This is a genomic window from Streptomyces sp. NPDC005151, from assembly GCF_053599875.1.
Window position 1 is genome coordinate 1 of the sequence record NZ_JBSFYR010000072.1, and the last position, 40,754, is coordinate 40,754.

41 protein-coding genes, 8 pseudogenes and 1 riboswitch are annotated in these 40,754 nt (G+C 70.3%); of the genes and pseudogenes, 23 read left to right on the forward strand and 26 right to left on the reverse strand.

Annotated features, from left to right (window positions below; translation table 11 throughout):
- Positions 1-142, forward strand: a pseudogene (locus ACWD6R_RS29545) (IS982 family transposase); the annotation flags it as partial.
- A 47-nt stretch (positions 143-189) separates the two neighbouring features.
- The gene (locus ACWD6R_RS29550; RefSeq protein WP_451821484.1) at positions 190-1,152 is read left to right on the forward strand and encodes a carbohydrate kinase family protein; all 963 of its coding nucleotides are present in this window, start codon (positions 190-192) and stop codon (positions 1,150-1,152) included.
- 68 nt (positions 1,153-1,220) lie between these two features.
- On the opposite strand, the gene ACWD6R_RS29555 is transcribed toward ACWD6R_RS29550, so the two are convergent.
- Entirely contained in the window at positions 1,221-2,522 is a 1,302-nt protein-coding gene (locus ACWD6R_RS29555; protein WP_451821485.1) for a hypothetical protein, read from the reverse strand.
- A 367-nt stretch (positions 2,523-2,889) separates the two neighbouring features.
- Here ACWD6R_RS29555 and ACWD6R_RS29560 point away from each other — a divergent pair, with 367 nt between their 5' ends.
- From ACWD6R_RS29560 to ACWD6R_RS29590, 7 genes and pseudogenes are all read left to right on the forward strand, one after another.
- On the forward strand, positions 2,890-4,119 hold the full coding sequence (locus tag ACWD6R_RS29560) for a beta-ketoacyl-[acyl-carrier-protein] synthase family protein (RefSeq protein ID WP_451821486.1): 1,230 nt from the start codon (positions 2,890-2,892) through the stop codon (positions 4,117-4,119).
- Positions 4,120-4,194: 75 nt separating this feature from the next.
- Positions 4,195-6,230: pseudogene (locus ACWD6R_RS29565) on the forward strand (acyl-CoA dehydrogenase family protein).
- Positions 6,231-6,354: 124 nt separating this feature from the next.
- Entirely contained in the window at positions 6,355-6,615 is a 261-nt protein-coding gene (locus ACWD6R_RS29570; RefSeq protein WP_266989202.1) for an acyl carrier protein, read from the forward strand.
- A complete protein-coding gene (locus ACWD6R_RS29575; RefSeq protein ID WP_451821487.1) occupies positions 6,612-7,835 on the forward strand; it encodes a beta-ketoacyl-[acyl-carrier-protein] synthase family protein in 1,224 nt (407 codons plus the stop codon). Before ACWD6R_RS29570 ends, ACWD6R_RS29575 begins: the two co-directional genes overlap by 4 nt.
- 246 nt (positions 7,836-8,081) lie before the next feature.
- Positions 8,082-8,269: riboswitch (cobalamin riboswitch) on the forward strand.
- A 63-nt stretch (positions 8,270-8,332) separates the two neighbouring features.
- Complete coding sequence (locus ACWD6R_RS29580) at positions 8,333-9,373, forward strand: ABC transporter substrate-binding protein (protein WP_451821488.1); 1,041 nt, start codon at positions 8,333-8,335, stop codon at positions 9,371-9,373.
- Complete coding sequence (locus ACWD6R_RS29585; protein WP_451821489.1) at positions 9,370-10,464, forward strand: FecCD family ABC transporter permease; 1,095 nt, start codon at positions 9,370-9,372, stop codon at positions 10,462-10,464. The genes ACWD6R_RS29580 and ACWD6R_RS29585 overlap by 4 nt, the downstream gene beginning before the upstream one ends.
- Positions 10,461-11,255: an ABC transporter ATP-binding protein gene (locus ACWD6R_RS29590; protein WP_451821490.1), complete on the forward strand. Its 795-nt coding sequence runs from the start codon at positions 10,461-10,463 to the stop codon at positions 11,253-11,255. The genes ACWD6R_RS29585 and ACWD6R_RS29590 overlap by 4 nt, the downstream gene beginning before the upstream one ends.
- 111 nt (positions 11,256-11,366) lie before the next feature.
- Here the strand turns inward: ACWD6R_RS29590 and ACWD6R_RS29595 are convergent.
- Positions 11,367-11,687, reverse strand: a pseudogene (locus tag ACWD6R_RS29595) (PRC-barrel domain-containing protein); the annotation flags it as partial.
- A gap of 222 nt (positions 11,688-11,909) precedes the next feature.
- On the opposite strand from ACWD6R_RS29595, the gene ACWD6R_RS29600 reads away from it, so the two are divergent.
- The 3 genes from ACWD6R_RS29600 to ACWD6R_RS29610 are packed head-to-tail and all read left to right on the forward strand — an operon-like array spanning position 11,910 to position 13,773.
- Positions 11,910-12,101, forward strand: coding sequence for a hypothetical protein (locus tag ACWD6R_RS29600; protein ID WP_451821521.1), 192 nt, complete (start codon positions 11,910-11,912; stop codon positions 12,099-12,101).
- A complete protein-coding gene (locus ACWD6R_RS29605; protein WP_451821491.1) occupies positions 12,098-12,823 on the forward strand; it encodes an adenosylcobinamide amidohydrolase in 726 nt (241 codons plus the stop codon). The genes ACWD6R_RS29600 and ACWD6R_RS29605 overlap by 4 nt, the downstream gene beginning before the upstream one ends.
- A gap of 41 nt (positions 12,824-12,864) precedes the next feature.
- Positions 12,865-13,773: an NAD(P)-dependent oxidoreductase gene (locus ACWD6R_RS29610; protein WP_451821492.1), complete on the forward strand. Its 909-nt coding sequence runs from the start codon at positions 12,865-12,867 to the stop codon at positions 13,771-13,773.
- A gap of 31 nt (positions 13,774-13,804) precedes the next feature.
- Here ACWD6R_RS29610 and ACWD6R_RS29615 read toward each other — a convergent pair whose 3' ends face one another.
- Positions 13,805-14,686 carry an RNA polymerase sigma factor SigF gene (locus ACWD6R_RS29615; RefSeq protein ID WP_451821493.1) on the reverse strand — a complete coding sequence of 294 codons (882 nt, stop codon included), beginning with the start codon at positions 14,684-14,686 and terminating at the stop codon, positions 13,805-13,807.
- Between the two features lie 454 nt (positions 14,687-15,140).
- Complete coding sequence (locus ACWD6R_RS29620) at positions 15,141-15,332, reverse strand: hypothetical protein (RefSeq protein ID WP_451821494.1); 192 nt, start codon at positions 15,330-15,332, stop codon at positions 15,141-15,143.
- 120 nt (positions 15,333-15,452) lie between these two features.
- On the opposite strand from ACWD6R_RS29620, the pseudogene ACWD6R_RS29625 reads away from it, so the two are divergent.
- The 5 genes and pseudogenes from ACWD6R_RS29625 to ACWD6R_RS29645 all read left to right on the forward strand — a co-directional run.
- A pseudogene (locus ACWD6R_RS29625) lies at positions 15,453-15,818 on the forward strand (quinone oxidoreductase family protein); the annotation flags it as partial.
- 6 nt (positions 15,819-15,824) lie between these two features.
- Positions 15,825-15,887: a hypothetical protein gene (locus ACWD6R_RS29630; protein ID WP_451821516.1), complete on the forward strand. Its 63-nt coding sequence runs from the start codon at positions 15,825-15,827 to the stop codon at positions 15,885-15,887.
- The gene (locus ACWD6R_RS29635) at positions 15,884-16,648 is read left to right on the forward strand and encodes a GNAT family N-acetyltransferase (protein WP_451821495.1); all 765 of its coding nucleotides are present in this window, start codon (positions 15,884-15,886) and stop codon (positions 16,646-16,648) included. The genes ACWD6R_RS29630 and ACWD6R_RS29635 overlap by 4 nt, the downstream gene beginning before the upstream one ends.
- 223 nt (positions 16,649-16,871) lie before the next feature.
- Entirely contained in the window at positions 16,872-18,125 is a 1,254-nt protein-coding gene (locus ACWD6R_RS29640) for a PP2C family protein-serine/threonine phosphatase (RefSeq protein WP_451821496.1), read from the forward strand.
- A pseudogene (locus ACWD6R_RS29645) lies at positions 18,085-18,237 on the forward strand (DUF6191 domain-containing protein); the annotation flags it as partial. The gene ACWD6R_RS29640 and the pseudogene ACWD6R_RS29645, both read left to right, overlap by 41 nt.
- Positions 18,238-18,526: 289 nt before the next feature.
- On the opposite strand, the gene ACWD6R_RS29650 reads toward ACWD6R_RS29645, so the two are convergent.
- The 3 genes from ACWD6R_RS29650 to ACWD6R_RS29660 are packed head-to-tail and all read right to left on the reverse strand — an operon-like array spanning position 18,527 to position 20,489.
- Positions 18,527-19,222 carry a phosphatase PAP2 family protein gene (locus ACWD6R_RS29650; RefSeq protein WP_451821497.1) on the reverse strand — a complete coding sequence of 232 codons (696 nt, stop codon included), beginning with the start codon at positions 19,220-19,222 and terminating at the stop codon, positions 18,527-18,529.
- Entirely contained in the window at positions 19,219-19,821 is a 603-nt protein-coding gene (locus tag ACWD6R_RS29655; protein WP_406416216.1) for a phosphatase PAP2 family protein, read from the reverse strand. The genes ACWD6R_RS29650 and ACWD6R_RS29655 overlap by 4 nt, the downstream gene beginning before the upstream one ends.
- A complete protein-coding gene (locus tag ACWD6R_RS29660) occupies positions 19,821-20,489 on the reverse strand; it encodes a DedA family protein (RefSeq protein ID WP_451821498.1) in 669 nt (222 codons plus the stop codon). Before ACWD6R_RS29660 ends, ACWD6R_RS29655 begins: the two co-directional genes overlap by 1 nt.
- 215 nt (positions 20,490-20,704) lie before the next feature.
- On the opposite strand from ACWD6R_RS29660, the gene ACWD6R_RS29665 reads away from it, so the two are divergent.
- Positions 20,705-21,094 carry a BlaI/MecI/CopY family transcriptional regulator gene (locus ACWD6R_RS29665; protein WP_451821517.1) on the forward strand — a complete coding sequence of 130 codons (390 nt, stop codon included), beginning with the start codon at positions 20,705-20,707 and terminating at the stop codon, positions 21,092-21,094.
- A complete protein-coding gene (locus tag ACWD6R_RS29670) occupies positions 21,091-22,032 on the forward strand; it encodes a M48 family metalloprotease (protein WP_451821499.1) in 942 nt (313 codons plus the stop codon). Before ACWD6R_RS29665 ends, ACWD6R_RS29670 begins: the two co-directional genes overlap by 4 nt.
- Positions 22,033-22,515: 483 nt before the next feature.
- Here the strand turns inward: ACWD6R_RS29670 and ACWD6R_RS29675 are convergent, their stop codons facing one another.
- The 8 genes and pseudogenes from ACWD6R_RS29675 to ACWD6R_RS29710 form a co-directional block, all read right to left on the reverse strand.
- Complete coding sequence (locus tag ACWD6R_RS29675) at positions 22,516-23,301, reverse strand: SAM-dependent methyltransferase (RefSeq protein ID WP_451821518.1); 786 nt, start codon at positions 23,299-23,301, stop codon at positions 22,516-22,518.
- A 326-nt stretch (positions 23,302-23,627) separates the two neighbouring features.
- Entirely contained in the window at positions 23,628-24,152 is a 525-nt protein-coding gene (locus ACWD6R_RS29680) for an NUDIX domain-containing protein (RefSeq protein ID WP_451821500.1), read from the reverse strand.
- A gap of 4 nt (positions 24,153-24,156) precedes the next feature.
- Positions 24,157-24,477 carry a DUF397 domain-containing protein gene (locus ACWD6R_RS29685; protein ID WP_451821501.1) on the reverse strand — a complete coding sequence of 107 codons (321 nt, stop codon included), beginning with the start codon at positions 24,475-24,477 and terminating at the stop codon, positions 24,157-24,159.
- A 64-nt stretch (positions 24,478-24,541) separates the two neighbouring features.
- A pseudogene (locus tag ACWD6R_RS29690) lies at positions 24,542-24,638 on the reverse strand (IS5/IS1182 family transposase); the annotation flags it as partial.
- A 130-nt stretch (positions 24,639-24,768) separates the two neighbouring features.
- Positions 24,769-26,970, reverse strand: a complete 2,202-nt coding sequence (locus tag ACWD6R_RS29695) for a M4 family metallopeptidase (RefSeq protein ID WP_451821519.1) — start codon at positions 26,968-26,970, stop codon at positions 24,769-24,771.
- Between the two features lie 334 nt (positions 26,971-27,304).
- A pseudogene (locus tag ACWD6R_RS29700) lies at positions 27,305-27,487 on the reverse strand (IS5/IS1182 family transposase); the annotation flags it as partial.
- A gap of 109 nt (positions 27,488-27,596) precedes the next feature.
- The gene (locus tag ACWD6R_RS29705) at positions 27,597-27,770 is read right to left on the reverse strand and encodes a hypothetical protein (protein ID WP_451821522.1); all 174 of its coding nucleotides are present in this window, start codon (positions 27,768-27,770) and stop codon (positions 27,597-27,599) included.
- 60 nt (positions 27,771-27,830) lie between these two features.
- A pseudogene (locus ACWD6R_RS29710) lies at positions 27,831-28,212 on the reverse strand (hypothetical protein); the annotation flags it as partial.
- Between the two features lie 332 nt (positions 28,213-28,544).
- On the opposite strand from ACWD6R_RS29710, the gene ACWD6R_RS29715 reads away from it, so the two are divergent.
- Positions 28,545-31,973: a phosphodiester glycosidase family protein gene (locus tag ACWD6R_RS29715; RefSeq protein ID WP_451821502.1), complete on the forward strand. Its 3,429-nt coding sequence runs from the start codon at positions 28,545-28,547 to the stop codon at positions 31,971-31,973.
- 126 nt (positions 31,974-32,099) lie between these two features.
- Here the strand turns inward: ACWD6R_RS29715 and ACWD6R_RS29720 are convergent, their stop codons facing one another.
- Genes ACWD6R_RS29720 through dhaK form a run of 3 tightly spaced genes read right to left on the reverse strand, consistent with a single transcriptional unit; the run spans position 32,100 to position 34,162 of the window.
- Positions 32,100-32,510: a PTS-dependent dihydroxyacetone kinase phosphotransferase subunit DhaM gene (locus ACWD6R_RS29720; RefSeq protein WP_451821503.1), complete on the reverse strand. Its 411-nt coding sequence runs from the start codon at positions 32,508-32,510 to the stop codon at positions 32,100-32,102.
- Complete coding sequence (dhaL, locus tag ACWD6R_RS29725) at positions 32,507-33,121, reverse strand: dihydroxyacetone kinase subunit DhaL (protein ID WP_451821504.1); 615 nt, start codon at positions 33,119-33,121, stop codon at positions 32,507-32,509. The genes ACWD6R_RS29720 and dhaL overlap by 4 nt, the downstream gene beginning before the upstream one ends.
- A 48-nt stretch (positions 33,122-33,169) precedes the next feature.
- The gene (dhaK, locus tag ACWD6R_RS29730; RefSeq protein WP_451821505.1) at positions 33,170-34,162 is read right to left on the reverse strand and encodes a dihydroxyacetone kinase subunit DhaK; all 993 of its coding nucleotides are present in this window, start codon (positions 34,160-34,162) and stop codon (positions 33,170-33,172) included.
- 453 nt (positions 34,163-34,615) lie between these two features.
- Here dhaK and ACWD6R_RS29735 point away from each other — a divergent pair, with 453 nt between their 5' ends.
- Positions 34,616-34,957 carry a hypothetical protein gene (locus ACWD6R_RS29735; protein WP_451821506.1) on the forward strand — a complete coding sequence of 114 codons (342 nt, stop codon included), beginning with the start codon at positions 34,616-34,618 and terminating at the stop codon, positions 34,955-34,957.
- Here the strand turns inward: ACWD6R_RS29735 and ACWD6R_RS29740 are convergent.
- Genes ACWD6R_RS29740 through ACWD6R_RS29775 form a run of 8 tightly spaced genes read right to left on the reverse strand, consistent with a single transcriptional unit; the run spans position 34,908 to position 38,582 of the window.
- Positions 34,908-35,315 (reverse strand): gas vesicle protein K, encoded by a 408-nt coding sequence (locus ACWD6R_RS29740; protein ID WP_451821507.1) that lies wholly within the window; start codon positions 35,313-35,315, stop codon positions 34,908-34,910. The two genes, ACWD6R_RS29735 and ACWD6R_RS29740, sit on opposite strands and share 50 nt — an antisense overlap.
- On the reverse strand, positions 35,305-35,517 hold the full coding sequence (locus ACWD6R_RS29745) for a gas vesicle protein (RefSeq protein WP_451821508.1): 213 nt from the start codon (positions 35,515-35,517) through the stop codon (positions 35,305-35,307). The genes ACWD6R_RS29740 and ACWD6R_RS29745 overlap by 11 nt, the downstream gene beginning before the upstream one ends.
- A complete protein-coding gene (locus ACWD6R_RS29750) occupies positions 35,514-36,335 on the reverse strand; it encodes a GvpL/GvpF family gas vesicle protein (RefSeq protein WP_451821509.1) in 822 nt (273 codons plus the stop codon). The genes ACWD6R_RS29745 and ACWD6R_RS29750 overlap by 4 nt, the downstream gene beginning before the upstream one ends.
- Complete coding sequence (locus ACWD6R_RS29755; RefSeq protein ID WP_451821520.1) at positions 36,328-36,771, reverse strand: gas vesicle protein; 444 nt, start codon at positions 36,769-36,771, stop codon at positions 36,328-36,330. The genes ACWD6R_RS29750 and ACWD6R_RS29755 overlap by 8 nt, the downstream gene beginning before the upstream one ends.
- Positions 36,772-36,779: 8 nt before the next feature.
- Positions 36,780-37,040, reverse strand: coding sequence for a gas vesicle protein GvpG (locus ACWD6R_RS29760; protein WP_451821510.1), 261 nt, complete (start codon positions 37,038-37,040; stop codon positions 36,780-36,782).
- 10 nt (positions 37,041-37,050) lie between these two features.
- Positions 37,051-37,764: a GvpL/GvpF family gas vesicle protein gene (locus ACWD6R_RS29765; RefSeq protein ID WP_451821511.1), complete on the reverse strand. Its 714-nt coding sequence runs from the start codon at positions 37,762-37,764 to the stop codon at positions 37,051-37,053.
- Positions 37,765-37,767: 3 nt separating this feature from the next.
- Complete coding sequence (locus ACWD6R_RS29770) at positions 37,768-38,256, reverse strand: gas vesicle structural protein GvpA (protein WP_451821512.1); 489 nt, start codon at positions 38,254-38,256, stop codon at positions 37,768-37,770.
- 32 nt (positions 38,257-38,288) lie between these two features.
- Positions 38,289-38,582, reverse strand: coding sequence for a gas vesicle protein GvpO (locus tag ACWD6R_RS29775; protein WP_451821513.1), 294 nt, complete (start codon positions 38,580-38,582; stop codon positions 38,289-38,291).
- 154 nt (positions 38,583-38,736) lie between these two features.
- Here ACWD6R_RS29775 and ACWD6R_RS29780 point away from each other — a divergent pair, with 154 nt between their 5' ends.
- A complete protein-coding gene (locus tag ACWD6R_RS29780) occupies positions 38,737-39,594 on the forward strand; it encodes a histone protein (protein WP_451821514.1) in 858 nt (285 codons plus the stop codon).
- A gap of 4 nt (positions 39,595-39,598) precedes the next feature.
- Complete coding sequence (locus ACWD6R_RS29785) at positions 39,599-40,549, forward strand: SRPBCC family protein (RefSeq protein WP_451821515.1); 951 nt, start codon at positions 39,599-39,601, stop codon at positions 40,547-40,549.
- Positions 40,550-40,754: the final 205 nt, after the last annotated feature.

Genomic DNA, 40,754 nt, shown 5'->3' on the forward strand with positions numbered 1-40,754 from the left:
CCTGGAGCGACATGGCGGCAAGAGCCCGGCCGGGGTCGCGGTCCGCGTCCTGTGCCGGATCCTCGCGCTCACAGCGGCGATCTGGCACAACGACAGGACCGGGCAACCAGTCAAACGGTCACTGACTGCCTACGATCACTGACCGCAACGACACCCCTTGGACTCATTCATCTAGGAGAGATCCCACCCATGCCCGAAACGGTCGACACCCTCGGCTCACCCGGCTCGCCCGGATTTCTGGTCATCGGCGAATGCGTCGCCGACATCGTCCGGTTGCCGGGCGAGGACGACCGCGTCCACCCCGGCGGCAGTCCGGCCAACGTCGCGTACGGACTCGCCAGACTCGGCCGGTCCAGCACCCTGCTCACCCAGCTCGGCCCGGACGCCGAGGGCCGGCTGATCGCGGACCATCTGGCGTCCGCCGGAGTCGTGGTGCGTACCGACGGCTCCACCGGTCCCACCCCGGCCGCCTCGGTGGCGCTGGACGCGACCGGCCAGGCCACGTACACCTTCGCCATCACGTGGACGCTCTCCCCGGTGGAACCGGAGCGGCCGCCGTACCATGTGCACACCGGCTCGATCGCGACGGTCATGGAGCCCGGCGCTGCCACCGTCCTCGCCGCCGTCGAGTCACTGCGTACCGCGGCGACCGTCAGCTACGACCCCAATGTGCGGGCGGCCCTGATGGGCGACCACGACGCAGCCGTCCGCCGGGTGGAGCGCTGTGTCGCACTGAGTGATGTGGTCAAGGCCAGCGACGAGGACCTGGCATGGCTGTACCCGGGGCAGTCCCCGGAGTCCGTCGCCGCGCGCTGGCTCGGCACGGGCGGCCCCGCCCTCGTCCTGGTCACCCGGGGGGCAGACGGCGCACTTGCTTTCACTCCTGGCGCGCGGGCCACGGCCGACGCGCCCCGTACCAAGGTCGTGGATACGGTGGGGGCGGGCGACGCGTTCATGTCGGGCACGCTGCACGCCCTCGCCGCGCACGGGCTGCTCGGCGCCGCAGGACGGGACGGACTGCGTGCCATCGATCCGGAGACCGTCACCGATGTGCTGCACCACGCGGCTGTCTCCGCGGCGCTCACCGTCGCACGCGCCGGTGCCAACCCGCCCGACGAACCGGAGCTGCGCGCCGCGCTGACCCGCGCCTGAGCACGGCTGTGCCACTGCCCGCCCGACGGAGCTCGGTCGAGCGGGCGGTGGCACAGCGGGGCCTGCGGTCACGCGTGCGGTGACGGGAGCATGTGCGGTGTGCTGTCGTCGTCGAGGAACTCCACGACCGCCAGGGCGAACAGCGCCGCCAGGGCGATCCACACCGTGACGAGCCCCGTCGGCCGGTCCCACACGAGCAGGACTGCCGCGGCGACCACGACGACCGTCCAGTTGAGCCACTGCTTCGCCCGGTGCACCCAGGCGCCGACCGGACCGCCGGTGATCCCGGCCGCGTCGCGCACGGCGCCGATGCCGCCGTTCCACATGGCCTTGACCCGGGTGGCGGCGCGGCCCTCGCCGGAGAGCCAGGCGGCGAGCGCCACCACCGTGCCCAGTGTGACCACGAGCCGGACCACGCCGCGCAGCTGGACGACCAGGGCATCGAAGACGGAACCGGCCGCCGGCTGCGACACCGTGTCCGGAAGACTGTCCAGATAGAACGCGCGGAACACCCACAGCGCCAGGCCCAGCACCGCACCGCCCACCGCGATCGCGAGGGCCGCCGTGACCAGCGCACGGCGTCGGCGCACCGCGAGCAGCACCCCGCCCGCGGCGAGCACCAGGGTCACCACCGGCAGCCAGAACCCGGCCAGTTGCAGCAGCCGGAAGCCCTTCTTGGCCTTGCCGATCGCGTCGGACGTCAGCACGGTGAAGTCGGTGTGGATCTCGGGGATCTTCGCGGCGATCGTCAGCCCGTGATCGACCAGGAGCTGCTTCACCCGGTCGATCACCGGGGCGAGATCGATGACAACCGTGTCGTTCGTGAGCTTCACGGCCCCGCCTCCGCTGCCGGTCAGCGCCTTGACGGCCGCCGCGTGGGCGCCGCGGTTGAGGTCGACCCACACCTTCTCGAAAGCGTCCGAGGTCACGAACTTCTCCACGGTCCCGTGCACGAAGTTCGTGAGGCCCGTGGTGAGCGGGGCGCTCAGCCGTCCCAGCGCCTTGTCGAGGACCGGCCGGTCCGCCGGGGCCACCTCGGCGAGCAGCGCATGGACATCCAGATGCGTCATCACGGCACCGGTAACCCGGTTCGTCAGCGCTGCCTGCACGTCGGGGTCCGACGCCAGCGGCTTCATCATCGCCACATAGCGGTCGGTGTCGCCGACATCGTTCCTGGCCCAGACGGCGACGGCGCTCAGCGGCGTGAGGACGGCCGCGACGAGGATCAGCAGCACGGCGAAGACCGAGCGGATCCGGGGCCGGGACCGCACGGGCGTGCGCGCCTCCAGCTGCGTCACCCGCGCGCGCAGCGCGTCCAGTTCATCGTTGGCTGAGGGAGGCTGTGACTCGTCGTGGTCCGCTGATGCCATGACCCAAGGGGATGCCCTGCGCGTCCGGGCAGCACGGCGAATTGCTCCGTACGGGTGAGCCGGGGGCGCGTGCCGGGCGCGAGCCGTTCGTGCTCGCGGGCTCCGCGCGCCCCCGTTCGGCTCAGTGAGCGCATCCTCACCGGGGTGACGGCCGTTCGCCAGCCGGTGGGTCTGATCGGTTGCGGGGATCGGGGCAGCGAGTGCCGAGGGGATACGTACTCGACGGCGCCGCGCAACCGGATACGGGGGCGGGTACGGGTCGGCGGAATCACCGTCTTCGGGCGCGGTCCGGCCTGGGCTTCCGCCGTACTTCGCCGGCGAGGAACCCGCACGGACCACGCACGGTGCGCGACGGAAGGAATGGCACATGACGCAGGCTGACATCGGGGTCGCGGTGACGGGAGTGGGGCTGGTGACCCCCGCGGGCGCCGATGAACACGCCTTCTGGGCGGGGCTGTGCGCGGGAAACTCCGTGGCGCGGCGCTGTGGCGAACTGGCCGGACTGTCGGTCGACTTCGCCTGCCCGGTCGACGGACTCGACCTGGACGCGGCGGTGGGCGGGCGCTCGGTGTGGCGGATGGCACGGTTTGTGAAACTGGCCCTGATCGCCGCCCGGCAGGCCGTCGCGGACGCCGGACTCTCCCCGGCGGACTGGGACGGGAGCAGGGTCGGCGTGGTGCTCGGCGTCGGTGTGGGCGGTGTCTCCGTCCTCGTCGACAACCTTCGCAAGCTCGACGGCGCAGGACCTGAGGCCGTCTCCCCGCTCCTGGTGCCGATGATGATCCCGAACGCCGCGGCCGGGGAGCTCGCCATCGCGCTGCGCGCCCAGGGGCCCAGTCTGGCGCCCGCCACCGCCTGCGCGTCCGGGGCGACCGCGATCGCCGTCGCCCGTGACCTGCTGACGAGGGGCCGATGCGATGTGGTCGTGGCGGGAGGTTCGGAGTCCGCGCTGACCCCGCTCGTGGTGGCGGCCTTCGCGAAGATGGGGGCGCTCTCCACTCGTACCGGCGATCCGGCGGGCGCGTCGAGGCCGTTCGCCACGGACCGGGACGGGTTCGTCATCGGGGAGGGTGCCGCCGTGCTCGTGCTGGAGCGGACCGCTGACGCGTGCGCCCGCGGCGGACATCCGCGTGCGTTGCTGACCGGCGTGGGTTCCAGTACGGATGCTCACCACCCCACTGCTCCGACACCCGACGGGCGCGGTGCGCAGCGGGCGGTGGAGGCGGCGCTGCACGAGGCGGGCTGGGCGCCCCGCGAGGTCGACCACATCAACGCGCACGGCACGTCCACTCCGTTGAACGACGCGATGGAGACCACGCTCATCTCCCGGCTCTTCCCGCACCGGCCCTCGGTCACCGCTCCGAAGGGCGTGGTCGGACACACCCTCGCCGCCTCCGGGGCGATCGAGGCGGTGGCGACCGTACTGACCCTGGAGCAGGGCATCGTGCCGCCGATCGCCAACCTGGATGCGTTGCCGGACGGGTTCGCGCTCGACTGCGTGACCAAGGAGCCGCGCCGGCAGTCCGTCGAGCGCGCCGTCAGCCACTCCTTCGGCTTCGGCGGACACAACGTCGCTCTCGCCTTCCAGCGCGTCTGACCGGTCGGACCGCCCGCAGGTCCCGGTGGGAGCGGCGAGGTGTGTCCTCGCCGTTCCTTCATCGTTCTCTTGTTCATGACCGCAACGATCGACAGCACCACCGTCCACAGCACTGCCGACCTGTTGAGAGGCGTCCTCTTCGGCGTCAACTTCCTTCAGGAGCACGGCTCCTGGCGTCGGCTGATCTCTACGGAACCGTTCCGCCGCCCGGCCGGCCGCAGTCCCGACGAGCGTCTCGCCCTGACGTACGAACGGCTGAGGATCCTCAACAGCGCGCTCGACAGCGCAGCCGGGCCCGCCGCCGACCCACGCGCCCTCGCCGCCCTGCACGAGTGGCTCGGCCCGGTCGATCCGGCGCTCACCACCGTTGCGGGCATCCACTACAACCTCTTCCTCGGCAGCCTCCTCGACCATGCCGGCGACAGCCGCCGTGACCTGTCGGACTTCCTCCGGTTGCGGCGCATCGGCACCTTCCTCTGTACGGAGGTGGCGCACGGCAATGACGCGGTGGCCGTCGAGACCACGGCGACGTACGACCGCGCACGCGACGGGTTCGTGCTGCACACCCCGCACGCCGGGGCGCAGAAGTTCATGCCCAACACCAGTCCGGCCGGCGGCCCCAAGACCGGACTGGTCGCGGCGCGCCTGCTCGCGGACGGCGCCGACCGCGGCGTCTTTCTCTTCCTGGTGCCGCTCACCGACGACACGCACGCTCTCCCGGGGGTACGCGCCCGCAGGCTGCCGGCGCGCCTGGGCAGCCCCGTCGACCACTGTCTGACCTCCTTCGACCGGGTCTTCGTGGGGCGTGACGCACTGCTCGGCGGTGAGCACGGACGGATCGGCGACGACGGGGAGTTCAGCAGCGTTCTGCCCAACCGCAGGCGTCGCTTCCTCACCTCGATCGCACGCGTCACGGTGGGCAAGATTTCCATGAGCGCCTGCGCGGTCGGCTCCGCGCGCGCGACGCTCGCCGTTGCCGTGCGCTACGGGGGCCATCGGCACATCTCCGGGCCGCGCGCCGCGGAACGGGTGCGGGTGATCGCCCACCGCAGCCATCACGGCCCGCTCGCCGAGGCCATGGCCACGGTGTTCGCGATGAGCCTGCTGCACCGCAGGGCCCTCGACCGTTGGGAGGAACAGCTCGGGACCGGTACGGAGACGGGACGGGCCGAGGCGGAGCGGCTGGTCGCCGTCGCGAAGGGGTGGATTACCTGGCAGGCCCGTGCCGTTGTCGTCGAATGCCGCGAACGGTGCGGAGCACAGGCGCTGTTGGAGAACAACGGCATGACCGAGCTGATCACCGGCGCGGAGGCGGTGATCACCGCCGAGGGCGACAACCTGGCCATCCACGCCAAGGCCGCCGCGGAAATGCTCTTCGCCGCCTCGCCGGGCGCGGACGGCGGTACCTCGGACCGAGCGACCGGAGAGCTCGCCGACCCCCGGTTCCTGGGGTGGCTGCATGCGCAGGTGGAGGTCATCTGGTTCGCCCGCGCCAGGGAGCGGATGAGGTGCGCACCGCACGGTGATCCGCTGGCGCGGTGGAACGCGGCGTCCGGGCCCGCCCTGCGGGGCGTCGAGGCGCACGCCCGCCGACAGGCGGCCGAGGCGTACGCAGAGGCGGTCGCAGAACTGCCCGAAGGTCCTGGCCGCGAGAGACTGGCCGAACTGGAGCGGCTGTTCGCCCTCCAGTGGGTGGCCCGCAACAGTGGCGATCTGCTCGCTGCCGGTCATCTGACCACCGATCAGGTCAACGCCCTGCCAGACGCCGTCGAGCAGCTCATCGCCGCCGTTGCCGGGCATCTGCCCACCCTGGTCGAGTCCTTCGCGCTGCCGGAGGAGGTGCTCGCGGACTGGCCCATCGCCGGCGCGGACTACGTCGATGCGTACGACGATCCGGAGGCGTCCTGGCACACCACCACCGGGGCGCAGGGGGAGCGGTGACGGCCTCGGACGAGCGCACCGCCGGGCAGCTGTGCCGGGTACGGGACGTGGTCGGAGCCCTCGGAGTCCGGGCCGTTCTGCGGGCGTACTGGGGCACCGCATCCGTCCTTTCCCGGTGCTGTACGAAGCCGCGGGTGATCGTTGGCGAATCGGTTCGCCGCAAGGCGTAACCGGCAGATCGGGAGTCAGTTACTTCGACGTCGGGACCGTGCGCTCCGCCGTCCCGGGCATCGGCAGAACCTGCATGACGTGCGCGACCTGCACGACCTGCACGACCTAGCGAAGAGGAAGATCATGAGCGCGATTCATCCCAAGATCACCGACGTTCTCACGAACACCTTCAAGGTGCCCGCCGCCGAGATCCTTCCGGGTTCCACGATGGACAGCCTGGAGATGGACTCCCTCGCCGTCGCCGAGTTCGCCGTCATCATCAAGGAGACGCTGGGGGTCGAGGCCGACTCCGACAAGCTCTACAAGGACGCCACCCTCGCCGACATCACGACGTTCATCGATGCCGCGGTGAGCGGCGACCCCGCGATGAGCAACGCCCGATGAACAGGCCTGCCGTCGCCGTCACCGGCCTGGGGATGATCACCCCGGTCGGCAACGACACCGAAACCACCTGGGACGGGGTGTGCGCCGGGGTCTCACCGGCCCGCACCGTCCCCGAGCTCGAAGGCTGCGCGATCGACTTCGCCTGCACGGTCTCCGGCATCGATCTGGACGAGGCGGTCGGCGGCCGTGCGTCCTTCCGGATGGGGAGGTACGTCAAGTTCGCCGTCCTCGCCGCGCGGGAAGCGGTCGCGGATGCCGGACTGGACCCGGCCGACTGGGACGGCAGCCGGGTCGCCGTGGTCGTCGGCACCAGCAGCGGAGGCTCCGCGGGCCTGACCGAACAGGCCGTCGCCCTCGACCGGCGCGGACCGGGGGCCACCTCGCCGGCGGGGATCCTCCTCACCATCCCGAACATGCCCGCCGCGGAGATCGCCATCCGGATGGGGGCGACCGGTCCCAGCCTGGCGCCGTGCACCGCCTGTTCATCCGGGGTCACCGCGCTCTCCGTCGCCCGGGACCTGCTGGTCACCGGGCAGTGCGACCTCGCGATCGCCGGAGCCACCGAGTCGATCGTCTTCCCGGTCGCCATGACCGGATTCGCTCGGTCCGGTGCCGCCGCGACGAGGGACGGCGACCCGGCCCGCCTCTGCCGGCCGTTCGCGGCCGACCGCGCCGGTCTGGTCATGGGCGAGGGCGCCGCCGTCATGGTGCTGGAACGGGCGGACGACGCACGGGCCCGGGCAGCGGTCCCGCGGGCGCTGCTCGCCGGGACGGGCGCCACCACCGATGCCCACCATCCGACCAGTCCGCACCCGTCCGGCGCCGTCGCCCGGGCTGCGGTCGAGGCCGCGCTGCGCGACGCGGACTGGGCGGCCGAGGACGTCGAACACGTCAACGCGCACGGCACGTCGACACCGCTGGGCGACGCCACCGAAGCCGCTCTCATCAGCCGGGCCTACCCGCACCGGCCACCCGTCACCGCCCCCAAGGGGGTACTGGGCCACTGCATGGGGGCTGCCGGAGCCATCGAGGCGGGGCTGACGATCCTCACGCTGCAGCGCGGGGTCGTACCGCCGATCGCCAACCTGGACGTCCCGGCGCCCGAGTTCGACATCGACTGCGTCACCGAACAGCCCCTCCACCGGCCCGTCCGGCGCGCCGTGAGCCACTCCTTCGGGTTCGGCGGCCACAACGCCGTGGTCGCCCTCCAGCGTCCCTAAGGGCTGTCCCGTAATCCCTGGCGGGCGCACGACGTCAGCTACGGCACCTCGCCGCGTTGTCGGAACGTCCGAATACATCCAGTATGCGGACGCCCCTCCGCCTTGCGATGCACCGCATCTGACGCCGCGCGCTGTCCCGCCAGGGATTACGGGACAACCCTTAGTCAGGGGGCGGAGCATGCCGGGGCGGTACGGCCGGGGCGCCTCCGGCCCCACCGCACCGCCGACGAGCCGCGCGGAGCAGCGTGATAGCTTGCCAAAGCCAGTCAAACTCCACGTAGGGGTCAGGGAATCCGGTGCGAATCCGGAGCTGACGCGCAGCGGTGAGGGGGACGGGCGGGGCCACAGCCACTGGGACATCCACGGGTGTCCTGGGAAGGCGTCCCGTTCGAAGGAACCCGAGTCCGAAGACCTGCTGGCACCTGCCGCCCGGTACCGGGCGGCAGCACTCCGTACAGCGGGCTCCGCGCATGGGCCCTGAGACGCAGAGGGACTCCGTGCCGTCCATAGCCAGCCCTGCCCGCGCCGCCGCCCTGCTCTCGGCGGCACTCCTCCTGCTGACCGCGTGCGGCGGAGGGACTGACAACTCCACGGCCAAGTCAGCTGGTGGCGAAGGCTATCCGGTGACGCTCAGGAACTGCGGCCGCACCGTCACCGTCGAAGCCGCACCGCACCACGCCGTCTCCGTCGACCAGGGATCGACGGAGATCCTGCTCTCCCTCGGCCTCGCCGACCGGCTGGCGGCCACAGCCACCTGGACCGACCCGGTGATGAAGGGGCTGGAGAAGGCCAACGCGAAGGTGCCACGCCTCTCGGAGAACCGGCCGTCGTCGGAGAAGGTCCTCGACCAGGAACCCGACTTCGTCAGCGCCTCGTTCGAATCGACCCTCGCCAAGGGCGGCGTCGCCCCCCGCGAACAGTTCGAGGAGCTCGGTGTCCCCACCTACGTGTCGCCCGCTGACTGCACCGGCAAGGACAACAGCGGCGGCGGCGACGGAGCGCGTACCGAAGCAGTGACCATGGACAGCGTCTACGGCGAAGTGCGCGACCTGGCCGCGGTGTTCGGCGTCCAGCAGCGCGGCGACGAGCTCGTCGCCCGGCTGCGGGAGCGGGTGAAAAAGGCCGCCGACGGCATCGGCGCCTCCGACGCCACTCTCCTCTACTGGTTCTCCGACTCCAAGGCCCCGTACCTGGCGGGCTGCTGCGGGGCACCCGGCGTCATCACCAGGGAGCTCGGAGCGAAGAACGTCTTCGACGACACCCATGAGGAATGGCCGCAGATCAGCTGGGAGACCGTCGCCGACCGCAACCCCGACGTCCTGGTCATCGGCGATCTGACACGCAAGGCACAGACCGCCGAGAGCGCCGCGAAGAAGATCGAGTTCCTGGAATCCAATCCCGCGACGAAGAACATGGACGCCGTCAAGCACAAGCGGTACGTGCTGCTCAGCGGCCAGGCCATGAACCCGTCCATCCGGACGGTCGAGGGTCTGGAACAGGTCGCCGCCGGGCTGCGGACGTTCGGGCTCGCCGGGTGACGGACACCGAACGGGGCGCAGCGGTACGTACGGAGCAGGCACCCGGAACCGATACGCACCGCAGGGCCGGTGGCGCACGGGGGCTGCGCGACGGTGTGCTGTGGGCCGCGGGCGTCACCCTGCTCGCGCTGTCCGTCGCCGTCGCCGTCACCATCGGCCCCGCCCGGATCTCCGTCGCCGACGTCTGGTCCGCGGTGGCCGCCCATCTCGGGGTGGGCGACTCGCGGCTCACCCCGATCCGGGACGGCATCATCTGGAACCTGCGCATGCCCCGTACTCTGCTCGCCGCCGTGTGCGGCGCCGGGCTCGCGGTGTGCGGCACGGTCATGCAGTCCCTGCTCCGCAACCCGCTCGCCGACCCGTTCGTCCTCGGCGTCTCCTCCGGGGCGTCGACGGGCGCGGTCGTGGTCGTCGTACTCGGAGTGGGCGGGGGAACGGTGTCGATCTCGACCGGGGCATTCATCGGGGCACTTTGCTCGTTCGCCCTTGTGCTGCTGCTCAGTCATACCCTCGGTGGTACGACGGACCGGGTCGTCCTCTCCGGCGTCGCGGCCATGCAGCTGTTCTCCGCGCTGACTTCCTTCGTGGTGATGACCTCGGCCGACGCCGAGCAGACCCGAGGCGTGCTGTTCTGGTTGCTCGGCTCGCTCAGCGGGGTCGGCTGGACCGATGTGTGGGTCTGCTTCACCGTGCTCGTCGCGACCCTGCTGATCTGTCTGGGCCACGCCCGTACGCTCGACGCCTTCGCCTTCGGTCAGGACGCGGCAGCCGCCCTGGGAGTCGATGTCGGCCGCACCCGGATCGTGCTGCTCTGCACGACCGCGCTGCTGACCGCCGCGCTCGTCAGCTCGGCGGGCGCCATCGGCTTCGTCGGGCTGGTGCTGCCCCATGCCGCCCGGGCGCTCACCGGCTCCGGGCACCGGCGGCTGCTACCGGTCACCGCGCTGGCCGGGGCGGTGTTCCTGGTCTGGGTCGACACGCTCGCCCGGACCGTCCTCGATCCGCAGGAGGTGCCGGTGGGCGTCGTCACCGCTCTCATCGGCGTACCCGCGTTCGTTCTGGTCCTGTACCGCACCCGGAGGACCACATGACATCCATCGGCACCGCCGCAGGTCTGCGCGCCCAGCGGGTCTCCCGGGAGGCGGGCGGCCGTCTCGTCCTCGACGGGGTCTGCCTCGTCCCCCCGCCCGGCGCGACCGTCGGGCTCCTCGGCCCCAACGGGTCGGGCAAGTCCACGCTGCTGCGGGTGCTGGCGGGGGTCCTCGCGCCGGCGGCGGGCGTGGTGACGCTCGACGGCGAACCGCTCGCCGCGATCGGCCGGCGCACCGTCGCGCAGCGGGTCGCCGTGGTCGACCAGCATGCCGACACCCAGGTCGAGCTGCGCGTCCGGGACGTCGTCGGGCTCGGCCGCATTCCGCACCGCCGCGCCTGGTCGGCGCCCAGCCGCGCGGACGACGAAGCGGTACGCGAGGCGCTGGAACGCACCGGACTCGCCGAACGCAGCGACCAGTCCTGGCACACGCTCTCCGGGGGCGAGCGCCAGCGTGTCCAGATCGCCCGCGCACTGGCGCAGCAGCCGCGTGAACTGCTGCTGGACGAGCCGACGAACCATCTCGACATCCAGCACCAGCTGGAGCTGCTGTCCCTGGTCACCTCGCTGCCCGTCACCGGCGTCATCGCTCTGCACGACCTCAATCTGGCCGCGATGTTCTGCGACCGGATCGTCGTCCTGAAGGAGGGGCGGGTGGTGGCCGCCGGTACCCCGGCGGAGGTGATCACCGAGGAACTCATCGCGGATGTGTACCGGGTACGGGCGGTGGTCACCCAGGACGGCCCGGACGGGCGGCCCTCGGTGCGGTTTCTGCCCGGACGGGCGGAGTAGCCGGACATACGGAAGCAGGAGGCGGAACCCGGCACGGTGCGCACCCGCCCCTGGCCTGTCCGCTCCCGGGAGCCGTGGCTGCCTGGTCTCCGGGACCGGCCGTGGAACTCACCTGGTGAGGCCGTAGTGACGGTAGAGCTCCTCCTCCTCGGAGACGGAGAGATGGGCATCCGCGTCCACCCTCGGGGCGCCTTTCACGCGGTCCTTCGGATGGGGGATGTGCAGATCGGAGCCCACCCGGCGAGCGCCCTCCAGGGGCACGAAATTCTCCTTCATGCCGAACAGGCCGGTCTTCACCGTGATCCAGTCCGGTCTGCCGGTGGCGTCGTCGAGATACACCCGCCCCACGGTGCCGACCTTCTCGCCCCTGGGGTCGTACACCGTCAGGCCGTCGAGCTCCTTGGCATCCGTGAAACCGTCAGCGGCTCCCATGACCGGTCCCTCCTCGCCCGGGCGCGCGTCCTGTGGGCAGTTCCACCAAGGAAGGCACGTCCTGATTCCATCGCGCCTCACCCGGATGGGCGATGCAACTTCCCGGCCCGGAACGGTGGCCCGTCGCATCCGGGGCGGCAACGTGCGATGCCGGTGGTGGGGGAACAGCCCGGCGTTGGGCCGTTCGAGTGAGGTCGTGACGGTGCGGAGGCATACGGGGGATTGCGGACGGCTACCTCGGGCGGTCCGGCCGAACGGCGCTTTGGCCACACCGCCGTCATCGGCATCGACACGGACTCCAAGCTCGGCATCTCCGCCAACACGTCCGTGGTCGGCGCGCTCGTGGCGATGCTCATCGGCCGCATCCCGCTGAGCTTCATCCGCACGGAGCCGTGCCGCCCCTGCCGCATATGATCGACAGACCGTTTCCGACCGTCGTCCTGCCGTGCCACCGGGGGTGCATCATCCGTTCCGTACGCGTCCGCGCACCCGGACAACGGGGCGAGCTGCTGACCCGGCAGGAGGACGGTCTCGCCCTGCACCACCTCGTCTGGCGGCTCGGACCCGGCTGGCGGGTGTGCAGCAGCGCCGTACTCGGCGGCGGCATCGGGATGCGCGAGTGGATCCTCAACGCCCAGGTGCCCGGCGGTTATCCGCGCCTCGACCCCGACCGGCACCTCGCCGAGATCGCCGCCGCCGAAGCGCTCACCGGTCCCGGTGCCGGACTGATGACCGCGGCCGATGTCACCGCGTACACCGTCGCCGACGACGAGGGCGTGACCGCCACTGCCACAAGCGGTCTGGGTGTACGGGGCTGGGCCGCCGACCCGGCCGCGGGACACGCCGGGCCGCTGCCGCCGGGCACGGTGAATATCGTCGTGACCGTCCCCGTGGCCCTTTCCGACGCCGCTCTGGTCAATGCCGTCGCGACAGCCACCGAGGCGAAGGTCCAGGCGCTCCTGGACGCCGGACTCGACTGCTCCGGCACCCCCACGGACGCGGTGTGCATCGCCTCACCGGAGCCTGCACCCGGCGCGGCCGGGGAACCTTTCGCGGGCCCGCGCTCGACGTGGGGGTCGCGACTCGCCCGAGCCGTGCACACCGCCGTACGGGAGGGCGCACTGCGGCACCCTTGACCTCGTACCGCCCACGCGCCGACGAAGGGACCCTTGTTCTCATGACGTCCACCCCTGCCAACTCCATTCCCGAGCGGCCGACCGTGGCCGTCCTCGGCACCGGGATCATGGGATCCGGCATGGCCCGGAGCCTGCTCCGCGCCGGACTCGACGTCCGCGCCTGGAATCGTACGCAGGCCAAGGCGGCCCCCCTCGCCGCCGACGGCGCCACGGTCACCGAAACGGCGGAGGAAGCCGTACGCGGCGCCGACGTCATCCTGACGATGCTGAACGACGGACTGTCCGTGGCCGCCGCGCTCACCGCCGCGGCGCCCGGGGTGCAACGCGGCCAGGTTTTGCTGCAGAGCTCCACCGTCGGGATCGACGCCACCATCGAACTCGCCCAGAGGGCGGCCGACTTGGGGCTCGTCTATCTCGACGCACCGGTTGCGGGTACCAAGCAGCCCGCGGAACAGGGCGCGTTGACGGTCTTCGTCTCCGGTCCGTCCGCCGTCCGCCCGTTGGTGAACCCCGTGCTGAACGCGATCGGACAGCGCACGGTCTGGGTCGGCGAAACACCGGGCGCCGCCTCGCGACTGAAGCTCGTGGTCAACACCTGGGTGATCAACATGGTGAGCAGCATCGCCGAGTGCCTGAACCTCGCGGAGGGGCTGGGCATCGACCCGCAGTCGTTCCTCGACGTGATGAAGGGCGGCCCGCTGGATTCCGCGTATCTCCAGGGCAAGTCCGCCGCGGTCCTCTCCGGCGACCTCACCCCGAGCTTCACCCTGTCCACCGCGCTCAAGGACACCCGCCTCATCCTTGCGGCCGCCGAACAGACCGGGGTGACGCTGGATCTCGTTGCCGCGTCGGCGAACCGGTTCACGCGTGCGGAGGAGGCGGGACACGGCGGCGAGGACATGATCGCCACCTACTACGCGGGCCGCCCTGCGGAGAAGGACGACGACTGACCGTCCCCGGTCGGAGCTCACTCGTCGTCGCTCACTCCTCGACGAACATGCCGTTGCGGAGCTTTTGCAGGATCCGGCTGAGCAGCCGCGACACATGCATCTGGGAGATGCCGAGCTCCGCGCCGATCTGCGACTGCGTCATCTCCTGACCGAAGCGCATGTCGATGATGCGACGGTCGCGCGCGTCGAGGTGGCCCAGCAGCGGGGCGAGGGTGTGCAGATTCTCGACCGTCTCCATGCCGGGGTCCGGGGAGCCGAGGGCGTCGGCGAGCGTGCGCCCCGGCGGGTGGAGCCGTCGCGCGACCGCCGGATCGGACGGCATGTCCAGCGATCCTGCGGTGTACCCGTTGGCGGCGACGATGCCTTCGGTGACCTCCTCCTCGCCGATCCCGAGCTGCTCGGCGAGCTCCGGCACGGTGGGGTCGCGGTCGAACTCCGCGGCCAGTGAATCCTTGGCCTTGGCGATGTCTACCCGCAACTCCTGCATCCGGCGCGGCACATGGACCGACCAGCTCGTGTCGCGGAAGAACCGCTTGATCTCCCCGACGATGTACGGCACCGCGAAGGAGGTGAACTCCACCTCGCGGGACAGGTCGAACCGGTCGACGGCCTTGATCAGCCCTATCGTGCCGACCTGGACGATGTCCTCCATGTCGCCACTGCCGCGGTTCCGGAACCGGCCCGCGGCGAACCGGACGAGCGAGAGGTTCATCTCGATGAGCGTGTTACGAGCGTACTGATGGGCGGGGGTGCCCTCCTCGAGGAGCCGGAGGCGGTCGAAGAACAGCCGCGACAGGACCCGCGCATCCTTCGGGGCGACCTTCCCCGCATCCTCAATCCATGGAAATTCGCCCGCGGAGCCGGTCATGTCCGGGGCGTCTGCCCCGGCCGTCCGTGCTCTGTGCGCCGTCATCTCGTCACGCTCCCCTGGTCGTAGGCCATGAGGTGTATGCGCCTGCCCCCGGCAGGGGCGCCCATGCGTGAAAGAGCGAGTCGATCCGGCCAATCGGCGTGACTGGCCGGGAATGTTCGTGATCCGGCGTCACAACCGTTCAGGTGAGGAGCGGGAGAGCACAGAACTGCCCCACCGGTACGGGGGAGCCCGGTGGGACGGTCACTATCAGACTGCCACAGGAGTCGGCCGAATGTGGCGCGACCGGGTCCGTATCGATGGGCAGTTGAGTCGAAATCGATTCCGGACCGGGCAGCGGAGCGGGTCAGTCGCGCGGGTATCCCACGATGGTGTGGGTGACGGCGGGGGAGTCCTGTCGTGCGGTAGTGGCTGCTGAGCCCTGAGAAGCGCGCTGTGTCCCCCGTCTCCAGCAGATGCGGGACGTCGTCCACCACCAGTGTCACCTGGCCGGAAATCACCAGCACGTACTCCAGCTGTCGCCCGGTGACGTCAGCACGACGAGGACGCCGACGGCCAGGGCGTATCCACCGCCGCCGGTACCGGCGACGACGATCGTGACGAGCAGGGCCGGCAGCGCGAGCAGCAGATCGGCCCAGCGGCGTACGACGGCGTTGGTCCAGCCCTGTGCCGCTCGATCCGGATTCATTGCGGCCCTGTGAACACTCCGGCACCCCGGGAATACGTGCATGCCGAATGGACTTTTCGCTGCTGTAGCCCGCGGTGGCGGTGCCGACAGCCGATGCCATGAACCGGAGCGAGGGAGCTCATGCCCAAGGCGTACGTATTCACCCGCAACGGCGGACCTGAGGTGGAAGCCTTCGTCGAGCAGGAGGCACCGACCCCTGGGCCCGGGGAGCTCCTGGTCGCGGTCCGGGCGGCCGGAGTGAACCCCGTCGACTGGAAGCTCCGCAACGGGTACACCCGGCCCGGCAGCACGGCGCCGGAGTTCCCCGCCGTGTTCGGCAGCGAGGTGGCCGGGACCGTCGAGCGGGTCGGCCCCGGTGTCGAGGGGTTCGAAGTCGGAGACGCCGTCTTCGGCAACCCGCTGAGCGGTGGGTACGCCGAGTACGCACTGCTGCCCGTCGCGGTCACCGCACACAAGCCCGACAGCCTGCCGTTCACCGAGGCGGCCGCGGCGCTGCGCGCAGTGGAGAGCGGACACACCCGCGGCAAGATCGTGATCGAGGTGGCCGCCGCATGAGCGCCCCGCACCCCACCACTCGGTCCGGGCACCCGCTGGACAACCCGGCCCGCGCCTCGCTGGCCGGACCGCACGCCCACTTCGCCGAACGCCGGGGCCGCGTCCTGCGCTACCCCACCGATGTGGCGCCCTGGCTCGCGCTTCCGGACATCCCGGACGCCGACGACTGGGCCGACGCCGCCGCCCTCGCCGGGCCCGGCGCATCCCTCACCCTCACCGCCCTGCGCGAACCGCCGCCCGGCGACTGGGAGATCACCTTTCACGCCGAGGGCGTCCAGCTGGTCGACGCCGGACTGGCAGCAGCCCCGGATCCGGAGGCCGTCCGCCTGGGTCCGGCAGATGTGCCGGAGATGCTCGCCCTGGTCGAACGCACCCGCCCCGGACCGTTCCTGCCGCGTACCGTCGAGCTCGGCACCTACCTCGGCATCCGGCGCGAAGGGGCACTCGTCGCGATGGCCGGGGAGCGGCTGCACCCGACCGGCTACAGCGAGGTCAGCGGTGTCTGCACCGACGAGTCCGCACGGGGCCAGGGATTCGCCGGCCGGCTCGTGCTCGCCGTCGCGCACGAGATCAGGGAGCGCGGCGACATCCCGTTCCTGCATGCCTCCGCGACCAACACGAACGCGATCAAGCTCTACGAGTCCCTGGGCTTCCGGCGCCGCCGCCGGACGTCGTTCCTCTCTGCCGTCGTCCCGCGGCAGCTGTCGGAGTCCGGGCGCACCGGTGATACGGGTGGCGCGCAGGTGGCAGCACTGCACTGACGTGTGAGCCGTCTCTCCTCCCTGCCGGGTGACGGAGGTCCTGCGTCTGGTGCCACGGGACCTTCGGCCCGGGACTTCCGGACCGGACACCACCGGCAGGCGCCGACCGAGGACCTTCGGCCCGGCCCCTGAGGCCGTTAGCCCCGTGTCCCGGCCCTCCGATCCGGGTGCACTGGATGCGAATGCCGGGAACGGGCCGGCACCAACACGAGGAGGCAGTGGCGTGACGATCGGGCACGAGCGCGCGGCGGTCGAGCGGAGGGCGGCGGTGCCGGGCACTGATGCGGGGGAGGCTGCGGTCTTCGCCCCCCGGGTCGGGGACGGCGTGCTGTTCGGCGGGCTGCTTCTGCTGACCGCCATGATCCTGATCCTCGACGTGCGTACCGGTGAGGATCTGCGGGTCGTGCCGCTGCTCGTCGTCGTGCCCGCCCTCGTCTCGGTCTTCGGCACCATGCGGCAGACGGTGTACACCGCCGCCTGGATCATGGCGGTGGTCGTCACCTCCCGGCTGGTGTCCGGAGGAACGTTCTGGGACCTCTTCGTCGGCGTCGGCTTCACGGTCCTGGCCTGTGTCCTGGGAGTCGGCGCCTGTTCGCTGCGGATCCGCCATGCCATCGAGATCGCCCGGCTGCGCTCCGCGGCCGTCGCACTTCAGCGGCAGATCCTGCGCCCGCTGCCCATCCTGACCGACCAGGTCGTCGCCCACGGGGTCTATGCGCCGATCGAGGAGGACCGACTGGTCGGCGGCGACATCTACGAGGTCGTCGAATCACCGTACGGAACCCGGGTGATCATCGGCGATGTGCAGGGCAAGGGGATTGCCGCGATCGGTGCGGGGTTCGCCGCGCTCGGCGCGTTCCGGGAAGCGGCCATCCGCGAGCCCACGCTGACCGGAGTGGTGGACGCCCTGGAGGACGCGGTCGCCCGCCACAACGCCTTCTCCGCCCAGACCGGCGAGATCGAACGCTTTGTCACGGCCCTGGTCCTCGGCTTCGAGGGCGACGATCGGGTGGAGGCCGTCAATTGCGGTCATCTGCCGCCCCACCTGCTGCACGACGGCGCGGCAGCCGCGGTCCCGCTCCGCCTCACCTCCGTACCGCTGGGCATGGCGGAGCTCAGCAGCGAGGCACGCGGCGCGGAGCGGTTCGACTTCCCAGCCGGTGCGACGCTTCTGGCATTCACCGACGGAGTGACCGAGGCCCGCGACGCCTCCGGCGCCTTCTACCCGCTGGACACCAGGCTCGGCCGTTGGGCCGGGTACGAACCGCGTGAACTGCTGGACGCGCTCCATGTGGACCTGGACGCCTTCTCCGGCGGCGTACGGCGCGATGACATCGCGATGCTCGCCCTGCGCAAGGCATCGACCGGCAACCGTCGCCGAAAGCCCGGGGCGATGTCCGGTCAGGGCGCCCGGAGGGCCGCGCAGACCTTCAGCGAGCGAACTCAAGGAGCGCCAGAGCGCCCGGCTGCTCCGTGACGACGAGGAGGACGGCGCCCCGCCGAACCGCTCCACCGTCGACCTCGACGGCGGCCGCGCCGTCATCCGTCTCGCAGCGGCCACCTCCTCGCAGGGCTCCGGCACGCTCTGAAGGCTGTCCCGTACGGGTGCGACCGTTGGGGCGGCGATGGGGCATGGGCGGGGTGATCTCAGCGGATGATCCGAAGCGGAGTGGACCACCTGGCAACGCGATTGGCCTGCGGTAACAGGGCCGCGGCGGCGTAGGCGGCCACTATCGCCCATGTCAGCCGGTGCTGAAGGAGCGCGAGTGCACGCGTGACGGCGGGCGGACGCTTGACGTGGTTGGTTCGGACGAGGGGCACGACCGGCGGATGGGGCATCGCACTGGACCTCTGTGAGGGGGGACCGGGACCGTCAGGTCACCTGCGGTGTGCGGGCAGTGCCGTCCGTATCAGCGCGGCCCCGAGCCCCAGCCAGAACGCGGCGAACAGCCAGCCGGCCACCACATCAGTCACCCAGTGCACCCCGAGCAGAACCCGGCTCAGCCCGACGGCCGCGGCCCAGCAGCCGGCCAGGACGGCGGCGATGCGGCCGGCTCTGCTCCCGTACGCCCGGTGGCCGATCGCCGCCACCAGGAGTCCCGCCATGAGCGCGGACGTCGTTGCGTGCCCGGACGGGAAGGCGAACCCGGAGGCGTGCGTCGCCCAGTCGCCCACCGGCGGGCGGGACCTGCTGATCGCTTCCATCAGCCCGTAGCGCAGTGACTGCCCCAGCAGCAGGAAGGCCAGGGCGCCCGTCGCATACCCCAGACGGTGGCGCAGGTTCCGGCCCGCGATCAGTCCGGCGGCCACCGCGGCGGCGTACGGGAACACGCCCGTACCCGTCGCCGTGACCGCCCTGGCCGCCGTGACCAAGGCGGAGGGCCGATGGTGCAGGGACCATGCGTGCGCAGCCCGATCGACGGGCAGCACGGCCCCGTGCCGGGCCGTGAGGACCACCACCGTCAGGCCGAGGAGACCGATGAACCCGATCAGTACGGCCCCGAGCGCCGTACGGATGCAGGGGTCGATCGGGTCCGCAACGGACCGGCGCCCGGCCTCCGCCTCCTTGGTCACCGCGCCGCCACCAGGGGGCGCAGCCTGGTCTCGCGCAGCCGCACCACGACCGGGGCACAGCGCCGGGCGGCGACGGTCAGCGGCCAGGCCACGAGCGCGCCGGTGACCAGCCCGATGAGCACGTCGTGCGGATAGTGCACACCGATCCAGACCCGGGACGCGGCCATCAGCAGCGCCGCAGGGACGGCGATGGCGCCGAGCCGGCGGTCGGTCAGCAGGATCGCGACCGCCGCGGCTGCGGCGATGGCGGCGTGATTACTGGGGAAGGACCAGTCGCCGAGCGGAGGGCACGCTTCCACCGTGACCGCATGCAGGGTCTGGCAGGGCCGCTGTTCATGGACGGCCATCTTCAGCAGGTCGTTTGCCACATAGGCGGCCACCACGACCAGGGGCGCACAGAGTGCCATCGCCAGGCGGGCGGGGGTGTCGGAGCGGGACCGCCACCAGGCCGCGAGCATCAGCAGGGCGAAGAGCGCGAGACCGAAGTCGGACCAGAGCCGGATCGTTGAGTCCAGAGCGGCGGGGGAGCGCTGGGCGAGCTCGGTGATCCAGGTGTAGAGGCCACCGTCGAGGGAGGTGGCGGCAGAGGCGAGCAGCATCAGCTGTGGTCTCCTTCAGCGGTGCGGCGGCCGCGCGAGCGCATCAGCTCGGCGGCGAGCGGGCTCAGGGAGACAATGACCACGACGGCGACGATCGGCAGCAGATAGCGGTCGACATTGGGTACCGACGACCCCAGCCCGTAGCCGGCGAGCACCAGTGCGACGGTCCACACCAGTCCGCCGACGATCTGCCAGATCGTGAAGAGCCGGGCCGGTACGTTGAGCGCCCCGGCCAGCGGGTTGAGCACCGTGCGCACCACAGGGACGAAGCGCGCCAGCACGATCGCGCGCGCGTGTCCGTACCGCTCGAGAAGTTCCTCGGCGCGGGCGGCTCCCGCATGCAGCTGCTTGGCCCGGCTCCGGGCCAGCAGGGCGCGGCCGCCGCGGCGCCCGATCCAGTACCCGGTCTGGGCGCCGAGGAGTGCGCCGACCACGGCAGCGATGAGCACCTGTGACAAGGAGAGGTGGACCGCGCCGTGGGTACCGGGCACGCTCAGCAGCCCCGCCGTGAAGAGCAGGGAGTCGCCGGGGAGGAAGAATCCGACGAGCAGCCCTGTTTCCGCGAACAGCACGACCGCGATGCCGAGCGCGCCGAACGTGGCGAGCAGCGACCCTGCGTCCAACAGGTTCACTGCCTGCGGCACGGCCGCCAGTGAGGATACGGACACGGCGGAAGGCCTCCCATAATGGTGACTGGGCGCACCGACGGGACGCCCGACTGACTACAGTGCTGTAGACGGTCTACGTCACTGTAGACGCTCGGAGCAGGAGGAGGGTTCCCATGTCCCAGGTGCAGGGGATATCGAGCGAGGATCCGAACCCTCGCGCGGACGGCAAGCCGGCCCCTGGACCGGGCAGTGAGTCGGCCCAGGCTTCCGCTTCGGTGCCCGGGCGGGCACCGGAGCGCTCCTCGGCGCCGGAACGGCGACCGGCCGGCGAGCTGGAATCCACCGTTCTCGCGGCTCTGTGGACGGCTGACACCCCGCTCACCCCTGGTCAGGTGCAGGGCGCCCTCGGCGCGCCCCTCGCCCGCACCACCGTCACCACGATCCTGACCCGGCTGTACGAGAAGGGCACGGTCACCCGTATCCGCGCCGGGCGCGGCTTCGCCTACACCCCCACCGAGGATGCACCCGGCCTCACCGCCCGCCGGATGCACAGCGAACTGCAGAAGGAAGAGGACCGCAGCACCGTGCTGGCCCGATTCGTCTCGCAGCTCACCGACGAGGACGAGCAGCTGCTCCGGGAGCTGCTCGACGGAGACGCCCCATGATGTACGCCGTATGGGTTCCACTGCTCATGCCGTTCGTCGCGGTTCCCGCCGCCCGCCGTCTGGCGGACGCCCTGGCGCCCCTGCGTGCCGTTCGGCTGCTCGCCTCGACGGCCGTAGGTCTCGCCCTGTGCAGCACGCTCGCCCTGGTGCTGCTGGTGGTGCCCGGCGCGACCCAGCTGTCCGCGGTCGCCGCGGTCGGTGAACTCGTCAAGCCGCTCGCCGCCGCGCCCGCCGCCGTGGCCGTCCCGCTCGCCCTTGCCGCCCTGGCCCTGCTGGCCGGCTGCACCGCCGCGGTGGTCCGTACCGCCCGCAGCCACTGGGTGGAGCTGCAGCGCGCCAGGCAGTCGGCCGAGTGCTCCAGCGGTGAACTGGCCGTCCTGCGCGACAGCCGCCCCGACGCCTATGCGCTGCCCGCACTCCCGGGCAGCCCCGGCCGGATCGTCGTCACCACCGGCATGCTGCGCGCCCTGAACCCCGCCGAACGGGACGCCCTGCTCGCGCACGAGCGTGCCCATCTCGCGGGCCGCCACCACCTCTTCCTCGCTGCTACCGAGCTCGCCGCCCTCTGCCATCCCGCTCTGCGCTCGCTGCGCGCGCCCATGGGCTACGCCCTGGAGCGCTGCGCCGACGAGGCGGCGGCCGTCGCTGTCGGCGACCGGCGGGTCGCCGCGCGCGCGATCGGCCGCGCGGCGCTCGCCGCGCGGGCGGCGGAAGGGGTACGTGCGCGCCCCCGTGTGGCGCTCGCGGCGGCGGCGGGCCCGGTTCCGCGCCGGGTCGCGGCGCTGCTCGGCCGGGTCGCCCACCGGCCGGGCGTCGGCCGCGCCGCGGCGGCCGCGCTGCTGGCCTGCCTGATCCTGTCCGGGTCCGCCGCACTCGAAGCGACGAACGATCTGCACAGCAGCATCGAGGTCGCACAGGGCGAAAGCGCGCAGCACTGACCGCGTGAGGCGCATGAGGCACGCGAGGTGCGCGTGGAGCACGTGCTCCCACTTGCCTCAGAACGTGGGCATGACCACAGCCTTGACGCTCGGGTCCCCTCGGTGACCCTCGTGCAGGAGCGCTCCCACACGTCATCCGAGACATGAGGGGCTGATCCATGCGTACGACGGCAACCGTCCCCAGATCCCTGCTCCACGCCTTGCCCGTGGCCCTGACCGCGGCCCTGTTGACGACCCAGCCCGCCGCTCGCGCCACCGACTCCGTAGCCACCCGCTCGGCCGCCACGACCGCCGGTCCGGGCAGCCGCCTCTGCACCCCCGAATCGGACGGACTCTGCCCGACGCGTCGGTCCCGGCCGAGCCCGTCGAGTCGTTCATCGGCCACGGCTTCGGCGCGCTTGCGGTGCGGACGGCCTGAGACAGGGGAGAGGACGTGCCGCCCGGGACGCAGGTCCCGGGCAACACGCCCCGACCGCAAGGGCGTTACGGCTTGCGGCCCACCGCACCGAACATCGCAACCTCCTCGGGTACGACGTCTGCCTCCTCGTCCGGCCGCCACCGGGAGCACGACACCACACCGGGCTCCAGCAGCTCCAGACCGTCGAAGTAGCGCCCGACCGCCTCCGGGGTGCGCTGGGTCAGCTTCGGTGTCCCGTTCTCGTTCCAGAAGGCGACCGCGGCATCCACATCGGGCATCGCCGGACTGGTGATCGTATGGGACAGCACGAGGTGGCTCCCGGAGGGCAACGCGTTCAGCAGGCGCCGCACGAGGGCGTACGACTCCTCGTCGTCCTTGATAAAGATCACCACTCCCAGCAACATCAGCGCGACCGGCCGGGAGAAATCGAGTGTCTTCGCGGCCTGTTCGAGGATCGTGTCGACATCGCGCAGATCGGCGTCGAGATAGTCCGTGGCGCCCTCGGGACTGCTCCTCAGCAGGGCGCGGGCGTGGGTCAGCACCAGCGGGTCGTTGTCCACGTACACGACCCGCGACTCCGGTGCCACCCGCTGGGCCACCTCATGCGTGTTGTCCGCGCTCGGCAGGCCGGTGCCGATGTCGAGGAACTGCCGGATCCCCACCTCACCCGTCAGATACCGTACGGAACGGCCGAGGAAGAGCCGGTCCGCCCGCGCGTAGTCACCTATGCCCGGATGGAGCCGGCGGATCTGGTCGCCCGCCTCGCGGTCGACGGTGTAGTTGTCCTTCCCACCGGTCCAGTAGTTCCAGATCCGGGCTGTGTGCGGCCGGGTGGTGTCGATTCGCTGCATGATCTGCTCGGTGGTCTCTTGGCGGGGTACGTCGGTGCTCACTGATCTCTCTCCCGGGGCCGTCGCTGTGCGTCGCCCCTAATCTATTGCGGCCGAGGTGCTTCGTGTGGCTGAAGTCCCCTGGTGGGTGAGGGTGTTTGGTGTGCTGAGTCGTGTCACGGCAGATCGGGCCGCGCCGTGCCGGGTCAAGGGGGGCACCGAGAACGAGCTCCTGACGATGGACTTCTACGTGTAGATGTTCCGGCCCGGCTACATCCTGGGGCGCGCGATGATTGCCGTCGCCGGCCGGCAGGGCTCCGCCGAACACCTCCTGCGCAGCCCGGAGATCAACCGGGCGGCCGACGAGTAGCGGCTGAGGGACCGTCCTGCGCGGGTGTGTCCCGCAGGTGGTCCCGCAGCCGGTCGACGAAGACCCGTTGGCCCGCGACGAGACGCTCTGCCGCCTCCTCCGGTGTGCACCAGGCGAACCGGTCGATCTCCGGGAACTCCCGCTGCACGCCCGACCCCCGGGGCCACTCCATGGTGAACGTCCCCGGTTCGGCCCGGGCCGGATCGGCATCACCCTCCAGAGCCCACACCACCACCGTCTTGCCTCCGGCCTGGCGGGACTCACCGAGCGGCACCCACTCCCCGTCCGGCGCCGGATGGCCGAACTCCTCCTCGAACTCACGGCGGGCAGCGGCCTCGGGTTCCTCACCGGGCCCGTACTCACCCTTGGGGACGGACCACGAGGCAGCCTCGCGGCCCGCCCAGAAGGGGCCGCCCATGTGCCCGAGGAACACCTCGAACCCGGCGCCCCCGTCCGCCGACCGGAACAGGAGAAGACCCGCACTGCGCTTCTGAGATGACATGCCGTCAAGTCCAACACCGTTGCGTTTGAGCCGCGAGTCGCAGGTCAAGCCCTGGTGAATGACGCAACGGGACGTCCTGATAGATCAGCTTGTGTCGAGCAAGAAGATCATCGGGAGTCCCGTTGCAGGAGAAGTCTACGAACGCGGTCCATGCACTGCCGCCGATCACGACCACGGGGCCGTGCGGGGCGGTCTTGCTGTCGCGGACGGGGACGACGGCAGCGAAGCCGTCGGCCACTTCGAGACACTCGCCGCCGTCCGAGTTGCTGTCGCTGGACTTGCGCCACTGCAGTGCGGTCATCTCAGGGGCGAGGGTGGTGCGCATCGCGCGAGGCCCTCCATCGCCGAGCGGATCAACGCCGCGGAATCCCGCGGCGGGAGGGCCAGTGCCTGGCAGCCCAGCGGGTGGGTGTCCAAGTACTCGGGCAGTAGCGCGGAGAATTGGTCCCACAGGGGTTCGAGCAGGCATGATGGCAGGACAGGCACGAGCCCTCCGGTGATCGCTGAGCGTAGAGAACTCCATGATCACCGCGGCTCGTGCCTGCTCTTCATCCGGGGCACCTTCCGACCGCCGGTGCGCGCCTACTGCCGGACGCTCTTAAAGATCAAGCTCAGCTTAGAAGATGAGCTTCCAGCTGTCGATGTAGCCCGTGTCGCCGCGGTACATGTCCTGGACCTGGAGCCTCCAGGTGCCGTTGGCGACCTGGCTGGAGGCGTCCACCGTGTAGGTTTCGATCACGTTGTCGGCCGAGTCGGACAAGTTGCTCTTCTTCAGCGGGTACAGCGTGCCGTCGGGGGCGACCAGATCGATGACCAGGTCACCGCGCCAGGTGTGCTTGATGTCCACGCCCACCTTGAGGTCGCTCGGCGCCTGGCCCGAGAGCCCGGTGACGTCGATGTCCGAGAAGACCGCGGGGCCCGCGTCCGGGATCGGCACGTTGGTGGTGTTCTCGACGATGCCCCTGGCGACCTTCCAGGTGAAGGTCGCCGTGGTGGTGGAGTTCTTGGAGCTTCTGACGGTGACGGTGACGTTGCTGGTGCCCGGCGTGGTGGGGGTGCCGGTGATGAGGCCGGTGACGGGGTGGAGCGTCAGGCCGTCGGGGAGGCCCTCGGCGAAGTAGACGGGGGTACCGGGGTTGAAGCTGGTGGCCTGGATCTGGAGGCTGGCGGGGGTGTCGACCGCGCTGGTCTGGGCGCCGGGGTTGGTCAGCAGGATGCCGTCGACGATGCGGGGGCCGACGTTGATGGCGGCCCAGGCGTTGGCGGCGTTGATGTAGGTGTCGCTGCCCAGCCCGTACAGGTCGGCGGCGGCCTGGAGGGTGGCGGTGCGGGCGCCGGCGTAGTCGGTGGACGAGGTCATGTAGGTGGTGAGGGCCTTGTACCAGATCTTGGCGGCGGCGTCCCGGCCGATCGCGGTGACCGGCAGGCCGTCGGAGGTCGGGGAGTCGTAGTCCACGCCGTTGACGGTCTTGGCGCCGCTGCCCTCGGAGGCCAGGTAGAACCAGTGGTTGGCCGGGCCGGAGGAGTAGTGGACGTCGATGGAGCCGAGGCCGGAGTACCAGGCGTCGGCGGACTTGCCGTCCTGGGAGGGCTTGTCCATGTAGCGCAGCGGGGTGCCGTTGCCGCGGATGTCGATCTTCTCGCCGACGAGGTAGTCGCCGGGGTCGTCGGCGTTGTCGGCGTGGAACTCGACGGCGGCGGCAAAGATGTCGGAGGTGGCCTCGTTGAGGCCGCCGGACTCGCCGCGGTAGATCAGGCCCGCGGTGTTGGAGGTGACGCCGTGGGTCATCTCGTGGGCGCCGACATCGATGGAGGTGAGCGGCTTGGTGTTGCCCGTGCCGTCGCCGTAGGTCATGCAGAAGCAGGCGTCGGACCAGAACGCGTTGACGTAGGCGTTGCCGTAGTGGACGCGTGAGTAGGCGCCGACGCCGTCGTTCTTGATGCCGTTGCGGCCGTGGACATCCTTGTAGTAGTCCCAGGTGAGCTGGGCGCCGTAGGCGGCGTCCACGCCGGCGGTCTGCCGGTTGCTGGTGGCGCCGTCGCCCCAGGTGTCGTCCGGGTCGGTGAACAGCGTGCCGGTGCCGGAGCTGCCGCCGTTGAGGTCGTAGGTCTTGTGGCCGCCGCGGGTGCCGTCGGTCATCGAGTAGCTGCCGTCGGCCGACGTGGTGCCGATGGTGACCTGGCCGGAGTACATGCTGTCGCCGACGCCGGTCTCGATGCCCTGGTACTCGAACAGCTTTTTGCCGGTCTTCGCGTCGGTGATGACGTGCAGCTCGGAGGGGGTGCCGTCGGCCTGGGTGCCGCCGACCACCGTCTCCCAGGCCAGGGTCGGGGTGCCGGACGCGGCCCAGACGACCTTGCGGGCGGTGCCGGCCGTCGCCTTCGCGACCTTCTTGGCCTTGGCGCGGCCCAGCGCGAAGGTCTTCGCGGAGCCGGCGCTCTTGGCGGGGGTGGTGGAGGCGACGGTGATGGTCGCGTTGGTGGCCTTGGTGACGCCCTTGGCGGAGCCGTTCGCGGCGGTGTGGACGACCAAGTCGCCGCCGAGCACCGGCAGCCCGGCGAAGGTCCGCTCGTAGCGGGTGTGCAGGCTGCCGTCCGCGTCCTTCAGGACGGACTTGACGATCAGCGCCTCCTGCGACTCCAGGTGCAGCGACCTGGCGGTCACCGCCCGGGACGCGTTCGCCGAGGCCAGCAACTCGGCGCGCTGCGACGGCGACAACTGCACCGGCAGTGCGTCGGCGCGGGCCTGGGCCTTGGCCGGGGCCTGGCTCGTGGTGCCGGCGGTGGCGACACCGGACGGCAGCACAGCCGCGATCATCGCGGCGCCGGCTATCAACGCGCTCGCGGCGACGGCCTTACGGGGGGATCGAGTCACACGGAACTCCTTCTGCAGCGGCCGGGTGTGTACGGCCGGAGTCAGCCGGGCAGACGGGGTGTTGCCGCCCGGTAGAGCTGGAGGTGCGAGTGGGTCGGACGGTGTCCGACGTGATCGCCGCATCGTGTGGTGCGCGTGCGTTTGTAGGGGTGTTCTGCGGCGACTGGACGGAAGCGTGCCAGCTTTGACGGGGGCCCGTCATGTACGCATCGCCAACTTGGCCGAATTCCGTCGTTGATCGATCTGTGGCGTTCGTTGGACTACCCGGCAGTAGGCGTCACTTGAGCCTTTTGGTGGTCGGGCGTCCGTCCCAGCGGTAGAGCGGGGTGGCGCGGCGGATGACCATACGGAGCGTGACGATCGTGGCGGACAGGTAGAGGTAGAGGTCGACGACCTGGCTGCGCTTCTCGGTGCAGCGTCGGAGTTTGCCGAAGTCGTTCATCCACGCGTGACTGCGCCCGGCGGCCCTGGGAGGCGCGGCGGTGCTGCGGGGGGCGCTGCTCGCGGCGCGGGACGCGGCCCAGGCGGACCTCTTCGCGCCGGGCGTGTGATGCGGCTCGGGGTGAGTGCTATCGGTGGGCCGGTTCCTCGCGGTTGAGCAGCAGCAGACCCGCGGGCAGGAGCACTCCCAAGCCCAGTGCAACCAGCAGACCCACTGCCGAGCCGGCGTCCGGCCCCGTCAAATGGCTCGCGTGGAAAGCGAGATGGCTCACCGAGAAGGTCAGCGACGCCAGCAGCGCCACCGATGCGATCCGTCTGTCACCTGTACGCAGCGCCGCCGCCAGGCCCACCGCGAGCGCCAGGTTCAGTCCCTGCTTGCCCCGGTCCACTGGGAGCGCCCGGCGGCTCGCCGCCGCAGGGAGCCTTGGTGATGCAGCCGTCCATGGACAACTCGTCCAGTTCAAGGCCGATCATTCGGCCGTACGCCTGCAATGCCAGGGCGTGCAGCTGCTCGGTTGTCCCCAGCCGGGACCAGTACGTGACTCGGCGTCGGATGGCGCGATCCGAGCACCCAGGGCCGGCGACACGCTTGTAGCCGGAGCCGTGCACGAGGGCGGCGATCACGTGGTCGAACACGACGCGGTCCGCGATGCGCGGGTTGTGGCAGCCCAGCGGGTGGCTGTCCACGTGCTCGGACAGCAGCGCCGCCTCGACCGTGCGCGTGATGACAGACTTCTCCTGCAACGGGACTCCCGATGATCTTCTTGCTCGACACAAGCTGATCTATCAGGACGTCCCGGTGCGTCATTCACCAGGGCTTGACCTGCGACTCAAGGCTCAAACGCAACGGTGTTGCCGTCAAGTCTTCCCAGTGATCACGTGCGTCATCGACTCGCCGCACCCTGTTTCCCCTGAGGTTCCCGAGGCCCCCTGGTGCGTGGCGTTATGCGCGGCCATGCTGTCCGACGACAGCGCTTACTGCCCGCGCAACCATCGCCATTCCAGGAGGATTTGTGGGCCCTGGCATAGTCGGCAAAGCAACGCGTCCGCTCGTGCTCCTCGCGACGGTGTCCGCGATGACGGTGGGAGCCATCGCCCCTGCCGTCGCCGATTCGACCCCCGACCCCCGTCCCCGTAACTCCGCCGAAGTCCTCAGACCCGTCGCCCCGCCGTCGGCGAGCCATGCGGCAGGCGACTCCCGATCCGTCGTGGACGGCGACGGCATCGAGACCGCCCGCACCTCGCGCCCGATCGCCCCCGGAGTCCGCCTCAGCTCGTACGACCGGCTCGAATCCGACAAGTGGCTGCGGGTCGACTCCCTCTCCGTCGACCTCGACGGCAGTGGCGTGCAGGCCGACTACCTCTCCACCGGCAAGGTCTCCGGCCGGCGCACGGTCTCGCAACTCGCCGCCGGGCACGACGCGGGCCCCGGCCGCCGGACCGTCGCCGCGATCAACGCCGACTTCTTCGACATCAACCAGACGGGTGCGCCCGAAGGCGTCGGAATCAAGGACGGCGTGCCCGTCCAGTCACCCGCCCCCGGAGTCAACCGGGCGGTCGGCATCGGCCCGGGCAGCGCGGGCCGCATCCTGAACCTGTACTTCGAGGGCACACTCACCCTGCCCTCCGGGCAGCGGCCGCTCGCCGCGTACAATGCCGCCAATGTGCCGAGCGGGGGAGTGGGCGCCTACACCCCGGCCTGGGGGATCGCCGACCGTGCACTCACTGTCGACAAGGCGACTCCCGTCGCCGAAGCGGTCGTACGCGACGGCAAGGTCGTCTCCGTGTCGGACACCCCCGGCTCCGGCGCAGTTCCCGACGACACCACGGTCCTCGTCGGACGCGAGGCCGGAGCCGCCGCACTCACGTCGCTCCAGCCGGGCGACCCCGTGTCGCTGACCTACCGGGCACGCACCGACAGCGGAGACGTACCCCGCACCGCCGTCGGCGGCCGGGAACTCCTCGTCGTCGACGGCGTCGCACAGAACCACGACGGAGAGGGCAACAACACCGCCGCCCCGCGCACCGCCGTCGGCTTCTCCCGGGACGGCAGCACGATGCAGATCCTCACCATCGACGGCCGGCAGGCCGACAGCGGCGGTGTCACACTCACCGAACTCGGCCGGATGATGCGGCGGGCAGGCTCGTACAGCGCACTCAACCTGGACGGCGGCGGCTCCTCGACCCTCGTCGCCCGCGTGCCCGGCAGCGACGCCCTGCAGGTGGAGAACAGCCCGTCCGACGGCACCGAGCGCACCGTCCCCAACGGCCTCGCCCTCACCGCCCCCGACGGCAGCGGCCGCCTCAAGGGCTTCTGGGTCGAGACCCGCACCCCGGCCGGTACAGCACCGGGCGTCGACCCCGTCAAGGGCGGCCACCCCGAGCGGGTCTTCCCCGGACTCACCCGCCGCCTCAGCGCGATCGGATACGACGAGACGTACGGCCCGGCCACCGGCATCCCGCACTGGCACACCGCCCGCAACAACGTCGGTACGGTCGACGGCAACGGGCTCTTCACCGCACGCCACAGCGGCACCACGGAGGCGCGCGCCGAACTGGGATCCGCCCGCGGCAGCACCGCACTGACCGTCCTCGACAGGCTGGCCCGGATCGAGCCGACCACACAGCGGGTGGGTCTCGCGAACGCCGAAGCCACCGGTACCTTCGGCATCGTCGGACTCGACGCGCACGGCACCAGCGCCCCCGTCGAACCCCGCGACGTCACCCTCGACTACGACCACGCGCTCTTCGACATCCGCGACGACGGCAAGGGCAATTTCACCGTCACCTCACGCACGGGCAGCGGCGCCGGACAGATCAAGGCGACCGTCGCGGGCACCACCACCGTCCTCGCCGTCAGCGTCGGCCTCACCGAGCAGGCGGTCTCCGACTTCGACGACGCCGGGTCCTGGAAGTTCAGCCAGGCCCGGGCGAGCGGATCCCTCTCCGCCACCCCCGACGGCCACACCGGCACCGGACTCGGACTCACGTACGACTTCACCCAGTCGACCGCGACGCGCGCCGCGTACGCCGCCCCGCCCCGGCCGGTCACCGTGCCCGGACAGCCACAGTCGTTCAAGCTCTGGATCAAGGGCGACGGCAAGGGCGCCTGGCCGACGCTGCACCTCAAGGACGCTGCGGGCTCCGACCAGTTGCTCCGCGGACCGTACGTCACCTGGACCGGCTGGCGGCAGGTCACCTTCGCCGTGCCGGCGGGCGTGGCCATGCCGCTCAGCGTGTACCGCTTCTACCTCGCCGAGACGGCGGCCGCCCAGCAGTACACCGGTGGGATCGTCATCGACGACCTCACCGCCCAGGTGCCGCCCACCGTCGACCTGCCCGAACAGGCCGTGACCACTGACCCGTTGATCGATCCGGCCGCGGTCACCGAAGCCCGGGACTGGCAGTTCGCGGTGATGTCGGACGCCCAGTTCGTCGCCCGCGACCCCGGCAGCGCCATCGTCACCCAGGCGCGGCGCACCCTGCGCGAGATCAAAGCGGCACGGCCCGACTTCCTGGTCATCAACGGCGACCTCGTCGACGAGGGATCACCCGCGGACCTCGCCTTCGCGCGCCAGATCCTGACCGAGGAACTCGGCGACTCCCTGCCCTGGTACTACGTGCCCGGCAACCACGAAGTGATGGGCGGGAAGATCGACAACTTCATCACCCAATTCGGTCCCGCCCAGCGGACGTTCGACCACAAGGGCACCCGGATCATCACGCTCGACACCTCCAGCCTCACCCTGCGCGGCGGAGGCTTCGCCCAGATCAAGGAGGTGCGCGCCCAGCTCGACGCGGCGGCGAAGGACCCTGACGTCGACTCGGTGATGATGATCGAGCACGTTCCGCCGCGCGATCCGACCGTTCAGAAGGGCAGCCAGCTCGGGGACCGCAAGGAGGCGGCCCTGGTCGAACAGTGGCTCGCCGACTTCCGCCGTACGTCGGGCAAGGGCGCCGCATTCATCGGCAGCCATGTCGGGGTCTTCCACGCCTCGCACGTCGACGGCGTGCCGTATCTGATCAACGGCAACTCCGGGAAGGCACCGGCCGGACCGGCGGACGAGGGAGGCTTCACCGGCTGGTCCCTCGTCGGCGCGGACCACGTCTCGCCCGGCGAACAGGCTGCCGCGCGGGAGAAGCCGTGGAAGGGCGCGCCCGACTGGGTCTCGGTGCAGACCCGGGCGCATGTCGACACGCTGACACTGGACGCCCCGTCCGTGCTCGGCGCGGGAGACACAGCGAAGATCACGGCGACCGTCACCCAGGGCGCCCGCAGCGTCCCGGTCGCGGTCCCGCTGGCCGCCGACTGGACCGGGTCACCGAACGTCCACATCGGCGACCGGGACAGTGCCCGGCACCGGCACACGGTGGTCTTCGACCCGTCCACCGGCACCCTCACGGCGCTTCGGCCGGGCACGATCACGCTCGCGGTGACGGTCAACGGCACGACGCAGCTGACCCGGATCCGGATCGCCGCGGCGGGCACCGCCTCGGCAGCCTGACGGAACACGCGCACCACACGGCGGTCCCGCGCCCGGTTCCACGAACCGGGCGCGGGACCCCGTACTTCCGGTCACTGACAGCCTCCCCCGCGGTAGGGAGCCCACTCCCTGTCGCGGGGGAGGCCGTTACAGCTTGCGGTAGCCGTACGCCTCCGTCGCCGCGGCCTCCACCGCGGCAAGATCACCGCCCGCCGACGCCGTGACCAGTGCGGCGACCGCGCCCTCCAGGAACGGCGCGTCCACCAGCCGTGCCCCGTCCGGCAGTTCGTCTCCCTCGGCCAGCATTGCTTTGACTGTGAGCACCGCACTGCCCAGGTCGACCAGCACCGCGATGCCCACGCCGCCGTCGACCTTCCGGGCCGCCTCGGCGATGAGCTCCGCACTGGTTCCGAGCGCACCCGACGGCGTACCGCCGGCCGCGGCCACGGGCGCCGTCGCACCACCGGCTGCCAGCCCCTTGGCCAGCTCGGCCACCGCCTCGGCCACCGGCCCGCTGTGCGACACCAGCACGATCCCTACCTGCTTCTCCTCGCTCACGAGCCGCCTCCACTGCGCTCGTACGACTCCGCCAGCGTGGCGATCAGCAGTGCGGACGACGTCGCACCCGGATCCTGATGCCCGATGCTGCGCTCACCCAGATAGCTGGCCCGGCCCTTGCGCGCCTGCATCGGCACGGTCGCGGTCGCACCCGCATCGGCCGCGTCCCGGGCAGCGGCGTACGACGTGCCGAGCGCTTCCACGCCCGGCAGCAGCGCGTCGAGCATCGTCTTGTCCCCGGCCTGCGCACCGCCCAGCTGCCCCACGGCGGCGACACCCTCGGTGAACGCCTCGGCCAGCTGTTGATCCGTCACGGTGGGCGCATAGCCCAGCACCTTTCCCGTACGCCGCAGGAGTGTCCCGTACAACGGCCCCGACGCCCCGCCGACCGTCGAGATCAACTGCCGCCCCGCAAGCGTCAGTACGGCCCCAGGCGTCTGCGGGTCCTCCTTCTCCAGTACCGCGGTCACCGCGGCGAATCCGCGCCGCATATTGCTGCCGTGATCGGCGTCCCCGATCGCCGAGTCGAGTTCTGTGAGGCGGTCCGCCTCACGGTCCAAAGCGGCCGCGGCTGTGGCCATCCACCGGCGGAAGAAGTCGGCGTCGAGCACATGGATCTCCTTGTCCCTGGAACAACGTCATGGGCGTACGGGCTCTGTTCAACGGCCCCAGCGGAGCGCGGGCGTCTCGACCGGCGCGTCCCAGAGCCGCAGCAGCTCCTCGTCCACCTGGCAGAGCGTCACCGAACAGCCCGCCATGTCGAGCGAGGTCACATAGTTCCCCACGAGCGTACGAGCCACGACGACATGCCGCTCGGACAGCACCCGCTGCACCTCGGCATTGAACCCGTACAGCTCCAGCAGCGGCGTCGCCCCCATCCCGTTGACCAGCAGGAGCACCGGATTGTCCGGCCGCAGATCCTCCAGAATCGCGTCCACCGCGAAGTCCGCGATCTCCCCCGACGTCATCATCGGACGCCGCTCCCGCCCCGGCTCGCCGTGGATGCCGATACCCAGTTCGAGCTCGCCCGGCGACAGATCGAAAGTGGGAGAGCCCTTGGCCGGGGTGGTGACGGAGCTCAGCGCCACCCCGAAACTCCGCGACGCCTCGTTCACCTGCCGGCCGATGGCCGCCACCCGCTCCAGCGGTGCACCCTCCTCGGCCGCCGCCCCGGCGATCTTCTCGACGAACAACGTCGCCCCCGTGCCCCGCCGCCCCGCCGTGAACAGACTGTCCGTCACCGCCACGTCGTCGTTGACGAGCACCTTGGCGATCTGCACGCCCTCGTCCTCGGCGAGCTCGGCGGCCATCTCGAAGTTCAGCACGTCGCCGGTGTAGTTCTTGACGACGAACAGCACCCCCGCACCACTGTCGACAGCGGCGGCGGCGCGCACCATCTGGTCCGGAACGGGCGACGTGAACACTTCCCCGGGACAGGCTGCGGACAGCATGCCGGGCCCGACGAACCCGGCATGCAACGGCTCGTGACCGGATCCGCCCCCGGAGACGAGCCCCACCTTTCCGGCGACGGGCGCGTCACGCCGTACGACGACACGGTTGTCCACATCCACAGTCAGCTCGGGATGGGCGGCGGCGATGCCGCGCAGGGCGTCCGCGACGACGGTCTCGGGGACGTTGATCAGCATCCTCATACGTGTCTCCTGGCGACGCTGGCAGATGTGGCTCTGTCCGGTGTCTTTCCTGGTCAGAGTGCGTGTCGTGAGTTGTAGATCTGGGCGGTTGTCGGCCTTCGGCAGCGGTGGGTGGCGGTACTGATGCTGACCCAATGCTGACTTTCATGACGGAGTGTCAGGTGGCTGGCCGGGTTCGACCGGTTTGCAGGTGCAGACACAGCGCCCTCAGTAGTATCGGCGGTTTGGGCCGACGATCACAGACCGCGGCGATCGGTGCGTCCCGTCGGCTATGCCACTGGCGGGATTGGTGGCGGCAGGGCGCTGCACCTCGAGGCCCGATTACAGGGCGCGGTGAGGCGCACGTCCGAGCCAGCCGAGTCGGCCGGCTGCCGGTATTGCGGGAGCGATGGCGAGCCGTGGTGACTGGCTCATCCATCTGCGCCCCTGGCGGTGGCGCGACAGGCTGTGATGGTGCACAGCACGGGCGAGGCCACCACCCCGTCGGTGGAGCTGTCGGCAACGGGCAGTTCCTCGGCCCGACCGGAGGTGGTGCTGCTGGGCGGCGGCCTCCTCGTACTCGCCGTCGGCCTGGACATCTACCAGAGATGGGCCCCCACCGTCCTGCTTGCCCTGTGGTGGCTGCTGGCCCAGCTGCGCCGACACCGCCCCGGTCACATGACCGTGGGCGGAACGCACCCGGCCGCACCGTGTCGACTGAGGCTGACCGACGACAGTTTCCTTGTGGCCATGGAGCGGAGCCGGCTCATTCCGGGGGTGGCAGCAGCGTCCCCAGCGGTCCGAGGTCGAGGTTGAGGTCGTCCATGGTCAGTCCGTGCTGGACGCAGAGGTCGTTCATACGATCGTGCAGGACCAGCAGTGTCGCCCCCAGCCGTTCCTCCTGCTCCTCGGTGAGATCTCCTTGGTCGACCCGGTGCAGTGCCTGCCGCTCCATGAGCTGACGCAGCAGCTCGACCAGGGTGAGGACGAGTTTGACGAGGTCTCGTTCCACGTTGTCGGGGTCAGTGCTGATCCGGTGAGGCCGGGGCCGGCCGGTCCCGCCGGGCGCGGGAAGGTCGCGCGGAGCGGCCGGCAGCAGCCGGAAAGCGCGGGTCGCGGCGTCCGCGACCTCCTCGAGCCGACGCCCGGCGTCCTGGGGCTCCTCACTCGCCATTGTCGCTCCCGGGCGGCGATGTACGAATGGACATGATGAGGGCGCGGAGCGAAATGCGTACGAGATCGATGTCGGCGATGGACAGCACCACATCACCGGTGAGGACCACACCGCCGCTGAGCAGCCGGTCCAGCAGGTCGACCAGGGCGACCTGGCGGCTCGCCAGAGGCTCCACCTCTGAAGAGCGACGGGGCGTGGTCATGAACATGCGCCTTCCGCCGCGTCACCGGGTGCGGCCGGTGGCATCGCGAAGGAGTACGGAGCCCAGGGGCCGGTGATCTGGACCCGCACCCCGGGAATTCCGTCGGCGGCGCTACTCACCTCGGTGCGGAACTCCTCGGCATGGTCAAGGGGCACGAGATATGCGTCGTTGACGACGTTCTCGCCCGGATCGGTGGCCAGCTCGCCCTGCTGCACCCGGTGCCTGGCGCGGTCGACAGCATACTTGTGTCCTGCGGCCTCGACCCGTTCCGCCGCCCTCTGCGCCGCTCGGTAGACGTCGTCGCGCACACTCTGCTGTGCCTTGCGGGTACGGAGATAGGCGCGTCCCGGAGTGAGGTCGTTCGCGGCTGCCGATCTGGGACCGGGCGCGACGGGTTGGGCAGATGGCTCCACGTAGATCTTGACCCCCCATTCGACATGCGCGGTAAGGCAGGAGAGGCGGTCCGCGAAGGCATGCCACTCGGCGTCCAGGACGCTCCGGGCTCGCTCGTCGTCGAGGTACACGGTCGCGAGCCGCAGCGGGAGGACCGTAGTGCGGGCGGACAGCGCCTCGATCACCCCGTGATGGGCGCGGGCGACCGCCTCCAGCCACGCCAGATCTTCGAGATGGGCCTTGAGAGCGTCCTCCTGAAAATCCTGTGAGGACACCCCGCTCACTGCGAGCACCAGCTCGTCACCGCGTGTACCTCCCACGAGATGGACCGGCGCACCGGCCACACCGGTGAGCGCGGCCGCGGCCTCCTCCAGCCCGCCAGTGTTACGGGCGACCGCATAGGCATAGGTGACGCGCTCAGTCATCGCGCGCCTTCTTTCCGCGGCGGCTGGTCCTGGGTTCCTGCTTGCCTTCCGGGAGGGCCTCGCCCCTGAGTGCCGCATCGACCCCGGGGACCTCCTGGCTCTCGGGAAGGCCCCCGCTTCGCCGCAGCGCGTCGATCTCGGCCCGGAGACGCTTGTTCTCCTCGGCGAGGGACCGCTCCCCATGGGCACGGGACGAGAGCGCGGGATCGTGCTCCCACCAGTCGATGCCCATTTCCTTCGCCTTGTCGACGGAGGCGACCAACAGTCGGAGTTTGATGGTCAACAGCTCGATGTCGAGCAGATTGATCTGGATGTCGCCCGCGATGACGATGCCCTTGTCCAGCACACGCTCAAGGATGTCGGCGAGGTTCGCGGACGACCCCTGAGCGTACGGCGGCGCTGCCCTGGAGGGGTATGAGCCGAGCCGGTTGGCCATGGGGTCCGTCACGGCCCTGGCCTCGAACTTCCTTGCCAGTACGCCCTGATCTCCTCCAGCCGGTCGAGCAGCTCGTCCTCTCTCCGGTCGAACGTCTCCTCGTCGATGCGCCCGGCGAGGAGATCCGCTTCGAGCGCGGCGAGATCCTGCTGCACGGGTGTGGGGTCGTAGTACTCGTTCTCGGCTGCTTCAAGGACGCGGTCCACCACCCAGCCGACACCGCGAACAGGTGCCAGCGGGAGGGTCACGATCTGAGTGAACAGGCCCATCGGATGTCCTTCAGACAAAGCTGTACGGGGGCAGGGGGCCGTGGAGCCGGAATTGGAACTCGTCCCCCATCTGGTTGGCGAGGCTCAACTCCGTGGTGAGGAAGAGTTCGTCCTGGTCCTCGGCTACCAGGAACGAGGCGCTGAGGAAATCGCTGCCGGTCGGCTGCGAGGTCTCCTGATCCCGGGCAAACGGACGTAGCGCTTCGACCACGCCTGTGGCCAGCGCGTCCTGGCGCGCCTGTACTTCCCTTGCGACCAGCTCGCCCAGCACGAGCGGGGTGTCGGGGCCGGCGGCGCCGCTGCGGATTTCGTCGTTGAGCTCCCGGGCCTCGGTCGAGTCTTTGAGGATCTGGCGTAGGAGGGCTTCCTCGTCCTGCGACACCTTCAGGTGGTATTCGGTGCAACCTTCCAGCGCCTGAAGCCTGTCCACGTACTCGGTGGCGCGCGCCTCCAGTGCGGCCCGCACAGTTTCGTCGTCCTCTGCTGTGAGGCCGAATCTCAAGGGCAGAACGGAACCGTCCGCCATGAGACGGTTCTGGACCTCCTGATGTGCGGTGAGGTCGCGGCGCTTGGGGCGCAGGTCGTCCGGCGCATCACTGACCACTGCGCGCAGTGACCCCTCGGTGACCGTGCGCAGCTTCGAGGGCGGTTCTCCGATCCCGGTAACACCGTCGAGGCGGAGCGGATGCTTTTCGCCGGCGATGGAGTAGACGTATACCGCCATGGCTCACTCCCCCTCGCGTTCCCTCGTGCGTCGCGTGGGCCTCCGCGTCGGCCGTCGTCGCCTCTCCACGGGTTCCTTGCGCTTCTCCTTCTCTTCGGTCTCCTCGTCCTCCTCCGCGTCCTCGTCACCGCTTCCCAGTCCACCCTTGAGGGTGTCGGTCACGGCTTCCACAGCGCCGGTGAGGGCTCCCTTGGACTTGCCACGAGCGCCGCTCTCGAGTGTGTTCCCGACTATGTCCGTCAGCTGCGCGGGCTGCTTGCTCCCCGACTCGAGGTCGAGGCGGTTGCAGGCTTCGGCGAAGCGCAAGTACGTATCGACGCTGGCCACGACGATGCGGGCATCGATCTTCAGAATCTCGATCCCGACCAGTGACACACGGACGAAGACGTCGATAACGAGCCCGCGGTCAAGAATGAGTTCCAGGACGTCGTAGAGGCTGCTGCCACCGCCGCCTCTCGATACGCTGCCACCGCTTTGCGGCACCACCGTCATGGTGCCTCCCTTCACCGGCCGGCCTGTGTTTCTCAGCCCCGTCGGTCGATTTGTCCACGGGTGTAACGACGTTTTCGTTCGTAGGCCACCAGATCGCCTTCCTTGTCCAGTGTTACGCGGTAGGTGGCCATCACGCTGGTGGTCTCAGGGATGCGCTCCAGCTCCAGCACCTCCACATCGGCCTCCCATCCGTCTTCTGTCGGCTTCAGGGCCGACACCGATTCAGGAGGGCGTCCGAGCAGCTCTTGCAGCTGTTCTGCTGCGGCGCGCATGGCTGATGCCGGTTTGGTCCTGGACCGCCGCTTGGCGGGTTCTGCTGCGGTCATGGTCGGTCTCCGATGCGGAGGGGGCGCCACTCCACGCGCGCACCTACAATTTCATCATATATGGGGGATAGTTGACATTTGGTGCGGGCGGTATCACCGCGACCCGCCGGGTCCCGCTCTCCTTCTCAATGGTCTTTGCCGGAGGGATCAGTTCATGAACGACACGACCAAGATCGCACTCGCCGCCGCGGTCGCGGGTGGATACGTGCTCGGACGCGCGAAGAAGGGACGGCTCGCCTTCGCTATGGCGACTTACATCGCCGGGCGGCGCTTCGGGCTCGATCCGCAGCAACTGGCCACAGAAGGCCTGCGCAGGCTCAAGGACGTTCCGCAAGTCGCCGAGCTGAATGAACAGGTGCGGGGCGAACTGCTGGACGCGGGACGTCAGGCACTCGCCTCAACGGTGGACCGACGTCTTGCGGATCTGGCGGGCTCGCTCCACGATCGCAGGCTTCGCCTCGGTGGTGCGAAGGGTGAGGAAGAGCCCGAGGAGGAAGAGCTGCGGGGCGAGGAAGAGGAAGAGGAGGAAGAGCCCGAGGAGGAGGAAGAGCCCGAGGAGGAGGAAGAGCCCGAGGAGGAGGAAGAGCCCGAGGAGGAGGAAGAGCCCGAGGAGGAGGAAGAGCTGCGGGGCGAGGAAGAGGAAGAGCCGGAAGAGGAAGCACCGCGGCGCCGCCGCCGAGCGCCTGCCAAGAAGGCCGCCCCTCGGCCTGCACCCCGGAAGAGGGCTGCCGAGAGGCCCGAGAGGAAGCCCGCCAGGAAGGCTGCCCCACCTGCGAAGAAGGCCCCTGCGAAGAAGGCGCCTGCGAAGAAGGCGCCCGCGAAGAAGGCCCCTGCGAAGAAGGCGCCCGCGAAGAAGGCCCCTGCGAAGAAGGCGCCCGCGAAGAAGGCGCCCGCGAAGAAGGCGCCCGCGAGGGAGGCGCCCGCGAAGAAGGCCCCTGCGAAGAAGGCGCCCGCCAGGAAGGCTACGGCGAAGAAGGCTGCCGCCAAGAAGACGACCGCACGGCGGAGGTAGAGCGATGGCCAGGACAGATCGTGACTCCGGCGGCGGGGAAGCCTCGGGTATGGAACTCCTTCGCGACGAGTTGGTCGACTACCTCGGTGCTGAGGTCGAGCAGCTTGCGGGCAAAGCCGGCGACAAACTCGCCGATCTCACTGACCAGTTGTTCGACGTCGCCGCGAACGGGGGCGGGCTCTCCAACGTGCTCTCCGGCGGCGGGATCATGAAGGCCGGCGGCGGGATCATGAAGGCTCTTGTGGGCTCAAAGGCCAAGGGGCTGAAGGACACCGTGATGGGAAAGGTGGGGGACGTCGTGGGTAAGGGAGGTGGCGGAGGCAAGTCCGGGGGTGGCAAATCCATGAACATCCTCGAAGTTCTCGACGTAGGCATACCGCTCCGGACTGCGTATGACTACTGGACTCAGTACGAGAAGTTCAGCACGTTCACCAAAGGCGTCCGCAGTGTGTCGAGGCACGACGAGGGTGACAGCGACTGGAAGCTCAAGGTCGGTCCCTCGACGCGTGGTTGGAAGGCCACAGTCCAGGAACAGGTGCCGGACGAGCGCATCATCTGGACATCCGAGGGTGCCAAAGGAACGACTCGCGGCTGCGTCAGCTTTCATGAACTGGCTCCCGCTCTGACGCGAATTGTGCTCGTAGTCGAGTACTACCCCTCTGGCCTCTTCGAGAAGACCGGCAACCTCTGGCGGGCCCAAGGGCGGCGCCTCCGCCTGGACTTCAAGCATTTTGCGCGCTACGTCACCTTCGCAGACGGAGAGGTCGAGGGATGGCGCGGAGAAATCCGCGACGGTGAAGTGGTCCGCACCCATGAAGAGGCACTGGAGGACGAAGACGAATACGAGGAGGAGGCCGAGGGGGACGAGGAGGAGGCCGAGGGGGACGAGGAGGAAGACGAGGAGGAAGACGAGGAGGAAGCCGAGGGAGACGAGGAGGGAGACGAGGAGGAGTGACGCTTTCGTCGCCCCCATGTGTGGTAGCCGCAGAGATGGTCCCGAAAGCATCCGCAGCAGACGCACCTGCTGGTCCTCCCCGCTATCTTTTGGCGATTCGCGGTGACGTACTCGACTTTCGACGTTCTGACAGGTCTGGGGTCTCACGCGGCGGCGTTGGTGCTGGCGGCGGCCCATGCCTGTTGGACGGTGCGGATTTCCTGCT

Coding starts and splice junctions, on each gene's coding strand:
- ACWD6R_RS29550 (WP_451821484.1), top strand. CDS start 190: ATGCCCGAAACGGTCGACACCCTCGGCTCACCCGGCTCGCCCGGATTT.
- ACWD6R_RS29555 (WP_451821485.1), bottom strand. CDS start 2,522: ATGGCATCAGCGGACCACGACGAGTCACAGCCTCCCTCAGCCAACGAT.
- ACWD6R_RS29560 (WP_451821486.1), top strand. CDS start 2,890: ATGACGCAGGCTGACATCGGGGTCGCGGTGACGGGAGTGGGGCTGGTG.
- ACWD6R_RS29570 (WP_266989202.1), top strand. CDS start 6,355: ATGAGCGCGATTCATCCCAAGATCACCGACGTTCTCACGAACACCTTC.
- ACWD6R_RS29575 (WP_451821487.1), top strand. CDS start 6,612: ATGAACAGGCCTGCCGTCGCCGTCACCGGCCTGGGGATGATCACCCCG.
- ACWD6R_RS29590 (WP_451821490.1), top strand. CDS start 10,461: ATGACATCCATCGGCACCGCCGCAGGTCTGCGCGCCCAGCGGGTCTCC.
- ACWD6R_RS29605 (WP_451821491.1), top strand. CDS start 12,098: ATGATCGACAGACCGTTTCCGACCGTCGTCCTGCCGTGCCACCGGGGG.
- ACWD6R_RS29610 (WP_451821492.1), top strand. CDS start 12,865: ATGACGTCCACCCCTGCCAACTCCATTCCCGAGCGGCCGACCGTGGCC.
- ACWD6R_RS29615 (WP_451821493.1), bottom strand. CDS start 14,686: ATGACGGCGCACAGAGCACGGACGGCCGGGGCAGACGCCCCGGACATG.
- ACWD6R_RS29620 (WP_451821494.1), bottom strand. CDS start 15,332: ATGAATCCGGATCGAGCGGCACAGGGCTGGACCAACGCCGTCGTACGC.
- ACWD6R_RS29635 (WP_451821495.1), top strand. CDS start 15,884: ATGAGCGCCCCGCACCCCACCACTCGGTCCGGGCACCCGCTGGACAAC.
- ACWD6R_RS29655 (WP_406416216.1), bottom strand. CDS start 19,821: ATGCTGCTCGCCTCTGCCGCCACCTCCCTCGACGGTGGCCTCTACACC.
- ACWD6R_RS29670 (WP_451821499.1), top strand. CDS start 21,091: ATGATGTACGCCGTATGGGTTCCACTGCTCATGCCGTTCGTCGCGGTT.
- ACWD6R_RS29675 (WP_451821518.1), bottom strand. CDS start 23,301: ATGCAGCGAATCGACACCACCCGGCCGCACACAGCCCGGATCTGGAAC.
- ACWD6R_RS29680 (WP_451821500.1), bottom strand. CDS start 24,152: ATGTCATCTCAGAAGCGCAGTGCGGGTCTTCTCCTGTTCCGGTCGGCG.
- ACWD6R_RS29685 (WP_451821501.1), bottom strand. CDS start 24,477: ATGCGCACCACCCTCGCCCCTGAGATGACCGCACTGCAGTGGCGCAAG.
- ACWD6R_RS29695 (WP_451821519.1), bottom strand. CDS start 26,970: ATGATCGCGGCTGTGCTGCCGTCCGGTGTCGCCACCGCCGGCACCACG.
- ACWD6R_RS29715 (WP_451821502.1), top strand. CDS start 28,545: ATGACGGTGGGAGCCATCGCCCCTGCCGTCGCCGATTCGACCCCCGAC.
- dhaK (WP_451821505.1), bottom strand. CDS start 34,162: ATGAGGATGCTGATCAACGTCCCCGAGACCGTCGTCGCGGACGCCCTG.
- ACWD6R_RS29740 (WP_451821507.1), bottom strand. CDS start 35,315: ATGGCGAGTGAGGAGCCCCAGGACGCCGGGCGTCGGCTCGAGGAGGTC.
- ACWD6R_RS29745 (WP_451821508.1), bottom strand. CDS start 35,517: ATGACCACGCCCCGTCGCTCTTCAGAGGTGGAGCCTCTGGCGAGCCGC.
- ACWD6R_RS29750 (WP_451821509.1), bottom strand. CDS start 36,335: ATGACTGAGCGCGTCACCTATGCCTATGCGGTCGCCCGTAACACTGGC.
- ACWD6R_RS29755 (WP_451821520.1), bottom strand. CDS start 36,771: ATGGCCAACCGGCTCGGCTCATACCCCTCCAGGGCAGCGCCGCCGTAC.
- ACWD6R_RS29760 (WP_451821510.1), bottom strand. CDS start 37,040: ATGGGCCTGTTCACTCAGATCGTGACCCTCCCGCTGGCACCTGTTCGC.
- ACWD6R_RS29765 (WP_451821511.1), bottom strand. CDS start 37,764: ATGGCGGTATACGTCTACTCCATCGCCGGCGAAAAGCATCCGCTCCGC.
- ACWD6R_RS29770 (WP_451821512.1), bottom strand. CDS start 38,256: ATGACGGTGGTGCCGCAAAGCGGTGGCAGCGTATCGAGAGGCGGCGGT.
- ACWD6R_RS29775 (WP_451821513.1), bottom strand. CDS start 38,582: ATGACCGCAGCAGAACCCGCCAAGCGGCGGTCCAGGACCAAACCGGCA.
- ACWD6R_RS29780 (WP_451821514.1), top strand. CDS start 38,737: ATGAACGACACGACCAAGATCGCACTCGCCGCCGCGGTCGCGGGTGGA.
- ACWD6R_RS29785 (WP_451821515.1), top strand. CDS start 39,599: ATGGCCAGGACAGATCGTGACTCCGGCGGCGGGGAAGCCTCGGGTATG.